Here is a 57671-nt window from a genome sequence, read left to right on the forward strand (position 1 = left end):
TTCAATCGTTTATTTTAAATTACTTTAAAATGTTTTTTATGACTCAAACTCATTGAGCTTGTTGCTTCGGACTTGGTTGGTAACTTGCGTTGCCGTCCGTGTCTGTAGGGTCGCATTATAGGGATTGAGATCACATTAGCAAGCGTTAATTACTAATTATTTCAATTTAATGACTGAGTGAATAATAACTAAACAATATGGTGTTTTGTTAGTCGTTATTTATCAAATTGGGTGGCAATAAGTTGTTTTGCTCTACTTGCAGGGAACAATTTATTCGCTAAGAAGCGAGTTACCATTAGTCCTAAGAAAGCAAATAAAGTAGAGATTAAGATTAATAGCCCTTCATTTACAACAAAATATGTTTTTATAATTAATGCACTACCAATAAAAAAAAGTAAAGGCACTAAGTAAATCAGTAAAGCACTTTGTACTAAGTCTCCATTGCTAATATTCAACTGGATGAAATGATCAACTTCCATGCCTTCTTTATAAGGAAGTTCCAAGTATTGACTTTTATCTGTGAATGCCTTTGAAACCACACCCACTCCACAACTACTTTTATTATGGCAAGATGAGCATGCTGATTTAGAAATACATTCAATACGTGCAATTTTTTCACCTTGCACCTCGTCTATTGCGATCACTTTCCCTGTTTCAGTTATCATCATTTTGATCCAATACTACAGACTTAACTAATCGTTGCGCAGTGACAACTGGGATTTCTCCTACAACATTTATTTCAGTATTGCCTCTCTGCTCTGTATATAAAAGTGTTGCACCATGACGAACTATTTTTTGCTTTTCATCTAATGGTAATTTTTTTGGTGATATATAGATAGAAACATTAACAAGCCCATCATCAAGCAATATATAGGAAACAGGATCATTCTCGTTCATAGCCAACTTATGTTGATCATTTTTTACTTCTGAGAAACCAGAAGGTAACCAATTAGTTTTCCAAGGTGAGGATTTATCTGTATTTTGCTGTCTTATGTGGACAGCTTGCGGGCGTTTAGTTTCAGTAAGCTTTACTAGCCAAGGGTTTATCGTATCTGAAACATTCACTGATACGACCATGAATTGCTCTAGCACTACATTTGAGTGATTAATCGTATCTAACCGTAGCGGTAAGAAAGAGTGCAAATCGCACCAAATAACATAACTATATCGGTACTCATCTTTACTTATCATACGTATTGCTATGGATGGTTTTCCTGCAATGCGTCCTTTGCCCAAAATGATATAATCGTAGTTATCAAGCCCAGCTTGATAATCAAAGTTGGCAATATTTGCGAATACATGACGATTATGTCTGGATTTTAGTGTGTAAGCAGGAGAGCCCTGTTCAAAGTAACTTATCTCACCTGCAAATTGTAAAGATTCTCTAATGGCTCCATTAAGGTATCGAAAATAACTCACCTCTTGCCCATCAACTACGCCATGAATAAGTTGCATCGGCTCAATCTGTTGCTGCAGACTACTTAAATAAAGTAATTCAAAATTTTTACTTCGGTAAGCTTGTTGCATCAATTGAAGATACTCAATCGCCGTTGGTTCAACTTGCTCATCGGTTAAGCTGAATTCACTTTCTTCGACTGTAGACTCAATGGCAGTTGCTAGCGGAATAAAAAGTAGCAAGCTGATTGCTACTAATACGTTAAAAAGTGAAGCTCTATTCATTAACAACCTATTATTACTTTATTGTTGCACTTGAAGTTGCAGTTGATGGTCTTTTAATAATGCCTCTAAACGCTCATGACGATCTTTTAATGCTTGTTTTGATTGCTGTTGGCTAGCTTGAAGACTAACAGGTGATACTCCTCCACCAAATGGCACCGTATTTAACACTTCAATACCATTATTTTCAACACTTGGTTGTGATGTAATAAAGCTGGTCATCACAACAACACCTGCAACCGAAGCTGCAATCGCATATTGACCAAATCGTTTTACAAAGGAGATAACATTGTTTTCAGGCTTTTGGATTAATTCAACTTTTGCAGTAATAGGAGTAACAGTCGCTAAAACCGGTTGATCTGCAATAGACTCCATGACTTGTTCTGCAATATCAATATCAATTGCCCGCTCATTACGTATCACATCACCGATTAATTGATAACGCGAAAAAACAGCCTGTTGCTTTTTATCATTAATAAGTGCATCTAATGAGTTACTTTCAACATTTTCATCATCAATTAAACTTGAAAGTTGTTCGTTAAATTGTTTCATATTTTCCAACTACTCTTCTAATAAAGGGGCTAACTGTTTATCAATTGCATCACGCGCTCTAAAGATTCTAGATCGCACTGTCCCGATTGGGCAATCTTCAATTTTCGCTATTTCGTCATAGCTCATACCTTCAAGCTCACGAAGCGTAATTGCAGCCTTTAGTTCCGCAGGTAACTGTTCAATCGTATCCATCACGACACGTTTTATCTCTTCAGAACGCATAATACTTTCTGGAGAGTCTGCTTCCCTTAGCGCTTCACTACCGTCATAGCTGTCTGCCTCTAATGCATCAATATCAGATGCAGGCGGCCGACGGCTCTGACTGGTGAGATAATTTTTTGCTGTATTGACAGTAATTCGATACAGCCAAGTATAAAATGCACTATCGCCTCTAAATGACGGCAATGATTTATGCACCTTTATGAAAACCTCTTGCGTTACATCTGCAATATCTCCAGAACTACGTACATAACGCGTTAATATATTCGCTACTCGATTCTGATACTTACGGACCAATAATGTAAAAGCCTGCTGCTCTCCATTCTGAATACGCTGAATTAATTGAAAATCTAAATCACGCTCATTCATTGAGCTTATCTACCTATTTATTATTGTTAGCCTTAATTGGCATCCACAGTTATGACTGAATATGTTGAAGAAAGTTCCAAACTATTTCAAAAGAAATCATTTTTAGCTAAACTGCACGAATACTTCATTAACTGCAGAGCATATAGTGCCATGACAGAAAGTAAATCAATAACTGACCAACATAGTTGCGATATTTTAATTATCGGGGCAGGTGCCGCTGGCCTTTCTCTTGCTCTTAAACTTGCCCCTCATGCCAAAGTAAACGTTTTAAGTAAGGGTAAACTTTCTGAAGGTTCGACACTTTATGCCCAAGGTGGAGTGGCAGCGGTTTTTTCTGACACCGACAGTATCGACTCTCATGTTGAAGATACGTTAATCGCAGGCGCGGGCATGTGTGATGAAGAAGCGGTACGTTTTACCGTGAGTAATGCCAAAGAAAGCATGCAATGGTTAATCGATACCGGCGTGCAGTTTGATACTGAACTAGATAAGGAAGGTAATACACAATATCACCTTACTCGTGAAGGTGGGCATTCACATCGACGTATCCTTCATGCCGCAGATGCAACAGGTAAAGAAATTGAAGATACATTACTCAGCGCTGTCAAAAAACATGAAAACATTACCTTAATGGAAGGTTATAATGCGATCGATTTAATCACCAGCCGCAAACTGAAGTTACCTGCTAATCGTGTATTAGGCGCCTACGTATGGAATCGGAATGCAGAACGTGTAGAAACAATTAAAGCACATTTTGTTACCTTGGCGACAGGTGGAGCGAGTAAAGTCTACCAATACACCAGTAATCCTGATGTCTCGAGTGGCGATGGTATTGCACTCGCTTGGCGAAGTGGTTGCCGTATTGCCAATATGGAGTTTAATCAATTCCATCCAACCTGCTTATTCCACGCAGATGCAAAAAACTTTTTGCTGACCGAAGCATTACGAGGTGAGGGTGCGCACTTATTACGCCCAGATGGTACTCGCTTTATGCCCGACTTTGATGAACGTGCAGAACTTGCCCCCCGCGATATCGTTGCACGTGCAATAGATTATGAGATGAAACGTCTTGGTGCGGATTGTATGTACCTTGATATCAGTCATAAACCGAAAGAATTCATCATCAAGCACTTTCCGACTATCTACCGCCGTTGCTTATTGCTCGGTATTGATATTGCTCATCAACCGATGCCGATTGTGCCTGCCGCACATTATACTTGTGGTGGTGTGATGATAGATCACCATGGGCAAACTGATATCGATGGTTTATATGCTATTGGTGAAGTAACGTATACCGGTTTGCATGGCGCAAATCGAATGGCCTCTAACTCATTGCTTGAATGTATTGTTTACGCACACGCCTGTGCAAAAGACATTATCAACCGCTTACCTTTCTATCAAAGTAGAAAGTTTGCATCTATTCCAGCATGGGACGATAGTCGTGTTGAAAACTCAGATGAAGAGGTAGTTATTCAGCATAACTGGCATGAATTGCGACTTTTCATGTGGGATTACGTGGGTATCGTGCGTACTGATAAACGATTAGAGCGTGCTCTGCGTCGCGTGCAAATGCTACAGCAGGAAATTAACGAGTACTACAGTAACTTTAAAGTGGGTAACAACTTACTAGAGTTGCGTAATTTAGTGCAAGTTGCGGAGCTAATAATTCGAAGTGCCATGTCACGAAAAGAGAGCCGAGGCTTACATTACAACTTAGATTATCCCGAGTTGCTTGATAACCCTAAACCCACAATTTTATGTCCACAAAGTGACTAATTACACCGGCTCTATTGACGTTGATAGTTTATGTTTTTCAGCAATTTGTTGTTTTAGTGACGATGACTTCGTGAATATTATGCAATTCATTTAGCATAACTGAGGTACATTCGGTTTGCCTTACTCAAAACGTCTTGTATTTAAAACTTAACTAATAAAGAGAAATACCCTCTAAGTTCGTCCGATATTGATCAATCGGGCGAGTAAACGATAATCTACTGTTCTTACTGCATCTTTATAAATAACCATTACTTGTTTAGTACTTTTATCCCCTAAAGATCGGCCTTTCACATCAATGATCAAAAAAATAAAAAAATGGCAGTAAAAGGAATGTGGACTGACGCCCCCCTGATAACCACTACCATTCAGGCTATATTCAATATGACCAGCTTCACTCAATCTAAACGAGCAAGAAAAAGATGTTGCTTGGTAAGCCGCATATAATGCAATTAAAGATAAAGTAAGGTAAAAAAAGAGAGAGTTTAAGGATAGCGGGACGAGCAATGAAGCCAAAAAAATAACAGCACAATAAAGCAGGAAAATAGAGACTCCTGCATAAAAAGAGCGGCCAACAGTTATTTTATACTTTAACGCGTTTAAGGATGACATCAACAATGTTTGCAAGTTCAACATCAGGGCATTTTTTATGGCCCATAAACCAAGCAAAAAGCTCCGGATCTTCACAGGTCAGTAAACGCTGAAAAGTAAATTGCTCCTGTGAAGAAAGATCATCAAACGCTTCTTTTACAAAGGGGATAAACAAGATATCAAGCTCTAACATTCCACGTCGACATGCCCATAAAAGGCGGGATTTATTAACCGTTTCGGTCATTCTTTTGTTTCCTATAGTAAGGTAAAAACACACCTACATCATAACAACAACATTTTATTAACAGCAACTACTGACAAAATAGGTTGTGAGCTATACCATTGTAAAAAAATATAATATGAGGCAATTATGCGCAAACTGAGTGAATTAGATAATATTAGCCAACTAGCCGATTTAGTATTGTGCCCACTTAATAGCTGGGATCTTATCTCTGTTAAGGGTGAAGACCGTATCACCTTCTTACAAGGGCAGTTAACTTGCGATCTTATCGGCCTACAACCAGGCCAGCAAACATTAGCATCACAGTGTAATCCGCAGGGCAAAGTGATCAGTATTTTCCGCGTTATTATTTTAGAAGATCGCGTTTTACTGACTCAACCAAGTTCAGTGACACCACGACAACTTCCTGAGTTACAAAAATACGCTGCGTTTTCAAAAGTAGAAATTGCAAAAGAAACAGAATATCGCGCATTTGGTTTAGCGGGTTGTAAATCAGCGCAATACATCGCTGAAAAAGTAGATACAGCTGCAACGCATGATCAAAGTCGCCTGCTAGAAAGTGGCACGGTGATCATTAAGCAACCTTACCCTTCTTTACGCTACTTAGTGGTAATGAAAAACCCCGTTGCAGAAGAACTTTTAGAAGATCTGCAACACCAAGCTGAAATTTTTGATGATAGTCTTTGGAATGCAATGAACATTGCATCAGGTATCGGCTTTGTCGAAGAGCAAACCTGTAGCTCTTTTATCCCTCAAATGCTAAACCTACAAGCATTAGATGGTATTAGCTTTAATAAAGGTTGTTATATCGGTCAAGAAACCGTTGCTCGTGCTAAATATCGAGGAGCCAATAAACGCGCACTGTTCATTTTAACCGGCCGAGCAACACAAGCACCTGAAGTCGGCAATAATATTCAAATGTTAGTCAATAACAATTGGAAACGTATTGGTACTGTCGTTTCTGGCTGTCAGTATGGTGATGGCCATATTGAAGTATTAGCCGTATTACCCAAAGACTGTAGTGCAGAAGATGTCTACCAAGTACAAGAGATTGAAGGATCAACTCTCTACTACGCACCACTCCCTTATACTTTAGAAGAAGCTTAATAACCCTCTTTTTTATCCCCGAATAAAATCGGGGATATTTCCCTGCGCCACAATATAATGTTATAATGCTCACACTTTTTGTACCATGTTTTTATCAACACTGTATGATCCTAACCCAAGAGCAGGTTTTTAATTGAGTTGTGAAATTATAAGATTACGTGAAAAAGCAGACAAATTTAACCGCTTACGTATTCAGTCCGCACAAGTATTAATGAACGAAGATGAATTGAATGTTTTTCAATCTCTTCCTCTTTTGTTACATTTTAATATGCCTTCACTGCCAGGTTATATCAATGCAGATGTACCAACAGGTATTAGCCAGTTTAATCTCACAGAAAATCACCACAACCTAATAAGCTATTACTTTAACACTGACCTCCCAGATACTCCGAGCCAATGCGATATTCTAGGTTTATATGCAATGGGAAGCACCTCTTCGATTGGCCAATGCTCTGAAAGCGATCTCGATATTTGGATCTGTTATCCGCATCAATTGGATAGCGTACGCGTTAAATTATTAGAAGATAAGTCTTGGTTGATCACTCATTGGGCAGAGAGTTTAGGTATCGAGCTTAACTTCTTTCTTATTCCAGATAATAAGTTTCGCTGTATTAACGATGCAGGTATGTCTATCGATGGCTGTGGCTCCTCTCAACATATGTTGTTATTAGATGAGTTTTATCGTACTGCATTGTTGGTTGCAGGCCGCCCCATTCTATGGCGTCTGATTCCGATCGAGCATGAGCCGAACTATGATCAATATGTACAATCTCTTTACGATAACAACAAGTTAAATAAAGATGATTGGCTAGATCTCGGTGGCTTTCACCGTATTCCAGCTGAAGAATACTTTGGCGCGACACTTTGGCAACTCTACAAGGGTATCGATAACCCTTATAAAGCGGTATTAAAAACCATTTTAATGGAAGCTTATTCTTGGGAGTATCCCAATACAGAGTTGATTGCGATCACCTATAAAAAACGTTTCCAAAGCCAAGAGTATTACGATGAACAACTTGATCCTTATTGCTTAATGCTCGAGAAAGTAACTGCTTACCTAACTGAAATTAAAGACTTTAAGCGTTTAGAAGTCGTGCGGGCGTGTTTCTATCTAAAAACCGAAGAGACACTTTCAAAAATTTGTTACAACGACAATACTGCATGGCGTCGCACCATACTAAATAAATTCGTCAACCAGTGGACTTGGACTGATGAACAGATATCAGACTTAGACAACCGTAAAAATTGGAAAGTGAATGATGTCACCAAAGCGAAAGATATTTTACTTGAAGCATTGATGACCAGCTATCGAAAATTACTGACCTTTGCCCGTGACAATAATATTGGCGAATCAATCAGTGCAGAAGATATTGGGATATTGTCTCGTAAACTTTATGCAGCTCATGAAACACTGCCAGGCAAAGTTGACCTCATAAACCCTAATATTTCACCAGATCTTTCTGAACCCAACCTTAGTTTTATCCAAGTACCTGAAGGCCGAAAAAACCCACCGGGTTGGTATCTCTATAACTGTTCATTAGATGCACATACATTAATCAACACGCCAAAACTAATGTATGCAAAGTATATATCGAAGCTTATTTCTTGGTGCCATATGAACGGCCTCTACGAAGAAGAAACAAAATTACACCTTTATAATCAAGGCTCTGATCTAGTGGATAAAAAGCTAAATCAATTTATCCAAGATTTGTATTCTGTTTTTCCAGTATATGTTCCTAAAGCCAATAACCAGGCTCTTAGTCAGCCCTGTGAAATTAAACACCTTACGATATTTTTAAATGTTGAAAAAGATCCTACACGCCACTGGCAAGATGCGCATGAAAACACCGATAGCGAAAATGATAATGTATTATCCTACGGACAAAATAATGAATGCTTAATCGGTAGTATTGATCTCATCTACAGAAACTCATGGAACGAAGTACGTACCCTACACTTCAACAATAGTTATGCCGTCGTTGATGCGTTAAATACTATTTTAGGGAAGATGCACCAAGATGCGCTTCCACCCGATCAAATTGATCTATTTTGTTATAGCCAGCATTTCAGAGAGCAGATAAGCCAGAGTTTTCGAAGCAAATTAGAAGAGTATATCCAGTTACGCTTAGATTCTGTTTCACAGCGTTCAGTACAGACATTATGGACAGGTGGCAGAAAGTTTGGCTTCTATTTTGAGCGAACAGGTGTTTCGCTACAGCATTTACAAAGTACTGTTGATATCTATAGCCATATTTCCAACAAAAAACTTTCGAATAGTGTCATCAATCTCAAAAATACTTTTTTTGATAAAACAGCGAAAGTCATTGAATCGCATATTAGTGAAGGGTTAATCCAATTCTTTTTTGAAAACTACCCAGATGGCTTTAACGTTTATATTGCTAATGCGGAAAATGAGGTAGAAAGCTTTCAAAGTTTTGCTGGCAGTAAAGATGATTTAGTACAAAATGTGAATCGCTTTTATGCCTCTAATAACAATCAAAAAGATACAACAGAAGGGCAAATCAACTTTAATTTACCGCAATTCTATGAGATAGAATTAGGTGATAATGATGAGTTAGAACTCACCTCATTTAAAAGTAAATGTAAAAATACAGAGCGAACGTTAATATAATTTAATACCATTTTTAAGCGCATAAATAACTGCCTTTAATCTGTTAAATTAAGTAACCATCTTAAAGGCAACATTCACATTATTCTGGTCGTAAACCTAACGAGTGACAAATTGCATAGCTCAGATCACTACGATTGAGGGTATAAAAATGAAAGTCTTTCACCCCCTCTTGACTCAGAACACGTACCATATCCATTGCAACCGTTGCCCCAATTAAATTACGCGTCATCGCATCATTATCCGTGCCTTGATACAGCTTATGCATCCAATCAGGTACGTGCACATTGGTCAGCCCAGCAAATTTGACGAGTGTTTTATAATTAGATACAGGTAAAATTCCCGGCACGATATCACCATCAATTCCCTGTTTGACGCACTTATCTCGAAAACGTAAGAACGTCTCTGCATCAAAGAAGAATTGAGAAATAGCTCGATTTGCTCCCGCATCAAATTTAGCTTTTAATACGTCTAAATCGAATTGGGCACTGCTTGCCTCTGGGTGTTTTTCTGGATAAGCAGCTACTGAGATATCAAAATCCCCCTCCTCTTTTAACAGCTTAACTAAATCTGTCGAATACATATGTGGCTTAGTTTCCCCTTCTGGAATATCACCACGTAGCGCAACAATACTACGAATATCATTCTGCCAATAATCACGTGCAATTTGGCGTAACTCCTCTTTACTTGCATCAATACAGGTTAAATGTGGCGCGGCAACCATCCCTGTTTTAGCTTTAATATCTTTAATAATGTCATGCGTTCTATCACGAGTGCCCGAATTCGCGCCATAAGTAACTGAAACAAACTTAGGCTTTAACGTTTTTAGGCGCTCTATAGATCCCCACAACGTCTCTTCCATGGCAGGAGTTGCAGGTGGAAAAAATTCAAATGAGACACCCACCTCTGTTTTAATGTCGGCAATATTTTGATTTAGTTTTGCCAAATATTGTGCAGAGAAATAGGATTGTTGCGTTGTTTCATTAGTCATGATTTTTCCTTTTAGCCATCTAAACGTCTATGTTGCGTATAATTTATCTATTTATTAATTTTTGTCAATAAAAATAAATAAACATGAAAATAACTAAACCAAATATTAATTTTGTTCACAATGATGATCAGACTTCTAGAAGTCTATTTGCGATTACCTTGAACAACCGTTAAAATGCCCTTTCTCATATTGCGGGTAAAATAGGAACATCATGTCTAAAAACTGGAATGGCGAATATATCAGCCCTTACGCTGAACACGGTAAAAAAAGTGAACAGGTAAAAAAAGTGACGGTTTCTATCCCAACTAAAGTGCTTAAAATACTCACCGATGAACGCACACGCCGCCAAGTTAACAATCTACGTCACGCGACCAATAGCGAGTTATTATGTGAAGCTTTTCTACATGCTTACACGGGACAACCCTTACCTGAAGACAGCGATTTAGATAAAAACCAAGCGCCCGTCGACATTCCACATAGCGTTCAAGCTCTTATCAAAAAGTGATATAAAACTACCCAAGCGGGTAGTTCCTTTCTTATATAAAGTCTTTACAATCAGCTGATATAAAAAGACTTTATTCAAGGATTGAGCAGATGACTACCTTTCAATTTTACAAAAAACAAAACGCACTGGTTCACGTCAATGTAGATAAACCAGCCTTTAACCACGAAAAGCAGCAATTAATTGCACAAGGTTTTGAGTCTGTAGGCGGAAGAGTAAAAGCGAAAACAAGCTATGACGCTTTTAATCGTTTTAAGGCGCATTATGTAGACAGTGTTAAGCACTTCACTCGCACCCATTACTTCATTAGTACACCTCAGGTCTAATCACTTACATTTCATTTCATTTCATTTCATTTCATTTCAAAATTTTGTAGGCACGACTTCTAATTACGCAATAACACAGATCAACATCCCACTATCGAGATAAATTAAATCCCAATAATGGGACAAGCTACTCTCTAAAATAAAAAAACAAAAAAATAAACATGCAATAACAACAACTTAAAGTTTGGCAACAAACTTGCTAAATAAGATGTAGGTATGAATTGATTCCAAACACAACACATAATTTTTTAATAATAATCACTTTTACTATTACAAGGATGAACATGATAAACACTAAAAGGGTCTTTATTGCCCTAATCACCTTATTGGCCTTAACCGGGTGTATGAACACCAGCCCTAACCCCGAAAACAGCCTTGCCTCTGTACATAGTGATACACTAGAAAATGGGCTTTCCTATAATATTTATGCCAAGCAAGATAGCTCTCAAAAAGTGCAGTTACGTTTATATGTGAACGCAGGATCTCTAAGTGAAACAGAAGAACAGCAAGGGTATGCTCACTTGCTAGAGCACATGGCCTTTAACGGTACTAAAAATTTTCCCAAAAACAAAATTATCGAGCTATTTGAAAAGTCTGGATTAACTTTTGGCCAAGATATTAATGCTTTTACAAGTTTTTCTGAAACAGTATACATCCTCAGCATTCCTGCAAATGATAAAAAACTACTCTCAGAAACACTCTTATATTTGCGTGATATTCTAAGCGACATTGAATTTGACCAAACAGAATTGATTAAAGAGCAAGGCGTTGTACAAAATGAATATCGTGTGCGCATGCCACAGGAGCCTCCCTACCATTTTGCTATTTTTGAAGATTACATCGCTGACAGTGTGTATCAGAAACACTTGCCAATAGGCACTATTGAAAGTGTTGGTAACAGTACAGAGAAAGCTGTTAAAGCTTTTTATAAACAATGGTATCGCCCCAACAACGCCAAACTATTAATCACCGGTGACGTTGATAGCCAACTAACTCAAAAGCTTATTGAAGAGACATTTTCCAGCATTGATAAATCAGATAATCAACAGCAACAAACAGTACCTGATGCACCTAGAATGAGCGAAGAAAGCATTGCCTTTTCTAGTAAACTAATCACCTTTTCACAGACGGATCTATTTTTTGAAATCCCCCAAAAAACACTATCTAATAGCGATCAATTAAGCGAAGCGCTGAAGTTAGAAATGCTAGATAAAATGCTTAACTACCGTTTAAATATACTTAATAGCGAAAGAGACGCCCCCTTTAGCGAAGTATCTTTTAGCTACCTGCCATTGCTAAACAACAAATCTTTTAAAAACCTTTCTGTTAATTATGAACAGGGCAACGACATTAATTCAATTGCCTTCATCGCTCAAGAGTTGGCTCGATTAGCACAACATGGTTTTAATCAAGCAGAATATGAACTACAGCTAGAAGCACTTCAAGCACAGCTGGCACAACTTAAAGCGAATTACCTTAATCAAACAGCCGCTGAAATAGCACAACAAGTTGTTGGTGCATGGCAAACCGGTGATCATATTTTTACTTTTGAGCAGGAACAGCAAGCTTATCAAACGGCCCTGGACTCTCTGACACTTGAAGAGATAAATCAACTAGCTCAACAACTCATTAATTTACCTAAAAAACTAACCCTGGCATATCCCTACGGTAGTGATCAGCCCGATTTATCGATGGTAGATAAAACCTTCAATGAGCATTTTAATGCTCAGGTTGCGAATACCACAATCAAAATTGAAAAAATGACATTGCCGGTAATTATCAAAAGCACTGCAATTAGCCCAATTAAAAAAGAGAAGTTTTATCCAGAAAAACAAATTACCCAATTATCATTGCATAATGGTGTAGATGTTTTATTACAACCTGACAGCAGCGTTCAAGATGCCATTACGCTAACATTTAGTGCTCCAGGTGGCTCGAATAGTTTACAAGGTAAGGAAATTGCGAGCAGTACATTATTAATCAATAGTTATGCTAACAGTGGTCTTGCAGGCTTGTCTGCTCAGGCATTAAACCAAAAATTTATCAGCGCAAAAACCGAAATAATGCCTTTTATTGACAGTAATCACCACGGGTTTAGCATGACCACAGTGAATAAAGATAAAAGCTTACAGCTCCTCTTTTCAATGCTCTACACCATCATGAATGATGCGACCATTAAACCAGCTGTTTTTACACAGGAAAAAAAGAAGCTAATTGAAAATCAAAAAAGCTTTTTAGCACAGCCAATGAACGGCTCAACTATCAAAGTTTTGAATACTCTTTTTCCTGCTAATCCACATCAACATATATTTACTCTCGAAGAGTTAGCGTCAGTACAACAGAGTGATGTCGAAGCGCTTTATACACAACTCTTTTCAAGTAGTAATGGTTATAAATTAACGGTAGTAGGAGACTTCGACCTCGATGCTATGAAAACGTTAGTATTACAATATGTTGCAACATTGGCGGGGGGAGAGTTACACACCTTTGACACAACGCCACAGTCGCTTATTCAACAAGCGTCCACTATCAATGAAACAACTAATCCACAAGATAATGCCTCGGTTAGCTTTATTAGCATCACTAATAACCCTAATAAGGATATTAAAGCTGTTTATCAAGCAGACTTAATGCGACGTATTATTACACAAACATTAAACAGAGTTATTAGGGAAGAGTTTTCACTAACCTACTCACCTTATGTTGCCGTTTACGATCAACAAACGGGTAATGCCTTTACGCAAGTGATTATTCAGGCAACGACTAAGACCGATGATGCGCAAAAAACACAACACCTCATTGAAGGCATTATTAATGACTTCATCACTGATGGCATCACTCCAGAGCAGTTAGCAGACCATCAACGAGGCCTAATACAGGGGATGTTATCTAACTTAAATAAATCCACTGATAGACAATGGCTCTTACATCGTGACCACCTACAAGGGTTTGAGCTAGATTCAACTACTAATGCGAAAGAAATTGTTCACAATATTTCTCTTACTGATATGAATCAATTCATTAAAGAGTACCTAGATCCTAGCAAGACAGTAAAAATTATTAACCAGCCTAAATAGTGAATCCAAGCCTTCTACCTTGGTGTAGAGGGCTTACACTTCCCCCATTTAAAGCAAATAGATTAAATATTTGATCTAAATTTTGCGTAGGAAAACAGCTAAATTTAAGGCGTAAATTGATGACACTATCGAGATCTTAACTTCGTTAATGTTTTAATGGTTGTTCGCTTTGCAAAACTTATAACGAAGAAGTGTATTTTTTTAACTAGCAAAATAGATCAGTTATTTAATGGATTTGGTATAAACAGTATTTCCAACCAATTTCGATACATAGCTAACTTTTTATGAGCCCGAGACATAAAAAAACCCTTGTTTGATCATCAAACAAGGGTTTTAAATTAGCGAGCCTATCTAAAAGCGCGTTTATTTGTCCATATGAACATCCATTTGCGGGAATGGAATTTCAATACCCGCTTCATCTAGACCATCTTTGATTGCTTGCATCAATTCAAAACGTACAGGCCAGTAATCATCACTATTTACCCATGGACGTACCACGAAGTTAACGCTTGAATCAGCCAGTTCAGCAACCGCTACTGTTACACCTGGATCTTTTAAGACTAGTGGGTTAGCGGTTAATACTGCTTCTAATACTGATTTCGTTTTAGCTAAATCCGCTTGGTAGCTAACACCAATCACCAAGTCGATACGACGGGTTGGTTTACGAGAATAGTTAATAATATTGCCACCCAAAATCGATGAGTTTGGTACCACTACAAACTTATTATCAGGTGTTACTAATGTCGTTGCAAAAATTTGCACCGATTCAACACTCCCTGCAATCCCTGCTGCTTCAATGTATTCGCCCGCTTTGAATGGACGTAAGATAACGATTAATACACCAGAAGCAAAGTTAGAAAGTGAGCCTTGAAGTGCTAGACCTACAGCTAAACCAGCTGCACCGATTAATGCAATAAACGAAGTGGTTTGCACACCAATACGGCTAAGGGCTGCAATTACAACAAAGGCAATAATTACGTATTTCACCATGTGCGAGACAAACTCAACAATAGTCGGGTCTAATTCACGTTTAGTTAACACTTTATGGAAACCATTAGCAATAACACGCGCAATGATCATACCAATAATCAGTGTTAATAGTGCTGAGACGATGTTTAAGCCGTACTCAATAATCAATCCTTGATTGTTATTTATCCATTCTAAGCTATTCGCCACTACATCAGCACTATTTTCTAAGCGCTCTCCAATGACCTCTTTAGCTGTTTCTGCTGCTACCGGTACTGCGTTTTCATCTGCCATGCTTATTTCCTTATTTAGCTTTGTTTAAGTTGATTTTCAAAAAATGCCCATTGAGCTTTAAAGTTTTGTGTTGGTTTTTGTTTAAATTGCGAGCGAACAAACTGATTCATACGCCCTTCTACGTAAGCCAGTAACAAATTAGCAATCACCGTTTCATCAGTGTTTAATTTGTCACCACCTAACATCGGTTTTTCACGTAAAATTTGCTTGATTTGTGACTCTATTTTAGAGAACACATGCTCTATACGTAACTGCAAACGCTCATTCTCTCCCAGTAACGCATCCCCCGTTAAAATGCGCGTAATACCCGGGTTTTGTTCTGCAAAACCCAGCAAGAAATGTAACAGATGCTCAATACGAGTAAAGGTTTGTTTTTGCTGTTCTTTAATTAAATTAATTTGTGTAAAAACGGTATTTTCAATAAATTCAATTAACCCTTCAAACATACGCGCTTTGCTTGGAAAGTGGCGATATAACGCAGCCTCAGACACTCCAACCTGGGCAGCTAATTTCGCCGTTGTGATACGTTGACCAGGCTTGCCTTCTAGCATCACCGCTAAAGCACGTAAAATATCATCCTTACGATTTATTTTCTTCTTTGTTGCTGTAACCATTACCGTAAACTTCCTTTAATTATCGTTTTCCTGAGTGGCCGAAACCACCCTCGCCTCGATCTGATGACTCAAAGCTATCTACCACTTCAAATTTTGCTTGAACGACAGGCAAAAAAACTAATTGCGCCAAGCGCTCTCCCGCTTCTAGCGTAAAAGCACGATCACTTCTATTCCAACAAGAAACCATTAAAGGCCCTTGATAATCAGAATCGATCAAGCCGACAAGATTACCCAACACAATGCCATGTTTATGCCCTAACCCTGAGCGAGGCAAAATAGTGGCCGCTAAATTAGGATCTTCAATATGAATCGCAATACCCGTTGGGATAAGCTGTGTTTCACCAGGTTGAATCACTATGGAATGATCAACACAAGCACGTAAATCCATACCAGCAGAGCCAATTGTTGCATACTCTGGCAGTGGAAACTCAGTGCCAATACGTGGGTCGAGAATTTTAAGCGAAATTTGTTTCATTTTTATTTACCCAGCAAAATATTGTTGTGCAATGATTGCTAACAATTGCTGTGCAACGATTTTCTTGTCGGCAAGAGTTATAGCAAACCTTTCTGTTTCAGAAAATACTGTTAACGCATTTTTTTCACTATTAAAACCTTGCCCTGATTTTGCAACATCATTTGCAGCAATTAGTTTTAATTTTTTGCGTTTTAACTTGTCTAATGCGTAACGTTCAACATCTTGTGTTTCAGCGGCAAAACCAACACAAAAAGTATTGTCGTTAGCACTGGCAACATCAGCAATAATGTCAGGGTTTTTAACTAGCTTAATAGTGAGATCATCAACCCCTTGCTGTTTTTTCATTTTCTGGTCAGCGACCTGCTCTGGGCGGTAATCGGCAACAGCAGCACAGGCAATAAAAATATCGCAATCATTTAAGCCCTGTAAACTCGCTTGGTGCATATCAACCGCACTAAGTACGTCTATACGGTTAACACCTGCGGGTGTTGCTAAATGAACAGGCCCACTAATTAACGTAACATTAGCGCCCATCTGTTGTGCAGCTTCGGCCAACGAAAAGCCCATTTTTCCTGAACTATGATTACTAATGTAACGCACTGGATCTAATGCTTCTTGCGTTGGCCCCGCAGTAATGGAGATATTAACACCCGCTAAAATAGGCTTCTCAGGATTAAAAAAATCGATCGCTCTCGTCACTAGATCATCAGGCTCTAACATGCGACCAGGACCAATATCACCACAGGCTTGTGGTCCCTTTCCTGGCCCCCAAATATGTAAACCACGTTGCGCTAACACATTGATGTTTTCCTGTGTTGCTGGTGCTAAATACATCTCCATATTCATTGCTGGCGAGACTGCAATAGGCGCAGGAGCAGCCACACAAAGTGTAGTTAATAATTCATCGGCAAACCCAGCTCGTAAACGCGCTATCAAATTTGCAGTTGCTGGCGCAAGTAAAATAAGATCAGCCCATTTAGCGAGCTCAATATGCCCCATTCCTGCTTCGGCACGCGGGTCAAGCAACGAGTCCGCGACTGCATGGCCCGATACAGCTTGCATGGTCAGGGGGGTAATAAACTCTTTGGCAGAATTGGTCATCACAACTCTTACATCAGCCCCTTGATCCTTTAAACGACGTGTTAATTCGGCACATTTGTAAGCAGCAATGCCACCCGAAATACCTAATAATATTTTTTTTCCAAGTAAAGCAGACATAAAAAAGACTCGTTCGAGGGTTCAAAAAAGAGTGCAAGGATAACATAAACATTTTCAGCAAGATGTGATTTTATCGACTAGATTTAATATCAATTAAACATAAACAAGAGTGTAATAAGAACAAAAAATGGTGACTCTTAAAGATTGGCCAAACCAAGAACGTCCGCGTGAAAAGTTATTACTAAGAGGCAGTAGCGCGCTTTCTGATGCGGAATTACTTGCGATTTTTTTACGCACGGGTTGTAAAGGCATTGATGTGGTTGAACTATCTCGATTACTGATTAGTGAGTTTGGTTCTCTACATGCCCTTTTTGGCGCTTCTGAAAGTGATTTTTGCGCTAAAAAAGGACTTGGGCAAGCAAAGTTTGTGCAACTACAAGCGGTATTAGAGATGTCACGACGATACCTACAAGAGCCTCTGCAAAAAGGGGAGTGTTTAACCAGTGTAGAACAAACTAAAGCGTTCTTAATTGCCAAGATGCATGCTTATCCACATGAAGTTTTCGGTGCAATATTGCTAGATACCCAACATCAAATCATCTGTTTTCATGAATTCTTTTTTGGATCAATTGATAGTGCAACCGTCCATCCGAGAATTATTGTTCAGAAAGTATTACATGAAAATGCAGCTGCAATTATCTTGGTACATAATCACCCAAGTGGCGATCCAACCGCCAGCATTTGCGACCGAAAAATAACCGAAAAAATCATCGATGCAATGAAATTAATTGACGTTCGAGTTTTGGATCATTTCATCGTTGGACACCAAAAAACTACCTCTTTTGCCGAAAAAGGGTGGATTTAATGCTTTAATTCACAGATTTGTTGATCTTTCATACTCAATCATGTATAAAATGCGCCCTCGACGCCTTTGGCGACGGCTAAAAAAGGTGTTCGACTATTTTGCTCGAGTAAAACTATTATTTTGGAGAAAGCGACATGTCTAGAGTATGTCAAGTTACAGGTAAGCGTCCAGCTACTGGTAACAATGTATCACACGCAAAGAACCGCACACGACGTCGTTTCTTACCTAACCTACAAACACACCGTTTTTGGGTTGAGAGTGAGAACCGTTTTGTTAAATTACGCCTAACTACTAAAGGTATGCGTATCATCGATAAAAAAGGTATTGATTCAGTTTTAGCTGATATCCGTGCCAATGGTGAGAAAGTTTAAGGAGCTTTAAAATGCGTGATAAAATTCGTTTAAATTCAAGTGCTGGTACTGGCCATTTTTATACTACTGATAAAAATAAAAAGACTATGCCTGAAAAGTTTGAGATCAAGAAATTTGATCCAGTTGTACGTAAGCACGTTATGTACAAAGAAGGCAAAATCAAGTAATTTTGATTTTATCTGATAAAAACCCAGTTTATACTGGGTTTTTTTATGTCTAAAGAAAAGTGAGAAAGGATGCGACTATCAAAAAGAGGCTGGAACAATGTGCTTATCTTTGGCGTATTGATCATTGTTTTTCTATTCAACTTTAGCCATAAACTACTACTCAAGCCTAAAGTGCATGAACGCACATTAATCAGTAACGATGTGTTGATCGTAGAGATAAAAACACCAGACTTTTCTATTAAACGTGTCGGGCGAGGCTGGATAAGTGAGCCAAATTTAGGGTTATCTGAACATCAACTGTCACTATTGGTACAAAATTGGCAAAACCTGCCCCTTTCCACACAAAGTGCCATCACTCCCCCAGAGAGCAGTTTCATTATGCAAGTTTATACTGCCAATGAAGTACAACCAATTATTGTGCACTTAATACAGCAGGGCGATAATTACCTATTACAAACCGATCAAACCATGTCACTGTTTTTAAGTAGTGAACAGCTACCTCTATTTCTTGGTCGATAACAGTTAATTAGTCATGATGCTTACGACTTAAATCACGCGCTAAAATAAGCGATAGACCAATCATCTGTAAAAAAATAGACCAATTGCGCAACGTAGAAACTTCGCTACGTAAATGCATTTGTAACTCCACCAGCTCCAAATTAAGAAAAAATTTACTGTCTATCTCGTTTCTTATCGCTTCTTGATAAAGGTCGATCTGGTTATCCACAACTTGAATATCATCAACGCGTACCTTTTGATGTAAGTGCTTTTCTAGTAAAAGCACAAACTGAGAAGCAACGGTCTTATTAATTTCTCCCTGATTTACAAGCAGATAAAATATTTCCCGTTTGCGTTCAATTCCCTCTATTTGCTCCCACAATAAACCGATCTCTTTGTCATTATTGCTCATCTGCATCGATAAACTGTTGAGTTGATTAGTTTTAGCATCAATGAAAAAGTGACTAATAAGGGCTGCCAATATGTTGAATAGCAAACCGATTAACACAACAAACCAAGTGGGCACGCGAGACATCATTTATCTTCCCAAACCAATAAACTTAAAGAGATACACTGCCATTTGCAGAAGCTGAAGGTAAAATTGAAGTATAGTGTGCGTTACAGAAATGTTATAACGGCTATATTCGAATCAAGGAGAACAACAATGCCTGAATTACCAGAAGTGGAAACCAGTCGCCGTGGAATTAGCCCGCATATTATTGGCTCAACGGTTTACGATGTGGTTGTTCGCCAACCCAAACTGCGTTGGCCGATTCCAGCAACACTTCTAGCGCATTTAAAGGCACGTAAACTACTCTCCATTGATAGGCGAGCTAAGTACTTGCTACTCAATTTTGAAACAGGCACCCTACTGATCCATTTAGGCATGTCTGGTAGTTTACGTATCTGCACAGAACAAAGCCCGATAGAAAAACATGATCATGCCGATATTATTTTTGATAATTGCTTATTACGTTATACCGACCCGCGACGTTTTGGCGCAATTTTATGGTTAGGCGATAATCCGCAAGACTCTTCACTATTAGCCCACCTTGGTCCCGAGCCACTCAGTGAGAGCTTTACTGCCGAGCACCTCTTTCAATTAGCAGGTAAACGAAAAATTCCGGTGAAACAATTTATTATGGATCAAAAGGTGGTGACGGGTGTGGGAAACATCTATGCAACAGAAGCGCTTTTTATCGCCGGTATTAGCCCAATACGCGCAGCTGGAAACATCTCCGTCAAGCGTTACCAATTACTTTGTCTCGCAATTAAAGACATTTTAGCCAAAGCGATACAACAAGGTGGAACAACATTAAGAGACTTTGTCGGGGGTGATGGTAAACCGGGCTATTTCCAACAGACACTCCATATCTATGGAAAAACAGGCAGTGACTGCCCTAAATGCCAAACCGCCTTAAAATCGCTTAAATTAGCGGCTAGAAACAGCGTATATTGTCCCAAATGCCAGAAGTAAGTTTTACTCAAGAGGTAAATGGTTAGATTAAAAGCCAGACAATCATACTTTTTGCGATACGGGTACAGTTAAGTTTACTTAGCTCAAGAAAAATCATCGTGTTAACACGATGATTTAACGAAGAGCCACGAGACAATAGTGCTATTCAGAACCTACATTATCTCGTCATTTTCTTCACAAAAACCACCACAAAGAGTGCGATGGTAAAACTACCGGTAAAGGCCTCAAGGGCGGCTACGACTCGCGAGAACCCGACGGGAATAAAGTCGCCGTAACCTAAAGTGGTAAAAGTTACTACGCTGTAATATAAACATTCAAAAAAGAAGATAACGTTCTGCTCTAACGTTTGCTGCATTGAGAAAACCTGAAACTCTCCACCAAAACGCAACCCAAAGATATAATAAAAAAAAGCACTGAACACGATCAGCGCCCATGAGAACAACACCACCCGTAAAGGGTCTTCGCCGTAACCACAAAACAGATCGACGATTTTAGAGGAGAGGCGAGTCATCGAATAGAGTGGTTCTTGAAAACGCCGCATGGTTAACTCTTTACGTAAAAATGGTCCCGCCAACATAACCAAACCTTGTTGCTCACTGGTCTTTCTTAAATTACGGTAAATCTCTTCTGCTTGCTCATAAAAATCTATCGCCTGTTCATGATCGCCCTGTGCTTCTAATTGCTTAGCACTATTTTCTTGAATAATCGTTTTGCCTACCTTGATATGCTCTATCTTAGTATCATGAAATTTAATGCCCAATAGGTTGCACTCTTGCAAATGAGCACAATGAATATTGGCATGTGCTAAATCCGCTTTCATCAAACTGGCTCGAATTAAAATAATATTAAAAAGATGCGCACCACGTAAATTCGCGCGATACAGGTCCGCTCCAGTTAAATCAAAGCCACGCTGCGCCCCCTTTTTAACCAGATTCAAATTCTCTAAATTAGCATTTTTCAAGCAAATACCATGTAACATTCCCCCGTCACGTGCATGCTTTTCTAATTTTTGAGCAGTATCGGGGTCTGATTTAACAATGTCAGGATCATGCCAGTAACAAAATTCCGATGAATGGGTGTGCGTATGGCAACGATCGCCAAGGTGGTTGATATAACTACACGTTTCTTTTTTAGACATGACTATTCCCTCGCTATTTTTTAATTATAGAAAGAGAAAAAGGTTTTGCTTGGAAGGGGTGTTTTTTTAAACCTGTTTTGTGATTAGCGCTTTCTGCACACAACAAGGGGCAAGCTGGCTAATATCACCATTATGCTTAAATACCTCTTTGACAACGGTCGAAGAGATAAACCCCGTTTCGCCATTAGCGGCCAGCAATATCGTTTCTAATTGTGGGTTTAATGCTTTGTTTACTTGTGAAAGTTGTATCTCATAATCGGCATCGGTTGTACCACGAATACCACGAATTAATGCCTGCGCTTCTTGTTGTTTTGCTAAATCAGCCAGTAACCCAGAAAAAGGCAATACGTGTACACCTTCAATCTGTTGTGTCGCTTCTGTCACCAGCGCACAACGTGTTTGCAAATCAAAAAGTGTATTCTTGGTTTCATTTTTAGCAACGCCAACAATAACGCGATCCGCCAATCGTGAAGCGCGTATAATGAGGTCAAGGTGACCATTGGTGATCGGGTCAAAAGAGCCTGGAAAAATAACCGTTTTCATTGATACCCTCTACTTTACAACTGCGTCATTAATCTCTTTGAGTTCATCACGGGCAGACTCTGCATTCCAATAAAAGCTATACCAAGGCTCAGGGTTCTCCTCAGATCGAAACGTCGCTTTAGGGAACTCAATGGATATATGGTTATCTTCAAAGGAGTAAACGGATGCTCCGACCTTAACATCGCTGGCTAACCAAAAGACAATAAAAAGTACTAATGGGTAGATAAAAAATAGTTTAAACATTGTGCTTCCTTTACGCTTGTCGAAACAGTTTATTTCCCTTAAGACAAGTTATTGTTTAATTAAATGATGGTATTTTTCTATCATTATTTATTACGATTATCTCAACAACCATTCACTATTTCCAATAAAAAATAAAAAGCTATTTAAAACAAATGATTATTTACAATCGTCAAAAATAAGCCAAAAGTTGCATCATTAATGCTTTTTTTCCCAGCAATCTGCTCTATCTTTAAAGGTATCATTTCAGTGCACAGGAGAAAATACTCATGACCTATAACAAAATTATTGTTAGTGAAGCGATGAAAAGTACGTTTCTAACCTTGGCATTATTTACCCTGTTTGATCTCTTTATTCAGGGCTATAGCAATTACCACAATTGGATTATCTGCTTATATATCGTTTTATTTAGCGTTTATTACCTACTTGCTAAGCGATTCCTATAGCTTAAGTAAAACTTACTGTTTCTTGAGATTGCTTAAAAATAGCTTGCGATAAAAACGTTAAAAATTCATCACCACTGCGATCATCAATCCATTGACCATCCACATAATCATAATGATGGCCATTTTCTAATGTCGCCAACCACACTTGATGCAAAGGTTGTTGGCGATTAATAATCAGCTTACTACGATTTTCGAACTCTAAGGTTAGCAACCCTCCATTTTGGTCATAATCTACGTCTGCACCAGATTCTTCAATACAATCTTCTATGGTTTGGTACAACTCATCTGCTAATTGTTGAAATTGACTGTCATTCACGATCTATCTCCTTTGCTTTTTAACACTGAAGTGCGATTATAGAGGGCTAAAATTATTTAACTAGGATAAGCGATGAAAAAGCTAAATTTATTATTAATACCCGTGCTTTTTTCAAGTTTATTAGTTGGTTGTGGCATGAAAGGACCACTTTATCGTGCTCCTGAAACACCAACAGTAGAAAAACAACCACCAGCACCAGAAAAAACGATAGCAGAGCAAAATAGTGAAACGCTTGAAGATGAGTAACCAATCACTCAAGATTGTGCTTATTTATTAGCTATTACATAATTCACTCTCTACTTTATAAATTCAAGAAAATAAAAAGGATTTAACATTGGATCACTTTAATTATCAAAATGATGGCCGTCTTTTTGTTGAAGGACTTCCTATCGAAGACGTTATCGCAAAATCAGGTACGCCTGCTTACATCTATTCTCGTGCGACGATTGAACGTCACTGGAAGGGTTTTGATGAAGCAGCGGGTAGCCATCCCCACCTAATCTGTTATGCGGTTAAAGCAAACTCTAATCTGGGTGTCTTAAACCTAATGGCGCGATTAGGATCCGGTTTTGATATTGTCTCTGTGGGTGAATTATTACGTGTTATTCAAGCCGGTGGCGATCCTAAAAAAGTTGTTTTTTCAGGTGTAGGTAAAACAGAAGTTGAAATAGCGACAGCTCTTCAAGCAGGCATCTACTGCTTCAATATTGAATCAATTTCTGAGCTGTACCGAATTAATGACGTCGCCGGCACATTAAATATGCAAGCGCCTATTTCTATTCGTATTAACCCCAATATTGATGCTGGTACACATCCTTATATCTCAACAGGCTTAAAAGAGAATAAGTTTGGTATCGATATCGAGCAAGCTTCAACTGTTTATCATTTAGCAAACGATCTTGAGTTTATTGAAGTAAAAGGTGTTGATTGTCATATCGGCTCACAAATTACTGAAGTAGCCCCTTTTATCGAAGCATTAGATAAACTACTTATTTTAATTGACCAACTTGAAGAGAAAGGGATCAGCATTAGCCACCTTGACCTTGGTGGCGGTTTAGGTGTCCCTTATGACGCAGAAAAACCACCAGAGCCAAAAGAGTACATGAATGCGGTTATCGAAAGAATGGGGGATCGTCAGCTTAAACTCCTATTTGAACCGGGTCGCGCGATCATGGCAAATGCAGGTATTCTAGTGACTAAAGTTGAGTTCTTAAAAATCAACGACCATAAGAGCTTTGCCATTGTAGATGCTGCCATGAATGACCTCATTCGCCCAGCTTTATACAGCGCTTGGCAAAATATTATTCCACTGAACAATACTTTTACAGAGTCAGAAACTCGCCCACTACGTAACTATGATATCGTTGGGCCTATCTGTGAAACAGGGGATTTCTTAGGTAAAGATCGTCAACTTGCATTAGCAGAGGGTGATTATCTAGCTGTTCGTAGTGCTGGTGCATACGGCGCGACCATGAGTTCAAACTATAATTCACGTTGTCGCCCTGCCGAAGTGATGGTGGACGGTGAAAAAGCCTTTATCGTACGTGAACGTGAAGAGCACCGCACATTATGGGCGGGCGAGCACATTTTACCATAGAGATAAAATCGCCATTTAAGCTAACCTCAGTGTCCGCTTAAATGGCTTAACAACCTGTATTTATTAAAAACAGTATTACGTTAGAAAATAGATGGAAATAGAATAGAGATGAACATCCAGTTTTCAAAAATGCACGGCTTAGGCAATGACTTCATGGTCATTGATAATGTCACTCAAAATGTTTTCCTCTCTAAGGATGCAATCCGTCGTTTAGCCGATCGTAATTTTGGTATCGGATTTGACCAATTATTAATGGTTGAAGCCCCCTATGATCCCGATTTAGATTTTCATTATCGTATTTATAATGCTGATGGCAGTGAGGTTGAGCAATGTGGCAATGGCGCTCGATGTTTTGCACGTTTTGTAAAACTCAAAGGGTTAACACAGAAACGCGTGATTAACGTGAGCACTGCAAAAGGAAAAATTCAGCTTAAAATCGAGCAAGATGGCAATATCACTGTAGATATGGGGAAGCCTATTTTAGAGCCAGCAAAAATCCCTTTTGAAGCGCAGAAAGAAGAAAAAACCTATATTTTACGCGTCGAAGACCATACCGTTTTATGTGGTGCTGTTTCAATGGGCAACCCACACTGTGTAGTGCTAGTCGATGATATTGACAACGCCCCAGTAGAGACTCTTGGTCCATTATTAGAAAAGCATGAGCGCTTCCCTAATAAAGTGAATGTTGGGTTTTTACAAGTGATCAGCCGCGACTTTGCCAAACTACGTGTTTGGGAGCGAGGGGTTGGTGAAACGCTAGCGTGTGGCACTGGTGCATGTGCGGCTGCAGTTATCGGCCAATTACAAGGCCACCTAGACACGCATTGTTCCATTGAACTTCCAGGCGGAAAACTAAAGTTTTTCTGGCAACCGGGACAAAACGTGCGCATGACAGGAGCAGCAGAGTTTGTATTTGATGGGCAAATTCAAGTTTAAAAAAGTAGACAGATTGGTTTTCATCTCTGTCTACTTAGCGACTTACTGTTTACCGTCTTAATAATGAAATCGTTACAGCAGCCCATTGAAGAGTACTTAAACCACCTTGCCAGTCAACGTGGTTTAAGTCCTGTGACCATTACAAACTATCGCCGTCATTTAATAGAGTTTACCAACCAGTTAATTGGCAAACAGGTAAATGAATGGATTGAACTAGATAGTAATCACGTACGCTTAATGGTGAAAGAGCTCAACCATAGTGGTATCAAAGCGCGTTCCATCGCAACAAAGTTGTCTTCATTACGATCATTTTTAGAGTTTCTCGTACAAAATGAAGTGCTTACTTTCAATCCCGCTAAAGGCGTTGCGGCTCCCAAATTAGATAAACCACTACCTAAAAACATCTCTGTTGATGAAGTCTTTCAGTTACTCGACATTGATGACCAAGACCCGCTAAGTGTACGAGATCAAGCGATGATGGAATTAATGTATTCCTCTGGTTTAAGGTTAAGTGAGTTAGTGGGCATTAACTTAAAAGATGTAAAATTACGTGAAAAAGAGATAATGGTACTGGGTAAAGGTAGTAAACAACGCTTACTGCCGATCACTCAGAAAGCGGTGCTGACGCTACACGCATGGTTAAAGTTACGCCCTGAATTTTGTGAAGCAGGAGAAACCGCTCTGTTTACCTCTAAACTTAAAAAGCGCATTTCCGTGCGTAGCGTACAGGCGCGTATGGAAAAGTGGGGATTACAGCAAAACTTAGCAAGCCACCTTAATCCGCATAAGTTACGCCACTCTTTTGCCACTCACATGCTCGAATCGAGTGGCAACTTACGTGCAGTACAAACACTTTTAGGTCATGCAGATTTAGCCACAACACAAGTGTATACACACCTTGACTTTCAACATCTTGCAGAGGTGTACGATAAAGCACACCCTCGCTCTAAACGGAAAAAATAATGAAATTTTATCGACCATTAAAACCTTTTAAAGCGATCAGCTTTGATCTTGATGACACGTTATATGACAACCACCCGATCATCAAAAAGGCGGAACAGGACTTTCTCATCTATTTAAACCAATCCTATCCAGAGCTGAGTGAATTAGATGCCCGTCAATGGCGGTTATATAAAAACCACGTGGTACGAGAAAAGCCACAATTAGCTGAAGATGTTTCATTATTACGTATTGAAATTTTAAAGCGTGTAATGACTATTTTTGGCATTGCTGAATATAAAGCGATTGAATACGCACCTATTGCCTTTGCTGAGTTCTTGCGTTTACGCAGTAACTTCACGGTGCCACCTGAAAGTTTATGCTTGCTTGATAAATTGGCTGAACATTACCCTTTAATCGCGATAACCAATGGCAATGTTGATGAGAAACAGATCGGTCTCGATAATAAATTTCAATTCATTCTCAAAGCAGGTGCTCCTTTTAAAGCCAAACCACATCACGATCTTTTTGTAGAAGCGGCTCACCGACTAAACATTGAAGTCAGTGATATTCTACATATTGGCGATCACCTCATCAGTGATGTCTTTGGCGCGCAACACAGCGGAGCACAAGCAGTTTGGTTGAATGAACACAAACAGTCGCTCACTGGTGCAAGGTTATTACCAACGGTTGAAATTACCCATATTAATACACTATACTCACTCATCACTGAATAAATAAACAGGCTTTTTTATGGACGTTTCCTACTTAATTGATGGTTTAAACGACTTTCAACGTGCTGCCGTTTCTGCTCCAGAACAAAACATGCTGGTATTAGCGGGCGCCGGAAGCGGTAAAACACGCGTTTTGACCCATCGTATCGCATGGTTAATGCGAGTAGAAAACATTCCAACCTATGGCATCTTAGCAGTTACCTTTACCAATAAGGCAGCTAAAGAGATGCGTGGACGAATTACCGATATCTGTCCTTTTCAAATTGGAGGCATGTGGATAGGTACTTTTCATGGTATTGCGCATCGCCTATTACGCTTACATTATCAAGAAGCTAACTTACCCGAACAGTTTCAGATTATCGACAGTGATGACCAACAAAAGATGATAAAACGAATCATCAAGACCCTTAACCTTGATGAGAAATACTACCCTCCAAAAGAGCTACAGTGGTATATCAACGATAAAAAAGATGAAGGCTTACGCGCGAAACATATTGATGCCGGTTATAGCTTGCAAGACAAACAACGCCTACAGGTTTATCAAGCCTACGAAGAAGCTTGTCAGCTCGCCGGATTAGTTGACTTTGCAGAATTACTGTTGCGAGCTCATGAATTACTACTTAATAACGCAGCTCTGCTTAAACATTACCAAGATCGTTTTAAACATGTATTGGTTGACGAATTTCAAGATACCAACAAGTTACAATATGCGTGGTTAAACCTACTCACAGACAGTGATAATTACTTAACTATTGTTGGTGATGACGATCAGTCTATCTATGGTTGGCGAGGCGCTGATATTGAAAATATTCAACGCTTCTTAAAAGAAAAAAATAATCCAGTGACTATCCGTTTAGAGCAAAACTACCGCTCTACAGGGCATATCCTGAATGCCTCTAACCAACTGATTCAAAATAACAGTGACCGCTTAGGTAAGGAGTTATGGACCAGTGGCGAAGCCGGTGATCCAATAGCGATTTATAGCGCCTTTAACGATTATGACGAAACCCGTTATGTCACTTCACAAATACAAGCTTGGGAGCGAGAAGGTAATAAGCTATGTGACTGCGCAATTTTATACCGTAGCAATGCGCAATCGCGTCTTTTTGAAGAGCAGTTTATGGCCAACCAGTTGCCCTACCATATTTATGGTGGACAGCGCTTCTTTGACCGTTTAGAGATAAAAGACAGTATCGCTTATCTACGTTTAATGAATAACCATCAAGATGATGCTGCATTTGAACGTATCGTTAACAAACCGAAACGAAAAATCGGTAACACCAGTCTCGATAAAATCCGCCTTTGCGCACGCGAGCAAGGGTTTACACTTTGGCAGGCAAGTGTTCACTTACTAGAAAATAAACAACTTAGCGCAGGTGCACGTAGCTCACTGAGTGGTTTTATTGAACTAATCAGCCGTTTTAAAAGCGAAACCTCTGAGTTACCGCTATTTCAAATGGTGGATCACATCATCAACCATTCAGGTCTGAAAGCGATGTTTGAAGCGGAAAAAGGTGAGAAATCACGCAGTCGCATTGAAAACTTACAGGAGCTTGTTTCTGCAACGAAGGGGTTTGTTATTCCTGAAGAGGAGCAGGAGATGGATGAGCTGACCGCCTTTCTTGCTTATGCGGCACTTGAATCGGGTGATAATCAAGCCGACGAATTTGAAGATGCCGTACAGTTGATGACTATGCACTCCGCAAAAGGGTTAGAGTTTGCGCAAGTATTTATGGTAGGTGTTGAAGAAGGTATGTTCCCTGGACAACGCTCTACTGAAGATGAAACGCGCCTCGCAGAAGAGCGTCGCCTTTGTTATGTCGGCATGACTCGAGCAATGCAAAAGCTAACCATTTGTCATGCTGAAAGCCGACGTTTGTATGGGCAGGAGAAATTCCACTCTGCGTCGCGCTTTATTGCTGAGTTGCCTGAAAAAGATATTCAATTTGTGCGTAAAAAAGCGCAGGTCAAACGGATGCAACCGGCGGCAAGCAAAGCCCCCGTATTTAACGGAGAAAGCCAAGATGTTTTAGGCTTCAAATTAGGCCAACAGGTTAGGCACGTAAAGTTTGGCGAAGGCACAGTGATCGCGCAAGAAGGCAGTGGTGACAACAGTCGTTTACAGGTGCACTTTATCGAAGCTGGCAGTAAGTGGTTAATGACTGCCTATGCAAGATTAGAGGCGATATAGCGCTAACTATCTGAAATTATTAACGCTTCTAAGACGCCTTAATTCGTTTTGCAAAAAAACTAAATGACAGGTCGAATTATTAGCGTTTTTAGCACATTTATTATTCATAAAACTGTAATTTGTAGCTACGCTTTAAGGGAATAAAATTATTTCTCAAGGAGCCTCTGATGCGTTTTAAGCCGATAAAAGAATTCTTAGCTCATATTGAAGAGTGCCATCAAGCACTTGCGGATCTTTATCTGCGATTAAGCCTCGAAGCAAAAGATGAAAAAGTAAAACTAATGCTCGATTTTATGCGTAATAAAGAGCAGTTATCCTATTTACACCTCCATGAATATGCACAGCAATCACCCGACAGTTTATTAGAGACTTGGTTAGATAACGTCTTTGATCAAAGCTTTCCAATGAAGTGCCAACAAATGAAAGTACAACCTGACTTAGCGGTCGAAGATGTCGTCGCACTCGCGATGAAACTAGATATGCAACTGATCGAACTCATGCAAACGGCTGCCTATAATTCTCCGACCATTGAAGCCGAACTTGCCTTAGAGAACCTCAGTAATCAAGAAGAAGAAAGCTTGCACCAAGTGGTCATTGCGAGCCATGAATTTGAGTTTATGTAATCCTAATAACATTCGAATTAAATAAGTTATTTTAACCGGTAAAATAGAGCCACTGTTTCCTTCATTTGCTATAACGCGAGTCTGAAACAAGTAACCTTAAACGCAGTCTTTACTGCGTTTTCTTTTTTAAACAGATAAACAACCAGAGAACTAGCTTGCGATGAATAACACGCTAGTTTTCCCTGCCGATAAATTGTAGAATTCCCCCTCTATTATTAGTCCGTATCAATTGGTGAATTATCTATGAAAGCTTTTATCCAGCAACAACTTGAACAAGCGATTGTTTCCCTTAAAAAACAGCAAATCGTTCCTGAAGATATTCAACCCCGCATTGCTATTGATCGCACTAAAGATAAGTCGCACGGCGACTTTGCCAACAATCTAGCATTGATGCTTGCTAAACCAGCAAAGCAAAACCCACGCGCACTAGCAGAACTTATTGTTAAAAACTTACCTACTTCTGATCTCATTATTAAAACAGAAATTGCAGGGCCAGGCTTTATTAACTTTTTTATCAATCCAAACTACCTAGAAAAACAAATCGATAGCGCCTATGCCGATAGCCGTTTAAATGTAGAGTTAATTGAAACACCACAAAATATTGTTATCGATTACTCATCACCAAACCTTGCTAAAGAGATGCACGTTGGTCATTTACGTTCAACTATTATTGGTGATGCAGTAACAAGAACTCTTGAATTTCAAGGTCAAAACGTTATTCGTCAAAATCACGTGGGTGACTGGGGAACGCAATTTGGTATGTTGCTCGCTTACATGGAAGAGCTTCGTGCACAAAACGCTGAAATTTCAAAAAACCTCGCTGATTTAGAAGTTTTTTATCGCGCAGCAAAGGGACGTTTTGATGAGTCAGAAGAGTTCGCCAACCGTGCACGCTTTTTAGTAGTAGAGCTACAAAGTGGTAATGAAGAATGCTTAACACTCTGGAAAGAGTTTAAAGATATTAGTATCTCGCACTGCCAAGAAGCTTATCAACGTTTAGGCGTGAGCTTAAGCCTTGAAGATATTCGCGGTGAAAGCGCTTATGATAAAGACCTTTCAGTTGTCGTCAGTGATTTAGATAAAAAAGGATTATTACAAGAGAGCCAAGGGGCGAAATGTGTTTTCTTAGAAAGCTTTAAAAATAAAGAAGGCGAGCCACTACCCGTTATCATTCAAAAGAAAGATGGTGGCTTCCTCTACGCAACTTCTGATTTAGCAGCCATTCGCTACCGCCAATCATCATTGAACGCCGATCGTGCGCTTTACTTTGTTGATGCGCGCCAAGGATTACATTTCCAGCAAGTGTTTGAAGTCGCGCGTTTAGCTGAATTTGTAAAACCTGAAACAACACTTGAACATATGCCATTTGGTACTGTAATGGGCGAAGATGGGAAACCATTTAAAACACGTGCAGGCTCAACACCTAAACTGGCAGACTTACTAACAGAAGCAGAAGAGCGTGCCTACGAATTAGTAAAAGAGAAAAACCAAGATATGGCTGAAGATGAACTTCGTCATATCGCTTCAGTAGTGGGTATTGCTTCGGTTAAATACGCGGATCTTTCTAAAAACCGTACCAGTGATTACACCTTCAGTTTTGACAGCATGTTAAGTTTTGAAGGCAATACCGCACCTTACCTGCTGTACGCTTACACGCGTGTTGCAAGTATCTTCAACAAGGCAGGTATTGAAATGGATAGCATCACCGCTGATGTTGTGCTCAACGAAGAAAAAGAGAAAGACCTTGCGAGCAAACTGATGCAGTTTAATGAAATTATCAATCAAGTGGGTAAACAGGGGATGCCTCACTTCCTATGTGCTTATCTATTTGAATTAGCAGGTTTATTTTCAAGCTTCTACGAAGCATGTCCGATCTTAGTTGCCGATAATGAAAGTCAAAAACAGAGCCGTTTAAAATTAGCCGCTTTAACAGCTAAAACATTACAACAAGGCTTATCACTATTAGGCATTAACACCCTAGAGCGCATGTAACATGGCACAGCCCAATAGACGAAAAAAAAGCGTTGCTGTCAAAAAAGAGAGACGAGCAGCCCCTAAACGACCGCAAAAAAACAAGCAGGGGTTTCCTTTTTTAGCGCTTGGCATTGCGATAATGTTATGCGCTTTTATCGGCTATTTTATTTTTGCTGTGGATAAACCAGAGCCTGTGAAAGCGGTTAATAAGCCTCCTGTTAAGCAGGAGGAAACATTGCCAGAAAAACCACAACCGAAATGGCAATATGAAGAAGTGCTGCCCAATAAAGAGGTGGTGGTTGATATCCCCGAAGAAAAGAAAAACACTCGTCCTTATCAGATGCAGTGTGGCTCTTTCCGTAAACAGGGCGATGCTGAGACATTAAAAGCGAGAATCGCTTTTCAGGGACTCAATAGCACAGTGAAAAAGACCGGTGACTGGTATCGTGTTATTTTAGGCCCCTACGAGAGAAAGCGCTTGGCAGAGAAAGATCGCCATAAACTGCAACGAGCCAAAATTAATGGCTGCCAAATTTGGTATTGGCGTTAATACCAAATCCACTAAATAACTGATCAATATTAGCGGAATTGGTATAACCATAAACAGCACGGATAAAAAGGATAAATGAAAATTTATCCTTTTCTATTTTTATCCCCCTTGAAATTACCCTATTCCCCCTTATATCTACTAAATACACTTCAATGAACAGGTAATTAAAATGACAACTATTGTTTCAGTACGCCGTGGTAACCAAGTGGTTGTAGGTGGCGACGGTCAAGTTTCTCTCGGAAATACAGTCATGAAAGGTAATGCACGAAAAGTGCACCGTTTATATAACAATCAAGTTATCGCAGGTTTTGCAGGCGGTACAGCAGATGCATTCACGTTATTAGAGCGTTTTGAAGCAAAGTTACAAGCACACCAAGGTAATTTAGAGCGCGCTGCCGTTGAACTCGCAAAAGACTGGCGTACCGATAAAATGTTACGCAAGTTAGAAGCGTTATTAGCCGTTGCAGACAAACACCACTCTTACATCATTACTGGTAATGGAGATGTAGTACGCCCTGAAAAAGACCTGATTGCAATCGGATCTGGCGGAAACTTTGCCCAGTCAGCAGCCCTTGCACTATTAGAAAATACAGAGTTAGATGCGAAAACCATTGTTGAAAAAGCACTTACTATCGCAGGCGATATTTGTGTTTTCACCAACAGTAATCAAACCATTGAAGTTATTGATTTTGATAGTAACGATAACAGTAGCGATAAATAGGATAAAACTATGTCAGATTTGACTCCAAAACAGATAACCCATGAATTAGATCGCCACATTATCGGTCAAAGTAAAGCTAAACGTGCCGTTGCCATTGCACTGCGTAACCGCTGGCGTCGCATGCAACTTAATGAAGATATTCGTCAAGAAGTGACGCCAAAAAACATTCTGATGATCGGCCCAACAGGTGTTGGTAAAACAGAGATTGCACGTCGCTTAGCAAAGCTAGCTAACGCACCATTTATCAAGGTTGAAGCGACTAAATTCACTGAAGTAGGTTATGTTGGTAAAGAAGTAGAAACCATTATTCGTGATCTCGTTGATGTATCAATTAAGATAACACGTGAACAAGAGATGAAAAAAGTCACAACCAAGGCAGAAGACTTAGCTGAAGATAAAATTCTTGATATCCTTCTTCCTCCAGCACAAACAACAAGTGACTGGGATACCAGTGGCGATACCGTTGAGGAAGGTGCTGCACGTCAATCATTCCGTAAAAAATTACGCGAAGGAAAATTAGACGATAAAGAGATTGAAGTCGATGTGCCTGCTCCGCAAATCGGCGTAGAAATCATGGCACCTCCCGGTATGGAAGAGATGACCAATCAATTGCAAGGTATGTTCCAAAACTTATCAGGCAAAGGTGAAGTTAAAAAACGCAAAATGAAAATTAAAGATGCGTTAAAAGCGATCATTGAAAATGAAGCGGCAGGACTGATTAACCAAGAAGAGCTTAAAGAACGCGCTATTTTTGCAGCCGAAAATAACGGCATTGTATTTATCGATGAGATAGACAAAATTTGTAAACGTGGCGATAGCAGTGGCCCAGATGTTTCCCGTGAAGGCGTTCAGCGCGATTTATTACCGTTAATTGAAGGCTCAACAGTAAGCACTAAGCACGGTATGGTAAAAACAGATCACATGTTATTTATCGGTTCAGGTGCATTCCAAATCGCTAAGCCTTCAGATTTAATTCCTGAGTTACAAGGGCGTATGCCAATTCGTGTTGAACTAGAAGCTTTAAAAGAGGAAGATTTAGCACGAATCCTGACAGAGCCAAAAGCATCTTTAAGTGAGCAATACCAAGCATTGTTAGCAACAGAAGGCGTAAGTGTTGAATTTACACAAGATGGTATCGATAAAATCGCAAAATCTGCATGGCATGTTAATGAAACAACTGAAAATATCGGCGCACGTCGTTTACATACGTTAATGGAGCGCATTATGGATGAACTCTCTTATGATGCAGACGATCGTAAAGGTGAATCGATTCGTATTGATGCCGACTATGTTGCTAGCGCGTTGGATGAAGTGATCGAAAACGAAGATTTAAGCCGCTATATCTTATAGTCTTTAAGTAATAGCAAGCATAAAAAAAAGCCCGAGCAAGTTTCCTTGTTTGGGCTTTTTAGTTACGGGGTAGGTTACGTCATCATAATCTTATATGTACTAGCTCAGACTTGCGATGCTCTCTTTTTCGAGTTCTTGGAAGTATTTTACCGTTTTAACTTTCAAGTCTTGTTGCGCACCTTGATCAGCAACAATCACCGCTTTTTTATGTAATTGCAGTGCAGTTACCGTCCAAAGGTGGTTCACAGCGCCTTCTACTGCTGCTTGTAATGCTAATGATTTATTATGGCCTAATGAAAGGATCATCACCTGCTCTGCATCTAACAAGGTAGCGACACCAATTGTGAGTGCATATTTAGGCACTTGGTTAACATCGCCATCAAAAAAACGAGAATTAGCAATACGAGTATCATCAGTTAAAGTCTTAATGCGCGTGCGAGAAGAAAGTGAAGAAGCCGGCTCATTAAAGGCAATATGCCCATCAACGCCCACTCCCCCCATGAACAAATTAATTTTTCCGTAGGATTTAATTTTATCTTCATAAGCTTGGCAATGCGCATCAATATCAGTGGCTTTACCATCTAATAAATTAATGTTTTCTTCTTTTATATTGACGTGATTAAAGAAGTTTTCGTACATAAATGTGCGGTAAGATTCTGGGTGGTTAGGCTCAATACCGACATATTCATCCATATTAAAAGTGACCACATTTTCAAAGCTCACTTTGCCTGCTTTATATAGTGCGATCAGCTCTTTATAGGTTGATAAAGGGGTGCTTCCTGTTGGTAAACCTAAAACAAAAGGTTTTTCTTCGCTGGGATTAAATGCATTAATCGTTTCAACAATATGACGAGCAGCCCATTGGCCAACTTGTTCTACAGTTTGTAAAGGAATAAGTCTCATAAATAACCTCTAATAATTAGTGTAAAAGTAATTAAAACGGACTGTCTTTATCTAGCGCTTCACAGAGTGAAATGATAGCCAACGCTAATGACGATTTAATAACCTGTTGCTGCCTATCAATTTGCATCTGATAAAAAGCCAGATCAATCTCGTCCTGTGCAACCGATACCGGTTCAAACACCAGCATATTTATCTTTTTCGCTACATGAAGCGCTTCAATTGAAGTTACAATGATAGGATCTGTAAAGTTATACTCAGCGCTATCATTATTCAGCACGCTTTTAAGTTTAATAATGCCTTCAAAATCATGATAAATATCATGAGGTACTACACCTAAGCCAAACAATAATTTTAACCTTACAGAAAGCTCCCCTAACGGGCCTGAATCGTGTAATAAAGGCCCAACAACGGATTGCACTGCAAAGTCATTTTTTAGAAAAATACGTTCAATAAGCGTTTGAATAACCTGCTCAAACACATCAACGGCTGAAATAAAAAAACCACGTGCAGTAGTGCTCGTATTTAGATATTCCAGAATTTCATTTTCTTGTAATTTTTTGGACATAAGCTCTGCTGTTTTAGTTAAGTGGGGTGCTCCCCACTATGAATTATTGCATTGCAGTAAATAATCTCTCAATCTCAAGCGCTTCCTTGCTAGTTGGTGCTAAGCCCGTGTATTTGGCTAATGTTGCGAGGAAACCAATACTTTCAAGTGAGGTTTGTAATTCGAGTGCCTGAGGATCATCACTGTTTGTATATTTAAATGCGGCTGCAATACCTTTTAATAACATTGTATTATCGGTGCCATATTCAATAGTACCTAATAACGGTTTTACTAAACGATCATTTTCACCAAGCTTGCGAATAGGTTGTCGACCTACTCGATCAATTTCATCATGTAGGTAAGGATTAGCAAAACGTCCGATAATTTTTTCGATATAAGCATTGTGAAGCTCACGATCAAAACCGTAACGTTTAATCAAAACTTCACCACTCTCTTGCATTGCCTGTCTAACCTGAGTGCGAATAACATCATCATCAATCGCCTCTTTCACTGTTTTATGGCCAGCAAGTGCGCCTAAATAAGCTGTCATGATATGGCCAGTATTTAGAGTAAATAATTTACGTTCGATAAATGCCATTAAATCATCGGTTTTTTGCATACCATCGATCGCTGGAATTTCTCCTTTAAATTGTTGTTCATCAACAATCCATTCACTGAAGCTTTCTACGGTAACCTCTAGCGGATCATTGGCAGCCTCAGAAGGAGGTACAATACGATCCACCGCTGAATCAACAAAGCCCACCAAACGATCCATTTTTTCATGATATTTTTCATCAAGGTGCTTATACACCTCTTTTTTGATGTAACTCGTACCGCGGATCATATTTTCACAGGCAATAATATTAAGCGGTTCATCATTATTAGCTTCAAAGCGTAATGCTAATCCCTGTGCGATTTTTTTAGCAATAATGGCCAACACATTCGGCCCAACTGCGGTTGTTATAAGATTGGTTTCTCCAATTAAGTCAATCAAATCATCACTGTTTGAGTTAATCGCATTGACCGAGGAAACCACCTCAGTTTGGCAGTCTGAACCAACGACTTTAACATTGTATGTATGTAGGGTATTGAGCTGATCGATAATTTGATCATCTACATCAGCAAAAGTGACCTCTACATGTGCGTCTGATAACAGTTTCCCGATAAAGCCACGGCCAATATTGCCGGCACCAAAATGTACTGATTTCATAATATATACCTTCTAATAATTAACATTGAAAACAGCGCTGATAAATCAGCGCTTGATATTAAGCTGCCTGTGGCTCACTTAGTATTTTCAGTACCTTTTGAACATCCTGACTATTGGTTAATGTTTCAATAGCTTCAGGGTCATCCAGTGCGTTAGTTATCGTGGTGATAACATTAATATGTTCATCATTTTTAGCGGCAATACCAATCACCAGTTTCGCAATATCGTCTTTATCATCTCCAAATAAAACACCTTCTGTGTATTGGCAAACAACAATACCTGTTTTAATCACACTCTCTTTTGCTTCAATTGTACCGTGTGGCACTGCAATTGATTCGCCAAGATAAGTCGTAACCAATTTCTCACGTTCAAACATCGCTTCTACATAGGCTGGCTGAGCATAACCTAGCTTAACCAATTGCTCACCAGCAAATTGAATCGCCTGTTGCTTATTGCTCGCTTTCAACCCTAAGTGGATATTATCTGCCGTTAACTCAAAAGCGGGCGGTTCTTTTGCTTCGTAAACATCATCATTAGCAGCCATCAATGGCATACTCATATTGATATCATCATTAGCGGCTGGCTTTGCGTTGGCAATAACAATCTCAGAAACAAGCGCATCATACAATGTGCTATCTAAAAAGTTAGTGAGTGATAAATGTTTAGCGTGAGCAGCATGAGTACGTGCACGTGCTGTTAAGTCTTTATGGGTAACAACAACATCAACATCACCAGGCAAATTATTAATAGCACAGTTAGTGACACTAATATTTAACCCTGCAGATTTCACTTTTTTAGCTAAAAGACTTGCACCCATCGCACTTGAGCCCATACCCGCATCACAAGCTACAATGATTTTAGTAACACCAGACATGTCGATATTGTTATCTGCTTTTGCTGTCATTGGTGCTTCTGTTGCTTTACCGCTGTTTTTAAGGCCATGCATTTTACTAGATGCTTCAGATAACTTATTGCCATCATCTTCATCAGTTTGTTTCTGTGTTTTCATCAATAATGCAGCGACTACAAACGAAACTGCAGCTGAAGCAATTACCGATAACACAACACCAATTAACGACGCTTTTGGTGTCATTAGTAATACCGCAAAGATTGAACCTGGAGAAGCAGGAGAAACAAGTCCAGCATTAAACACTGTTAGTGTAAATACACCCGTCATACCACCAGCAATAACAGCTAGAATTAAACGTGGATTCATTAGCACATATGGGAAGTAAATTTCATGAATACCGCCAAAGAAGTGAATAATACTTGCACCACCAGCAGTTTGCTTAGCTGTACCTTTACCAAACACCATGTAAGCTAATAATAAACCTAAACCAGGGCCTGGATTTGCTTCAATAAGGAAGAAAATTGATTGACCAAAGTCAGTCGACTGCTGAATACCAAGCGGCGAGAAAATACCGTGGTTAATCGCATTATTTAAAAATAGAATTTTAGCAGGCTCAACAAAAATAGAAGTAAGAGGTAATAAGCCCGCATCAACTAAACCATGTACACCAGCGGCTAACATTGATGATAGCGCTTTAACAAATGGCCCAATTAGGTAGAAGGAAAGGATACATAAGATCATGCCGATAATACCTGCTGAGAAGTTATTTACTAACATCTCAAAGCCACTTTTCACTTTACCCTCTACCGCCTTGTCGAATTTCTTAATGGCATAACCACCGAGAGGACCAACAATCATTGCGCCCATAAACATAGGGATGTCGGTACCGATAATCACACCGATGGTTGTGATTGCACCAACAACAGCACCACGATCTCCGCCGACTAATTTACCGCCAGTATAACCAATCATCAAAGGAAGAAGATAGGTAATCATTGGACCGACTAGTTTAGCGAGTTCCTCATTAGGGAACCAACCTGTTGGAATAAATAATGCCGTAATAAAACCCCATGCAATGAAGGCTCCAATATTTGGCATAACCATATTTGATAGAAATCTACCAAAATTTTGTATCTTGATCTTAGCTTCAGATGATATCATGTGCGTACCCCGCCCTATGTAGTATTCAATTATGTTAGTTAACGGTTCGTCAAAACCGTCATTTGCTTCAAACACAATTAACTTAGCATATAAAATTGAATATGAAATAGGGTGGGATTTTACGTGACGCAAAGCTCAAAAAACAAACAGAAAACAAGAAAAACAGTGACTCATATCACTAAATTACACTGTAATTTTACTACAAATCTTATTTCTCACTGCAAAGAAAAAGACTAGCGTGATATATATCACACAACCCAACCAGCAACAAAAACAAAATAAGTGACCTATATCACCAAATAAAAGAAATCCTTTTCAGAAAACGAAAAATTTAGTGACCTTAGTCACACCACAAATTTGTAACCTAGCAGTCACTGTTCTTTTATTACACAATTTATTAACGGTTTTATAACAGTTTTGAGATAAATCAACACTTGAATGTGTGGTTTTTAATCAATTTAAACCACATCAATGATCGGGTGGTTCATCTGCCATCCCCCCATTAGCAAATAAGCTTTCAATGGAAACTTCAGATAGTTATACGGATTGTTATGGAATTTAAACTTTATTATTCCTGTTGAGGCTTTTTAAGGTTATTACAGGCATAAAAAAACCACCTAATGTACAAACACTAGGTGGCTTCAGAAACAATAATTAGTGATAGTTATGAAAGTGCAGCAACCGCTTCTTTTACTAACTCAGCAATCTTACCCCACTCTTTATTATCAATTAGATCAGCTGGCACCATCCACGTACCACCACAAGCTAACACTGCATCAATATCCAAGTAGTCATTGATATTAGTTGGTGAAACACCACCTGTTGGCATAAAACTTACAGGATAAACAGCTGTTAGTGATTTAAGCATTGAAACACCGCCAGATGGGCCGGCAGGGAAGAATTTCAAAGTAGTAAGACCCATTTCCATTGCTTGCTCAACTAATGATGGGTTATTCACGCCAGGAATAATTGGCATGTTACGTTGTTGGCAATATTTAACTGTCGTTGGGTTAAAGCCAGGGCTAACAATAAAATCAACGCCTGCATCAATCGCTTCATCAACAGTCACACTGTTTAGTACTGTACCCGCACCAATAAGCATTTCAGGAAATGCTTCTCGCAGGTTTTTAATCGCTTGAGCAGCAGCAGGCGTACGGAAAGTGATTTCAGCACATGGCATACCGTTTTCTACTAATACTTTACCTAAAGGAACAGCATCATTTGCATCTTTAATTGCAATAACTGGAATCACTTTAAGCGACTGTAATCTTTCATTTAATGTTGTCATTTTTAATCCTAATAAGTTTTTATAATTAATCTACAAATGCGTCTGTGTACTTAGTATCAATTAATGCACCTTTATGCTGGATAACAGTTCCAGCAAGTTGATGGCCTTTTTTAGCAGATACTTCACTTGATTCGCCTAAAATACGTTTTGCTAAATAACCAGCTGCAAATGAATCGCCAGCAGCAGTAGTATCGACTACTTTTTCAACTTTAGTTGCTGGAACGCTGATTGTTTGCTCAGCAGTAACAATTTGACAGTTGCCACCACCACGCTTAATAACGATTTCTTCAACGCCTAACGCTTGCGTACGGGCGATACACTCTTCGATATCTACATCGCCGAATAGTGCTTGTTCATCATCAAACGTTAATAGACCGGTATGTGTTACTGCTAGAATACGTTTAAAGCTTTCAGCTGCTTCTTCTTTAGATTCCCATAACTTAGGACGGTAGTTATTATCAAAATAAACTTTGCCACCAGCAGCTTTACAGCGACCAAGTAAATCATAAAGTTTTTCGCGGCTTTCTGGTGATAAGATAGCAACGCTAATACCTGATAAGTAAATAGCATCTTGTGCGACTAGTTGCTCGATAAGCGCTTCACTTGCAGTTTCAAGCCAGAACTTAGCAGCGGCGTCACTACGCCAATAGATGAAGCTACGCTCACCCGAGTCATCAGTTTCAACCATGTATAGACCTGGCTGTTTTGTTTCTGAGCGTTGTACAAACTGTGTATTTACACCTTCAGCATTCCAGCTATCAATCATATCTTGACTGATTTTATCTTGGCCTAGTGCTGTAACGTAATTTACGTTAACACTTTTATTAGCCGATAAACGTGATAGATAAACGGCAGTATTTAATGTATCGCCACCAAAACCTTGACGAAAATTATCACCTTCGTGCAATAATTCAATCATACATTCGCCGATTAAAGCGATATTTAGATCAGCCATTTTTTACTCCTTTTCTATAGAAAATCAGCACGCTTTGGCGTGAATACGTCAATTAGTATACTGCCTTCTTCTAAAGCAACAGCGCCGTGCATGGTCATTTTAGGTGCGTTATAAGCATCACCTTTTACAAGTACTTTTTTCACGCCATCGATCTCTGCTTCGAAGCTACCTTCAGCAACATAACCGATTTGGTCATGGATTTCATGTGTATGAGGAGCACCAATAGCACCCTTTTCAAAATGTACTAAAACAAGCATTAAATCATCTGTGTAAGCGACTATTTTTCTTTTAAGACCGTCACCAAGATCATCCCAAGGGGTGTTTTCATCGATAAAAAATGGATTCATGTTTATTTCCTCAAAATTTATTTAATAATATAATTTGGACCAACAGTTTCAGTGGTCATAATTTTTAATTGGTTCACATCTGCGCCTTGTTGTGGCAGATAGAAAAAGCTATTTTTCTCTTTTACGCCTTGTGTCGCTAGGCTGTAATTATTTAACTGTTTTGCTTCGATTAATTGGCCAATATAGCGCTCATTCTGATAAGTCGCTTTCTGTAACGGGAACTGCTCACTTGCTCTCACTGCCACTTGTTGTTCATTAGTGGTCATCACAAAATTATCCGCAAAATGGATATCGACACCGCCGTAAATATTCTCTACCTGTTTGTTATCAAACAAGCTCACACGGTGACCTTGACTACCATGTACAATCCCCCAATCGGCATCATAAATAGTGTTGTTGGTAATGGTGATATTTTTCGGTGTCCACTGCTTATTTAGCTCTTTACCTTTAACCGATTGGTCTAGCTTTTCACCATTAGCCACATCAATAATACCGGTGTTTAAAACAATGCCACCGCGTACATCAGCATTACCTTTAATATCACCTTCACTACCACGAGTGCCGGCTATATAGTTATTACGAATCACATGATCTTCATCGTAGATACGCATACCACCTGTTAATTGTTTGTTGTTACCAAGAATAACGTTATTTTCAACGATGTTTGCTTTGCCGTGACGCAGTGAAATCATCGATGCACTATTAAAAATAGTATTACCACGAATGATATTTTCACCTGATTTCAAAGAGATCATTTCACGTTCTCCATCCATATCAACAAACAAATTTTCTTCGATTAATGTCTTTGATGGAAATTGGGATGCTTTACTGTCTCCAACACGAATAGCCTCCCAACTATTACCGTTGTAACGAATCGCTTCTTTGATAGCAAACTCGTTATATTGATTTGGTTTTTGGCTATAGAAAAGATTATGTTTAATAATATGATTGTCAGCCGTTTCATCTTTTTGTACACCAATTAATGTACCGCGCTTATATTTAGCTTCAAAACGGTTATTAATTAATTGTGCATTTTTTCCCCAGAGTGAAATCCAAAGATACTTTGGATACTCTTGGCGACGCTCGTCAGGTTGATAAGCATAATCATGATTGAAGTCTTTAAACGTAGTGTTCTTTAACACATTGTTATCACCTTCCAGACGCAATGCACCAAAGCGCTCAGCAGGTCCACCTTCAGTAAACACTAGGCCATCGATCACAACATTGTTACTTTTTACCACTAGTTGTACTAAGCCAGTTAACCATGCTTGTCCTGGCTTTTCAGCTTTAATGGTGATGTTGTCTGCATTAATTTCAACAATGCCTAAGTCTTGATAACGGCCTGGGCTAAGGATTAAAGTATCACCCGATTTTAATGTTTGAAGTTGCTCTTTTAAATTTTCAACTTGTTTTGATTGTGTTGCATTTACACTACTGGCAACGATTGGGGTTAAACGTTTATTGTCTAGCAAATCACTATGCGTAAGGGCCATCAATGGCTGACTAAGCATTGCTGCAATAGCAATAAAGCTTAACTTTTTCATATAAATAACTCCTAAGGAAAAGGGTGAGGAGCAACCTCCTCCCCTTAATAATGACTTATTCAGCTTGTGCTGGTTTACGCGCGGCTTGTAACAGTAAGATACCTGCTGTTAACACCATGCTTCCACATAAGATAAACAATCCGCGTCCTGATGGTTCATTTGGAATTAATGCCATTGCCAGAATACCGAAACCTGCAATTGAGATTAAATTACCTAAAATTGAACGCTGTTTTGTATCTAGGTTTTGTTGCTCTTCACCTGATGCGACAACCGGCGTATTCCAATCGCGGAATAGCTCATCAATCTCTTCTTGACGCGCTTCACTACGAGGCTTAAAGAAGAAATAAGTACATAAGAAGAAACCACCCGTAATAACAACATGCGCACCTAAGCTTAAACCAACTTTCAGGTCAGCCCATTCACGGCCGGTTAATGCTGTTTCTAAACCAAATAGGTTTTCAATGTGTCCTGCTGTTAACGCAATACCAAATACATATGAAACCACACCACCAACAACTAATGTTGCCCAACCAGACCAATCTGGTGTATTACGTACCCACATACCAAGTAGTACAGGAATTAACATAGGGAAGCCGATTAATGCGCCAATATTTAATACAATATCGAATAAGCTTAAATGTTTCAGTGAGTTGATAAATAGACCAATGGCAATGATGATGATACCCATCGCAACCGTTGCAAGACGACTTGCTAACATAAGCTCTTTTTCACTTGCCTCACCTTTACGTAAAATTGGCGAGTAGAAGTTACGAATAAAGATACCTGCATTACGGTTTAGACCCGAATCCATTGATGACATGGTTGCAGCAAACATCGCAGCCATTAACAAACCAACCATACCTGCTGGCATCACTTGCTGTACAAAGGCTAGGTAAGCTGCATCACCCGCTTTATTGCCCATAGACTCAAATGCTAAAGCAAAATCAGGCATAAAGGCATTTACATACCAAGGTGGTAAGAACCAAATAACCGGACCAACAATCATTAATACAGCCGCAAGACCAGCCGCCTTACGTGCATTTTCACTGTCTTTTGCACACAGGTAACGGTATGCGTTAATACTGTTATTCATTACACCGAACTGTTTCACGAAAATGAAAACAATCCAAAGAACAAAGATGCTCATGTAGTTAAGGTTACTACCGACCATGAAGTTACCGTTAAAGTTATCAACAATATTCATGATACCGCCACCATGGAAGTAAGCAGCAATTGCACACGTAATAGTTACAGCCATAATAACTAACATCTGTACAAAGTCAGAAGCTACAACCGCCCATGAACCACCAGTTACAGACATAATAAGTAATACTAAACCCGTTGCGATAATGGTGGTGCCCATATCGATACCAAACACAGCTGCAACAAAGATCGCCAGACCATTTAGCCACACACCTGCAGATATAATGCTGTCTGGCATGCTACCCCAAGTAAAAAACTGCTCTGAAGTTCGACCAAAACGTTTTTTGATCGCCTCAATAGCAGTAACAACACGGAGCTGTCTAAACTTAGGCGCGAAATAAGCCCAGTTCATAAAGTAACCAAATGCATTGGCTAAGAATAATATTACAATGGCAAAACCATCTGTAAATGCTTTACCCGCGGCACCGGTAAATGTCCATGCAGAGAATTGTGTCATGAAGGCAGTCGCACCAACCATCCACCAAAGCATTTTACCGCCGCCTCTAAAGTAATCACTAGTGGAAGTGCTAAATGAGCGGAACAACCAGCCTATTGCGACTAAAAATCCGAAATAAGCGAGTACAACAACTATGTCTATATTCATAATGATGCCTATACAAGTTAGTTAATAATGAATGAATGTAAAAAGTGTATATGACTCAAGCCTATTTGTAATACAAAAAGACAATACATGTGATCCAGATCATGATTTTTTATGATGTTTTTTTAAACTAGATATAAATCAGATAGATAGGTATTTTGTGGCAAAAATATTAACGTGTTTCACGGTTTTTAATTATAAACGAGTAATAAAACAGATAGTTACAATAAAAAACAGTTACTTACTAATTAATAGAAGGCAAAAAAAGTATATTTATAGCTAATATATGTCAATAAATAACGGAATATATCAATAACAATTTAAAATAAAGGTGATTTATTATTCTATTTGTATTATTTTATATGTAATGTTTTTTTACTTTATTGAGGTTGTTATGCAAGCTAATTTATCTACTGTTCTTATGGATCAAGAAGAGATCAATGAAATACAACAAGAATTAGGAAAAGCTTCTTTAATGGGCAAAAGCCTCGAACAACTCATTATTGATACTGATAACTATATGGCATTGCCTCTTGATGTTCCTGGTCATAGCCCAGCAGGAGGGTATGCGCATAATAAACATCAACAAAATGGTAAATATATTGATCAAGCAGGTAGACTATTTTTAATTACCGGCGATGAAAAATATGCTCAATTTACAGCAAACTTATTAATGCAATACGCTGATAAATATTTAAAGCTTGGTTTTCAAGAGCAGCGTAATACCAACCCGCCAGGCCGTTTATTCCACCAGCTTTTAAATGAACATGTTTGGCTACTTTATGCCAGCTTAGGTTACAGCTGTATTAGCCATTGGTTATCAGCCACCCAACGACAAGAGATTATTGCTCGCTTATTTATTCCTCTATTAGATATGTCGACTGTCCAATATGATTTCGATTTTGATCGTATTCATAATCATGGTATTTGGGCCGTTGCGTCAGTTGCTATTTGTGGTGCAGCAATAGGCCAAGATAAATACATCGACATGTCTATTCATGGCCTAAAAGGCGATGATGAAGAAGGTGGGTTCTTAGCACAAATCAGTAAACTGTTTGCACCCTCTGGCTATTATATGGAAGGTCCTTATTATCATCGTTATGCAATCCGCCCATTAGCTATGTTTGCTGAACTAGTACATCGCTTTCGCCCTGAATTAGATATTTTTAACTTTAAAGATCAAGTTATTGGTAAAACCATCCAAGCAATGTTATCAACTGCCTATCCTAATGGCGTATTTCCTGCTTTAAACGACGCTTCCAAAACAATGGATATTAAAGATGAAGGCGTAATCATCGCACTTAGCTTGTTTGCTAAACATTACCCAGAAAATGAAAATATTTTAGGTATGGCAAAAATTCAAGAGCGAGTTTGGGTTAATGGATGTGGGTTAGTGTTATCAAAGGCATATGAAGCTAAAAATAAGATTGAGATGCCCTGTTTACCAAGTGTTGAGCTCAATGAAGGTCGTGATGGTGACAAAGGAGCCCAGGGATTTATCCGCATGCAAAATAATACCGGTGATATAAGCCAACTGGTAATGAACTATGGTCAGCATGGTATGGATCATGGTCACTTTGATACTTTAGGATTAACCTACTTTAATAATAACCAAGAAGTATTACGTGAATATGGTTTTGGTCGTTGGGTAAATGTAGAGCCTAAATTTGGTGGTCGTTATCTTGATGAAAACAAATCTTACGCGCGTCAGACTATTGCTCATAACCTAGTCACTGTCGATGCTGGCTGTCAAAACAGTTTTGATATCAACACTGCAGAAGCAAAACATGGTGAACCACATTTCTTTATCGGTAATGGTAACCTACAAGGCATGAGTGCATATGCCCATGACTTTTACCCTGGCGTAACACAGCAACGTACATTATTGTTGGTAAATCATGAACAGCTTGCACACCCACTACTTATCGACCTTTTTCGTTTGAGTAGCGAAGAGACACATCAATATGATTACGCATTACAGTATGAAGGCCAGATAGTACGAACCAATGTTGAACTTGAACACCATAATACGCTCAATTCAATGGGCAATGACTTTGGTTATCAACATCTATGGAATGTCGCACAGGGCAAGGCTCAAGACACAACATTAGTAAGCTGGTTACAAGGGCAAAGTTATTATACTTGGCTAAGTGCATCATCATCCGATGATACGCTTTTCTGCACGCGCACAGGCGCGAATGATCCTTCATTTAACCTACGCAGCGAAACCAGCTTAGTTTTACGTCGACAAGCGAGAAATAGTTTATTTGCCAGTGTTATTGAAACTCATGGCTACTTTAATGAAGCAATTGAGGCTAGCCTTGATGCGCGCGGTAAAATACAACATATTAATATTATTGGCTTTAATGATCATGCATCGATCATTGAAGTATATGGAGAAGGTATTGATTTAACGATCATGGTCAATAATGCTCCCGACGCCACAGTAGATAGCCAAACCACTATCGAATTTAATCAACAAACATACAGCTGGCAAGGATTTCTAGCAGTAGAATCAAAGAGGTCTTAATCATGAGTTATCAACCACTACTAATTAGTTTTGAAGAAGCAGCTGCATTACGCAAACACCTAAATAAAGATTCTTTGATCGGCCACTCTATTGCCGAAGAGATTGAAGCTCTTGAATCATATATGCCGATAGGTATTGAAATTCCTGGGCATGGTGAAGCTGGCGGTTACGAACATAACCGTCACAAACAGAACTACATCCACTTAGATTTAGCAGGTCGTTTATATTTGATCACTGAAGATAAACGTTACCTCGATTACGCAACAAGCATGCTAATTGAGTACGCGAAAGTTTACAAAACACGTGAATTAAACATTAGCCGTGATTCAAATAAGCCTGGTCGTCTATTTCACCAAACATTAAATGAAAATATGTGGATGTTATATTCATCATGCGCATACTCTTGTATTCGCCATGAGTTAACTGACGATCAACAGCAACTTATCGAAAATGATCTTTTCAAAGTAATGCTAGAAATGTTCGTTGAAACCTATGCAGAAAACTTCGATATTATTCATAACCATGGCCTATGGTCTGTGGCAAGTGCTGGTATTTGTGCTTACGCAATTAATGACCAAGCTACGGTAGACAAAGCTGTATATGGGCTAAAAGGCGATAGTGTTTCAGGTGGCTTCATAGCGCAACTTACACAACTATTCTCACCAGATGGTTACTACATGGAAGGCCCTTACTATCACCGTTTTTCATTACGTCCTATCTTCCTATTTGCAGAAACCATTGAACGTCGCCAACCTGAAATAGGTATCTACAAATTAAAAGATGAAGTGATTAAAACGACTGCCTTTGCGGTCATGTCGACAGCATTCCCTAACGGTACATTGCCTGCACTTAATGATTCATCTCGTACCATGGATATTAAAGATCTGGGTATTTTATTAGCGACCAATATCTGTTTTAAACGCTATGAACAAAATGAAACGTTATTAGCGATGGCTAAACATCAAGGTAAAGTCTGGGTTCATCATACCGGTGAAGCACTATCAAATGCTTTAGATAAAAATGCTGATGTAGCAAACTTTAACTGGGGTAGCTTAAGCTTAACTGACGGGGCACAGGGTGAATGTGGCGGTATTACGATTCTCCGCCATCGAGATGTACAATCAGATGATAGTATGGCGCTACTTTGGTATGGCCAGCACGGTAGTGATGCGAAGCTACACTCTGCATTGGATCATGGTCACTTTGACGGTTTACATTTAAGTCTATTTAATAATAATCAAGAGTTCACGCATGACTACGGTTATGGTCGCTGGGTAAATATCGAGCCTAAATTTGGTGGTCGTTACATTCCTGAAAACAAAACCTACTGTAAACAAACTATTGCCCATAACACCGTGGTAGTTGATCAAATCAGCCAAAACCAAGGTGTCACTGCAATTGCTCAGCAACACTTTGGTGAAAAACACTTCACTTTATTAGGTGATGACAAACTACAGGCAATGAGTGCTTTCGCACGCGGTTATTACCCGGGTGTTGACCAGCAACGCACTGTCATCATGGCCGAACTTGAGGGGTTTGAAAAGCCACTTATTATCGATCTATTCCGTATGATCAGCGATGAGCAACATTGTTATGACTACCCTGTTCATTATACGGGTCAAATTGTGCATACTAACTTTGAATATCAACAGCATAGTAGTTTAAATACGCTTGGTGAAGCACATGGATATCAACATTTATGGAATATCGGTCAAGGTAAAGTTGAAAAATCATCGCTTACTACTTGGTTAATGGGTGATAGTTATTACTCACTAATAAGTAGTGCAAATGAAAATAGTGAATTTATATTTGCTCGCACAGGCGCAAATGATCCTGATTTCAATTTACGTAGCGAGCCGATGTTTGTATTACGTCAGAAAGGCGATAATCATCTATTTGCTAACGTTTATGAAACACATGGCTACTTTAATGAAGCAATAGAAGCGAGTTTAAATGCACGTGGTTTAGTTCACTCTGTTACCGTTTTGCATTCGAATGATGATGCTTCTGTGGTCGCGATTAATCTAGTTTCAGGAAAACAGATTAAAGTTTGTGTTGCTAATCGCGTGGATGTCGATGCTCAAACAAATAATAACGTTGAAATTAATGGTGAAGTAATTAACTGGCAAGGTGCGGTTGCACTCATTTAATCACTTTATCGAGTGGGTGGTTTTACCTAAAACCACCTTAAATAATACCAATTCCGCTAATATAGCGATCAAATATTACGCAGGAAAAAGGAGTTAGTTCAAAGCGAAAATTGATGCAAATAGTTGTTCCCTTTACGAAATTTTTAACGCTGAAATAGCTTCTTTTAACCAGTAAGATTGATCAGTTATTTAGTGGATTTGGTATAACATTAAGCCGAGTAGGGTAGACAACCTTTACTCGGCTTTTTTATGAAAAATGATAATACTAATTTGGATGAGTAAGTTGTCTAACATTACACAAAAAAATGAATATGGATAAAGCGTTTAATTATACAATAGCTGGCTATTGGGATTTAAAATAACGAAACGATCATTAATTTTAACCAACAAGATTGATCGGGTATTTATCTAGGTTGGTATAAAGTTTAACTAGGATCTATTTTCAGATCGCGAAAAGTCGCTTTATCATCTTGAAAACGTTTCTTTAACAGCGCTAAATAAAGCTCTGCCGTTGCTAATGCGTCAATTAAAGCACCATGTGCTGGATATTCAGGTAAACCATGTCGTTCACGTGTGGAGCTTAAACGGAAGTCTGCCGATTGTGCACTGCCTTTATGAATAATGAATGATTTTTCAATACTTAAAGTATCTACCCATAACAGCGGTAATGGCGGTAAATTAAATTGTTTAGCGACATAGTAATCTAAAAAACGTTTCTCAATGACACTGCCATGTGCAACTAATACTTTTCCGACGAGTGAGGCAAAGAATTTTTCTAATATCTCATTGAGGGGCGTCCCATTTTCTAACATTTCAGGCACAATATGATTAATGATTGCTGTTTCAGCTTTGATTTTTTTAGTCGATTTTACAAACTGTTCAACCGCTTCTGAGAGTAATATTTTTTGATTTTGAATGGGGAGATAACCAATACTTAATAGGTGATCTGTTTCAGGGTGGAAACCTGTGGTTTCAATATCTAAGGCGATATAGTCCAGTTTTAATAGATCCTCATCAATATCGGGTAAAGGCGCGCGAAGTAATGCCAGGATATGATCCGGTATCTTATGTTTGTTAATATAGCGCGCCCGCTTTCGTTGTAATTGATTGAGTGGATGAAAATAGTTAAACATCGATAACATCAACCTCTCCTTAAGATATATCCACAGAAAATGCTTCACGCGTAAAACGTAATTTAGCCGCGTCCTGTAGATCGGAGATGATCCTAAATGCATCTTTTAAATGTTTTCGTTCAAAACTACCAAAAATATTAGGATCAATATGATTATCAGGCTCTCTACCCGCTTTTAATTCTTTAAGCTGATGTGTGAGGCGAATTTGAGTAATAAACCGAAATGCCCCTAATACATTTTTTAACATCTCTTCACTTAACATATTCTTGTCATAAGCCTCGTTAAAACGTGTCACGGTTTCGCTAGAGGTTGCCCCTGCAGCTAAACCATAAATTCTCGCTAAATCAACAATTAGCGTCAGTGCAAACTTCTTAATATTGAGCATATTAGAGTGACTTCCTGTTTTTTCTAGCACCAATGAATTAAAAATACCTAGTGGGGGATTAATTGATATTGAATCACGCACCAAAGAGGGAAGAAAAATACTCGATTTAGCAATGCCATCAAAAAGGTGTGACTGCAACTCATTATTAAATTGCTGATCGCCGAATAACCAACGAGTTTCTAAAAAGACACTGATATTCAATAAACAGTCGTATTCAGGGTTAGCTATCCATTTATCATAATAAGCTTTCCACACACGTAAAGGCTGACACCATTTAGGGTTAGCGGCCATAAACTTACCAGTACACAGCGGAAAACCACAGGCGTCTAAGGCATTACAAATCCACATTGAAAAATGCTGAAAATATAATCGGTCGCTTGATGTAGCTTCATCAGACAATATGATGGCGTTATCTTGATCTGAGAGCATATGAATTTCATTACGAGCATGAGAGCCCGCCACTATCCATGCGTACTCACAAGGTGGCGTACCAAAATGTTTCTCAGCCATTTGAATTAAACGGCGATTATAAGCATCCATAATCATCGTCATTACATGGCCAATTACATCACCGTTTACTTGTCCCTCTACTAACGCTTCAAAAATAGCTTGGCGTTCAGATGTAAGTAATGCTAAATCCTGTGCTGTTTCTGCATACTTAATTTTTTCAATAAGAAATACAGCTTGCATACGATTATTTCGCACCAAATGAGTGGTAGTCAATAAACCAAATACACGGTTATTTTCAACAACAGGTAGGCTGCGAATATTATGTTGCATCATCAATGAGGATGCTTTTAACACGAGATCATGAGGGCCGATAGTAAGTGGATCTTCTGTCATTACTTGTGAAACTGGCGTTTGAATATCTACGCCCGCTAAAATAACACGTTTAGTCATATCACGATCAGTGATTAAACCAACGATAACCCCCTCTTTCATGACAACAGCTGTCGGTGAACACACGGCGATAATATCGCGTGCCACCTCCTGAATTGGTGTATCGTGTTGCACCACTGCAATTTTATCACTTGCAACTTCGGACACCTTTTTGACAAAGATGCCTTTTTCGCTATCCGACCAAACAACATCCAGTGCAGAATGCAGACGAACCTGTGCATTACTCGCAAAATGTTCAACAAATAACGGGTGTTCTTCAAGTAGTTTTAATAATTCAGCATGGGGAATTAAATACAATAACGTGCTTTCTATTGCTGTCGCAGTGTAGTCTTCTTTATCCTCTTTATGCTTTTCTAAGAAGGTAAAACCAAACAGGTCTTCTTCACTCAATTTTGCACGTAACATACCACTGTGTTTACGCTGCTCCATTGAGCCAGTTCGAATGACATAAAGATATCGTAACTCATGCTCTCCCCCAAAATGGATCTGCTCACCCTTCGCTAAATAAATGATTTTAATTGAAGAAGCAATTTGTCGCTGTAAATCACGAGGTAACTTATCAAAGGGATCAATACGCGCGATAAAATCATGAATATTAGGGATCAAAGTTTGAGGCATAATTAGTCCATTATAATATTTTTAAAGCTAACGAAAAAAGCCATTCTTTATTAAAGAATGGCTTTTAAATCAACGTCTGTCTAGCTTATTAGAGAGCAATTTCAACACTACTATCAATAGCCCAAATTACTTTTCTAATTTAGTGAAGTAATCGAAAATAACAGGTACATCATTTTGACCTAAACCAGCATCAACACCAGCTTGTAGGGCTTTAGAAGTACCTTCAGCAATTGGAGATTGAGTACCTAAATCAGAAACCATTTGTAAGAAGTAACCAAGATCTTTGTTTGCATTAGCAACAGAGAAACCTAATTTTTCTTCATTATCAACAGCGTAGAACTTAGTAAACTGCATGAATGGTGAATTAGAAGGGCCTGCAGACATAATGTCGAATAATTGTTGACCATCAACGCCAGCAGCTTTAGCTACAGCAAACGCTTGAGACATCGCAGTAACTGTCGTCATACCAATAAAGTTATTAATTAACTTAGTTGTGTGGCCCGCACCTAATTTACCTAAATGAAATACGTTCTCGCCTTGCTCTTCTAATACAGGCTTAACTTTATTAAACGTTTCTACATCACCAGCCGCCATGATGTTTAATAGACCATCTTTAGCATGTGCAGGAGTACGGCCAAGAGGAGCATCGATCATGCCACAACCTTTCTCTGCTAACGCAGCACCGATTTTTTGAGTTGAAGCAGGAATAGAAGTACCAAAATCAATTAATGTAGCACCTTCTTTCATTCCAGCTAGCACGCCGTCTTCGCCGTATACGATTTTTTCAACAACTGCAGAAGTTGTCAGGCAGAATTCAACGATATCAGAAGCAGCAGCTAATTCTTTAGCAGAAGTGAATTGCGTCGCGTTACCACGAGCAAGTACAGCATCAACAGCATCTTGGCTTAAATCCATCACGTTTACGTGGTAACCACGTGTTTGTAAGTTTTCAACCATGTTGCCGCCCATAAGGCCAAGACCGATGAAACCGATTACTGGTTTAGTCATAATAAACTCCTGAATATATTAATGTATGGATAGTTGAGAGTAGCGTCAGTATGCTGCCTCTTTATTAAATCTGTTGCTATAATATACATCTCTTATTTGTATTACAATACAACAAATAAAAATAATTACATTTAATTTATTTATTGAAGCTTTAATAACAACTATAAAACCGATGGAGAGGCTAAATCAGTTTTAAACAAACTTATAAAATACTAATTTTAAAGAATATATATCAAACCATAAGGAGGAGGTACATATAAAGTTAGCTTGAGGCAAATAGTAAGCAAAGAGGTTTAATTGACTTTTTAACGATATATAAAAGGAAGTACAGTTATAAGTTTAGGTCTTACAACTAAAATCAGAAAACTAAAGCAATGGAATTTAAAAAATGATCTCGTATTACGCAGAAAGAATTAAACTACCAAGGCGTGAGATAGTGAAGAGAGTGATTATCCCTTCAAAGCTCACAACACAGGTAGCGTAAATGTTAACAAGTAAGACTGAATACCTTTTTAACTCTTTTGGTATTAGTTGCTTGTTGGTAAACGATGATTACTGTTATTCAATAGATCAGTATTCGCTTGTCTTGCTTTATCAGGATCGCCCGCCATGATTGCAGTATAAATAGCACGATGCTCCTCAATACATGTTCCACCTTTTTCAGATGAATGGCCAATAAAGCTTTTAAACATAGTACACAGTACATTAGCAAAAGGGAGGAAAAAATTATTACCGGTAGAAGAAAAAACCAGTCGATGAAACTCCATGTCAGCTTCAGTCCATGCTTCAACATCAAAGTTTGCTGAGATTTCATCCATTTTTTGAAAGGTGTTAGATAATAAAATACGCTGCTCTGCACTTGCGTTACTAGCAGCCAATGCAGCGGCTTCAGGCTCAATAGCTTTTCTCAATGCTAAAAACTCTTTATAGATTAGTTCATTATCACCAATATCAATAATCCAATCTAATAACTGCGGATCTAAAAAGTTCCAATTATCTCGACTTTTAACACGTGTTCCGACTTTAGGCTTGGATTCAAGTAGCCCTTTCGATGTCAGTAGTTTAATGGCTTCTCGAAGAGCCGTGCGACTGACACTAAATTGTTCGCATAAAGCCATTTCGCTAGGAATGATATCGTTCTGTGCTAACTCTGCAGATAGAATTTTACGTGCTATTTCACGAGCAACTTGTACATGCAAGCTTCTCTTCGAACCCGCTATTTGAAAAAATGAATTACTCATGGAACCTCCTTATTGTTTCAATCTAGCTCTATTGTAATACAAATAAGCAGGGTAATATAGTAAACAACAGCTTTAAAATAAAAAATCATATTTTAAAGCTGTTGTTGGTACTTAAAAATTAGAAGCTGTAGCGAATACCTACACGGCTTCTTAATTCACGGGTACTAGACAATTCGTTAATGCTTACATCGCCAAACTCTAACCATGGAGTCCAATTACCCATTTTATAGTGAGCAGTTAAGTTATTTTCATAGTTTGTATCTTTACCATCATATAATAAGTAATCAGAGTCATGTGATTTGTAGTAGTTTAGCTCGATCCCTAAACTCAAGTTTTCAATCTTATAGCCAGCATTAAATGTATAACGGTTACGGAATTTTTTCTCATCTTCACCTGGTTTTACATCTAAACGGTAGCGTGCACTAAGTGAAAGGTCATCTACAGCATCAGGTGTATAAGTAACACGTAGTTGAGGTTTATAAGTATCACTTGAAGCGCCAAATTCGATTGGCATACCAGGTTGTAGAGCCCACTCACTATTAATAGCCCATTTATAGTTAATACCTATCTCTGAACCGTTATTTTGCAAGTCTTTCATAAACTCACCATCGGCACCTTTAAACTTAAGCTCTAAGTCAATAGATAGGTTGTTTTCAAAGGTATTTCCCATTTTTACTCGGCTAGAATGTTGATCTGTTTTACCTCTATATTCGTGACGAAAGTCAAGTGAAGCAGCTGTAACATTTGCTGATACAAAGCTAGCTGCAACAACAGCAATTGCGGACTTAGAAAGTTTCATAATAGATCCTTAGTAATAGTTAACGTGTTTATTTGTATTACAATACTACACTACTACATATAAGGTAAATGCCTTTTATAGAGGTATAAAGAGAAAGGTGATCTAGTTCAAATTTTGTTCGTTATTTATGATAAAAAAAATCAACTAAGTAAAGGTTATTCAACCATCGGGATCGCTCAAAAAATAAATAGTAACGGGAGAGGATATTAAAGGCATTCTACACTATGGCTACCTTTGCTATTTACATTACAGTTGTAATGTTTAAACGATAAAAGTTAACTACGGCATGAGCGTCTGCTTCCAAGCTACTATTACTATATCTAGGACCAGATATCAGGTTTTCTGTACGCATATTACATTGATTATGCGCATCAGCTTTTAAGTCCATTGCATCATCAAAATTCCCCCGCTCAAGAAGATGGCCAGCCAAGCATTTTCCTAAGTCATGCTTGAAAACACACGTTATTCTTTATCATAGCAATTCCAATAATTTACTTATCAGCTTACTCTAATCACGATAACACAATGAAATGAGGCGCTTTGGCTCATCACAAAAACGATTCCAAGCGACACAACATTTGTCCATTATATCGTTGTATCGTTGTAAGTTTTAAAGTAACGGTTCGCTATTTCATTTTGACACAACCAGCTCCACACATTTACAACTGGGTTAAGCTCTGGAGAACAAGGTGGAAGATGCATTATCAATAGGTTATCAAACTGATCCTCTAAATATGTTTGATGCCAACTCGCCTGATCCATAATGATAACGGCGTGTTTGCCACTTGGTGTTGTGTCTAAAATTAATTGGAGATCCTTTATACCAATTCCGCTAATATAGTGATCAAATATTACGCAGGGGAAAGGAGTTAGTTCAAGACGAAAATGATGCAAATGGTTGTTCCCTTTACGAAATTTTTAACGCTGAAATAGGTTCTTTTAACCAGTGTGATTGATCAGTTATTTAGTGGATTTGGTATTAGCTAGTTTGGCGATGGGTGAATATTGCTCATGCCCCATCGCTTCGCGATATTCACCCTACTACTATACGCATTATGTAGTTT

The 57671-nt window shown here is 38.8% G+C and carries 56 protein-coding genes; 25 read left to right on the forward strand and 31 right to left on the reverse strand.

What is annotated here, in order from left to right:
• Positions 1 to 215: 215 nt before the first annotated feature.
• The 4 genes from CW745_RS14350 to rpoE are packed head-to-tail and all read right to left on the reverse strand — an operon-like array spanning position 216 to position 2817.
• Positions 216 to 668, reverse strand: a complete 453-nt coding sequence (locus tag CW745_RS14350) for a SoxR reducing system RseC family protein (RefSeq protein ID WP_238596834.1) — start codon at positions 666 to 668, stop codon at positions 216 to 218.
• Complete coding sequence (locus CW745_RS14355) at positions 655 to 1680, reverse strand: MucB/RseB C-terminal domain-containing protein (protein WP_101109389.1); 1026 nt, start codon at positions 1678 to 1680, stop codon at positions 655 to 657. The genes CW745_RS14350 and CW745_RS14355 overlap by 14 nt, the downstream gene beginning before the upstream one ends.
• Positions 1681 to 1698: 18 nt before the next feature.
• Entirely contained in the window at positions 1699 to 2229 is a 531-nt protein-coding gene (locus CW745_RS14360; RefSeq protein WP_101109390.1) for an RseA family anti-sigma factor, read from the reverse strand.
• 9 nt (positions 2230 to 2238) lie between these two features.
• The gene (gene rpoE / locus CW745_RS14365; protein ID WP_101109391.1) at positions 2239 to 2817 is read right to left on the reverse strand and encodes an RNA polymerase sigma factor RpoE; all 579 of its coding nucleotides are present in this window, start codon (positions 2815 to 2817) and stop codon (positions 2239 to 2241) included.
• A gap of 150 nt (positions 2818 to 2967) precedes the next feature.
• On the opposite strand from rpoE, the gene nadB reads away from it, so the two are divergent.
• Positions 2968 to 4593 (forward strand): L-aspartate oxidase, encoded by a 1626-nt coding sequence (nadB, locus tag CW745_RS14370; RefSeq protein ID WP_101109438.1) that lies wholly within the window; start codon positions 2968 to 2970, stop codon positions 4591 to 4593.
• A 171-nt stretch (positions 4594 to 4764) separates the two neighbouring features.
• Here nadB and CW745_RS14375 read toward each other — a convergent pair whose 3' ends face one another.
• Together CW745_RS14375 and CW745_RS14380 are read right to left on the reverse strand one after the other, a co-directional pair.
• Entirely contained in the window at positions 4765 to 5202 is a 438-nt protein-coding gene (locus CW745_RS14375; protein WP_101109392.1) for a protein YgfX, read from the reverse strand.
• Positions 5174 to 5425, reverse strand: coding sequence for a succinate dehydrogenase assembly factor 2 (locus CW745_RS14380; RefSeq protein WP_101109393.1), 252 nt, complete (start codon positions 5423 to 5425; stop codon positions 5174 to 5176). The genes CW745_RS14375 and CW745_RS14380 overlap by 29 nt, the downstream gene beginning before the upstream one ends.
• A 126-nt stretch (positions 5426 to 5551) precedes the next feature.
• Between CW745_RS14380 and ygfZ the strand changes: the two genes are divergently transcribed.
• Together ygfZ and CW745_RS14390 are read left to right on the forward strand one after the other, a co-directional pair.
• A complete protein-coding gene (gene ygfZ, locus CW745_RS14385; RefSeq protein ID WP_101109394.1) occupies positions 5552 to 6529 on the forward strand; it encodes a tRNA-modifying protein YgfZ in 978 nt (325 codons plus the stop codon).
• A gap of 133 nt (positions 6530 to 6662) precedes the next feature.
• On the forward strand, positions 6663 to 9161 hold the full coding sequence (locus CW745_RS14390) for a class I adenylate cyclase (protein ID WP_101109395.1): 2499 nt from the start codon (positions 6663 to 6665) through the stop codon (positions 9159 to 9161).
• A 79-nt stretch (positions 9162 to 9240) separates the two neighbouring features.
• On the opposite strand, the gene metF is transcribed toward CW745_RS14390, so the two are convergent.
• Positions 9241 to 10149: a methylenetetrahydrofolate reductase gene (gene metF, locus CW745_RS14395; RefSeq protein ID WP_101109396.1), complete on the reverse strand. Its 909-nt coding sequence runs from the start codon at positions 10147 to 10149 to the stop codon at positions 9241 to 9243.
• 211 nt (positions 10150 to 10360) lie between these two features.
• On the opposite strand from metF, the gene metJ reads away from it, so the two are divergent.
• The 3 genes from metJ (at position 10361) to CW745_RS14410 (ending at position 14054) form a co-directional block, all read left to right on the forward strand.
• Entirely contained in the window at positions 10361 to 10654 is a 294-nt protein-coding gene (gene metJ, locus CW745_RS14400; RefSeq protein ID WP_101109397.1) for a met regulon transcriptional regulator MetJ, read from the forward strand.
• Positions 10655 to 10743: 89 nt separating this feature from the next.
• Entirely contained in the window at positions 10744 to 10977 is a 234-nt protein-coding gene (locus tag CW745_RS14405; RefSeq protein ID WP_101109398.1) for a hypothetical protein, read from the forward strand.
• A gap of 284 nt (positions 10978 to 11261) precedes the next feature.
• Positions 11262 to 14054 (forward strand): M16 family metallopeptidase, encoded by a 2793-nt coding sequence (locus CW745_RS14410; RefSeq protein ID WP_101109399.1) that lies wholly within the window; start codon positions 11262 to 11264, stop codon positions 14052 to 14054.
• Between the two features lie 363 nt (positions 14055 to 14417).
• On the opposite strand, the gene mscS is transcribed toward CW745_RS14410, so the two are convergent.
• From mscS to coaBC, 4 genes are all read right to left on the reverse strand, one after another.
• The gene (mscS, locus tag CW745_RS14415; RefSeq protein WP_238596836.1) at positions 14418 to 15230 is read right to left on the reverse strand and encodes a small-conductance mechanosensitive channel MscS; all 813 of its coding nucleotides are present in this window, start codon (positions 15228 to 15230) and stop codon (positions 14418 to 14420) included.
• 98 nt (positions 15231 to 15328) lie between these two features.
• The gene (gene slmA / locus CW745_RS14420) at positions 15329 to 15928 is read right to left on the reverse strand and encodes a nucleoid occlusion factor SlmA (RefSeq protein WP_101109401.1); all 600 of its coding nucleotides are present in this window, start codon (positions 15926 to 15928) and stop codon (positions 15329 to 15331) included.
• Positions 15929 to 15947: 19 nt separating this feature from the next.
• Positions 15948 to 16403: a dUTP diphosphatase gene (gene dut / locus CW745_RS14425; protein WP_101109402.1), complete on the reverse strand. Its 456-nt coding sequence runs from the start codon at positions 16401 to 16403 to the stop codon at positions 15948 to 15950.
• A gap of 6 nt (positions 16404 to 16409) precedes the next feature.
• Complete coding sequence (coaBC, locus tag CW745_RS14430) at positions 16410 to 17621, reverse strand: bifunctional phosphopantothenoylcysteine decarboxylase/phosphopantothenate--cysteine ligase CoaBC (protein ID WP_101109403.1); 1212 nt, start codon at positions 17619 to 17621, stop codon at positions 16410 to 16412.
• Between the two features lie 127 nt (positions 17622 to 17748).
• Between coaBC and radC the strand changes: the two genes are divergently transcribed.
• From radC to CW745_RS14450, 4 genes are all read left to right on the forward strand, one after another.
• A complete protein-coding gene (gene radC / locus CW745_RS14435; RefSeq protein WP_202973205.1) occupies positions 17749 to 18426 on the forward strand; it encodes a DNA repair protein RadC in 678 nt (225 codons plus the stop codon).
• 134 nt (positions 18427 to 18560) lie between these two features.
• On the forward strand, positions 18561 to 18797 hold the full coding sequence (gene rpmB, locus CW745_RS14440) for a 50S ribosomal protein L28 (protein WP_019616405.1): 237 nt from the start codon (positions 18561 to 18563) through the stop codon (positions 18795 to 18797).
• An 11-nt stretch (positions 18798 to 18808) separates the two neighbouring features.
• Entirely contained in the window at positions 18809 to 18964 is a 156-nt protein-coding gene (gene rpmG, locus CW745_RS14445) for a 50S ribosomal protein L33 (protein ID WP_011768487.1), read from the forward strand.
• A 69-nt stretch (positions 18965 to 19033) separates the two neighbouring features.
• The gene (locus tag CW745_RS14450; protein ID WP_101109404.1) at positions 19034 to 19483 is read left to right on the forward strand and encodes a hypothetical protein; all 450 of its coding nucleotides are present in this window, start codon (positions 19034 to 19036) and stop codon (positions 19481 to 19483) included.
• A gap of 7 nt (positions 19484 to 19490) precedes the next feature.
• Here the strand turns inward: CW745_RS14450 and CW745_RS14455 are convergent, their stop codons facing one another.
• Positions 19491 to 20000: a hypothetical protein gene (locus tag CW745_RS14455; protein ID WP_101109405.1), complete on the reverse strand. Its 510-nt coding sequence runs from the start codon at positions 19998 to 20000 to the stop codon at positions 19491 to 19493.
• 126 nt (positions 20001 to 20126) lie between these two features.
• Here CW745_RS14455 and mutM point away from each other — a divergent pair, with 126 nt between their 5' ends.
• Entirely contained in the window at positions 20127 to 20939 is an 813-nt protein-coding gene (gene mutM, locus CW745_RS14460; protein WP_101109406.1) for a bifunctional DNA-formamidopyrimidine glycosylase/DNA-(apurinic or apyrimidinic site) lyase, read from the forward strand.
• 157 nt (positions 20940 to 21096) lie between these two features.
• Here mutM and CW745_RS14465 read toward each other — a convergent pair whose 3' ends face one another.
• The 3 genes from CW745_RS14465 to CW745_RS14475 all read right to left on the reverse strand — a co-directional run bounded on the left by CW745_RS14465 (position 21097) and on the right by CW745_RS14475 (position 22863).
• The gene (locus CW745_RS14465; protein WP_101109407.1) at positions 21097 to 22077 is read right to left on the reverse strand and encodes an ion channel; all 981 of its coding nucleotides are present in this window, start codon (positions 22075 to 22077) and stop codon (positions 21097 to 21099) included.
• A 66-nt stretch (positions 22078 to 22143) separates the two neighbouring features.
• The gene (gene coaD, locus CW745_RS14470; RefSeq protein ID WP_101109408.1) at positions 22144 to 22620 is read right to left on the reverse strand and encodes a pantetheine-phosphate adenylyltransferase; all 477 of its coding nucleotides are present in this window, start codon (positions 22618 to 22620) and stop codon (positions 22144 to 22146) included.
• 9 nt (positions 22621 to 22629) lie between these two features.
• On the reverse strand, positions 22630 to 22863 hold the full coding sequence (locus tag CW745_RS14475) for a hypothetical protein (protein ID WP_101109409.1): 234 nt from the start codon (positions 22861 to 22863) through the stop codon (positions 22630 to 22632).
• A 266-nt stretch (positions 22864 to 23129) separates the two neighbouring features.
• On the opposite strand from CW745_RS14475, the gene CW745_RS16720 reads away from it, so the two are divergent.
• Complete coding sequence (locus CW745_RS16720) at positions 23130 to 23306, forward strand: hypothetical protein (RefSeq protein WP_193755622.1); 177 nt, start codon at positions 23130 to 23132, stop codon at positions 23304 to 23306.
• Between the two features lies 1 nt (position 23307).
• Here CW745_RS16720 and cyaY read toward each other — a convergent pair whose 3' ends face one another.
• Positions 23308 to 23622, reverse strand: coding sequence for an iron donor protein CyaY (gene cyaY / locus CW745_RS14480; protein ID WP_101109410.1), 315 nt, complete (start codon positions 23620 to 23622; stop codon positions 23308 to 23310).
• A 72-nt stretch (positions 23623 to 23694) separates the two neighbouring features.
• Here cyaY and CW745_RS16725 point away from each other — a divergent pair, with 72 nt between their 5' ends.
• The 11 genes from CW745_RS16725 to hslU all read left to right on the forward strand — a co-directional run bounded on the left by CW745_RS16725 (position 23695) and on the right by hslU (position 35237).
• Positions 23695 to 23868 carry a lipoprotein gene (locus tag CW745_RS16725; protein ID WP_193755623.1) on the forward strand — a complete coding sequence of 58 codons (174 nt, stop codon included), beginning with the start codon at positions 23695 to 23697 and terminating at the stop codon, positions 23866 to 23868.
• Between the two features lie 88 nt (positions 23869 to 23956).
• Entirely contained in the window at positions 23957 to 25219 is a 1263-nt protein-coding gene (gene lysA, locus CW745_RS14485) for a diaminopimelate decarboxylase (RefSeq protein WP_101109411.1), read from the forward strand.
• A 108-nt stretch (positions 25220 to 25327) separates the two neighbouring features.
• A complete protein-coding gene (gene dapF, locus CW745_RS14490; protein ID WP_101109412.1) occupies positions 25328 to 26155 on the forward strand; it encodes a diaminopimelate epimerase in 828 nt (275 codons plus the stop codon).
• A gap of 63 nt (positions 26156 to 26218) precedes the next feature.
• Positions 26219 to 27118: a tyrosine recombinase XerC gene (gene xerC, locus CW745_RS14495; RefSeq protein ID WP_101109413.1), complete on the forward strand. Its 900-nt coding sequence runs from the start codon at positions 26219 to 26221 to the stop codon at positions 27116 to 27118.
• Positions 27118 to 27831 (forward strand): HAD-IA family hydrolase, encoded by a 714-nt coding sequence (locus CW745_RS14500; RefSeq protein WP_101109414.1) that lies wholly within the window; start codon positions 27118 to 27120, stop codon positions 27829 to 27831. Before xerC ends, CW745_RS14500 begins: the two co-directional genes overlap by 1 nt.
• 16 nt (positions 27832 to 27847) lie before the next feature.
• The gene (uvrD, locus tag CW745_RS14505) at positions 27848 to 30019 is read left to right on the forward strand and encodes a DNA helicase II (RefSeq protein WP_101109415.1); all 2172 of its coding nucleotides are present in this window, start codon (positions 27848 to 27850) and stop codon (positions 30017 to 30019) included.
• Between the two features lie 167 nt (positions 30020 to 30186).
• The gene (locus tag CW745_RS14510) at positions 30187 to 30642 is read left to right on the forward strand and encodes a hypothetical protein (RefSeq protein ID WP_101109416.1); all 456 of its coding nucleotides are present in this window, start codon (positions 30187 to 30189) and stop codon (positions 30640 to 30642) included.
• A 243-nt stretch (positions 30643 to 30885) separates the two neighbouring features.
• Entirely contained in the window at positions 30886 to 32634 is a 1749-nt protein-coding gene (gene argS / locus CW745_RS14515; protein WP_101109417.1) for an arginine--tRNA ligase, read from the forward strand.
• Position 32635: 1 nt separating this feature from the next.
• A complete protein-coding gene (locus CW745_RS14520; protein ID WP_101109418.1) occupies positions 32636 to 33166 on the forward strand; it encodes an SPOR domain-containing protein in 531 nt (176 codons plus the stop codon).
• Between the two features lie 169 nt (positions 33167 to 33335).
• A complete protein-coding gene (gene hslV / locus CW745_RS14525) occupies positions 33336 to 33887 on the forward strand; it encodes an ATP-dependent protease subunit HslV (RefSeq protein ID WP_101109419.1) in 552 nt (183 codons plus the stop codon).
• 9 nt (positions 33888 to 33896) lie between these two features.
• On the forward strand, positions 33897 to 35237 hold the full coding sequence (hslU, locus tag CW745_RS14530) for an ATP-dependent protease ATPase subunit HslU (protein WP_101109420.1): 1341 nt from the start codon (positions 33897 to 33899) through the stop codon (positions 35235 to 35237).
• A gap of 99 nt (positions 35238 to 35336) precedes the next feature.
• On the opposite strand, the gene nagB is transcribed toward hslU, so the two are convergent.
• From nagB to CW745_RS14575, 9 genes are all read right to left on the reverse strand, one after another.
• Positions 35337 to 36140, reverse strand: coding sequence for a glucosamine-6-phosphate deaminase (gene nagB / locus CW745_RS14535; RefSeq protein ID WP_101109421.1), 804 nt, complete (start codon positions 36138 to 36140; stop codon positions 35337 to 35339).
• A gap of 31 nt (positions 36141 to 36171) precedes the next feature.
• Positions 36172 to 36705: an MltR family transcriptional regulator gene (locus CW745_RS14540; RefSeq protein ID WP_101109422.1), complete on the reverse strand. Its 534-nt coding sequence runs from the start codon at positions 36703 to 36705 to the stop codon at positions 36172 to 36174.
• 43 nt (positions 36706 to 36748) lie between these two features.
• A complete protein-coding gene (locus CW745_RS14545) occupies positions 36749 to 37894 on the reverse strand; it encodes a mannitol-1-phosphate 5-dehydrogenase (RefSeq protein WP_101109423.1) in 1146 nt (381 codons plus the stop codon).
• 58 nt (positions 37895 to 37952) lie between these two features.
• Positions 37953 to 39905 carry a PTS mannitol transporter subunit IICBA gene (locus CW745_RS14550; RefSeq protein ID WP_101109424.1) on the reverse strand — a complete coding sequence of 651 codons (1953 nt, stop codon included), beginning with the start codon at positions 39903 to 39905 and terminating at the stop codon, positions 37953 to 37955.
• Positions 39906 to 40569: 664 nt separating this feature from the next.
• Positions 40570 to 41193, reverse strand: a complete 624-nt coding sequence (locus CW745_RS14555) for a bifunctional 4-hydroxy-2-oxoglutarate aldolase/2-dehydro-3-deoxy-phosphogluconate aldolase (RefSeq protein ID WP_101109425.1) — start codon at positions 41191 to 41193, stop codon at positions 40570 to 40572.
• A 25-nt stretch (positions 41194 to 41218) separates the two neighbouring features.
• Positions 41219 to 42148 (reverse strand): sugar kinase, encoded by a 930-nt coding sequence (locus CW745_RS14560; RefSeq protein WP_101109426.1) that lies wholly within the window; start codon positions 42146 to 42148, stop codon positions 41219 to 41221.
• 14 nt (positions 42149 to 42162) lie between these two features.
• Positions 42163 to 42495, reverse strand: coding sequence for a cupin domain-containing protein (locus CW745_RS14565; protein WP_101109427.1), 333 nt, complete (start codon positions 42493 to 42495; stop codon positions 42163 to 42165).
• A 17-nt stretch (positions 42496 to 42512) separates the two neighbouring features.
• Complete coding sequence (locus CW745_RS14570; protein ID WP_101109428.1) at positions 42513 to 44039, reverse strand: polysaccharide lyase 6 family protein; 1527 nt, start codon at positions 44037 to 44039, stop codon at positions 42513 to 42515.
• Positions 44040 to 44094: 55 nt separating this feature from the next.
• Entirely contained in the window at positions 44095 to 45846 is a 1752-nt protein-coding gene (locus tag CW745_RS14575; protein WP_101109429.1) for a transporter, read from the reverse strand.
• Between the two features lie 391 nt (positions 45847 to 46237).
• Between CW745_RS14575 and CW745_RS14580 the strand changes: the two genes are divergently transcribed.
• Positions 46238 to 48373, forward strand: a complete 2136-nt coding sequence (locus tag CW745_RS14580; protein WP_101109440.1) for a heparinase II/III family protein — start codon at positions 46238 to 46240, stop codon at positions 48371 to 48373.
• A gap of 2 nt (positions 48374 to 48375) precedes the next feature.
• Positions 48376 to 50523: a heparinase II/III family protein gene (locus CW745_RS14585; protein WP_101109430.1), complete on the forward strand. Its 2148-nt coding sequence runs from the start codon at positions 48376 to 48378 to the stop codon at positions 50521 to 50523.
• 425 nt (positions 50524 to 50948) lie between these two features.
• Here CW745_RS14585 and CW745_RS14590 read toward each other — a convergent pair whose 3' ends face one another.
• From CW745_RS14590 to CW745_RS14615, 6 genes are all read right to left on the reverse strand, one after another.
• Complete coding sequence (locus CW745_RS14590; protein ID WP_193755624.1) at positions 50949 to 51665, reverse strand: 3'-5' exonuclease; 717 nt, start codon at positions 51663 to 51665, stop codon at positions 50949 to 50951.
• A 10-nt stretch (positions 51666 to 51675) separates the two neighbouring features.
• Positions 51676 to 53559, reverse strand: coding sequence for a DUF294 nucleotidyltransferase-like domain-containing protein (locus tag CW745_RS14595; RefSeq protein WP_101109432.1), 1884 nt, complete (start codon positions 53557 to 53559; stop codon positions 51676 to 51678).
• A 126-nt stretch (positions 53560 to 53685) separates the two neighbouring features.
• On the reverse strand, positions 53686 to 54567 hold the full coding sequence (locus tag CW745_RS14600; RefSeq protein ID WP_101109433.1) for an NAD(P)-dependent oxidoreductase: 882 nt from the start codon (positions 54565 to 54567) through the stop codon (positions 53686 to 53688).
• A 527-nt stretch (positions 54568 to 55094) separates the two neighbouring features.
• Entirely contained in the window at positions 55095 to 55808 is a 714-nt protein-coding gene (locus CW745_RS14605) for a FadR/GntR family transcriptional regulator (protein WP_101109434.1), read from the reverse strand.
• 118 nt (positions 55809 to 55926) lie between these two features.
• On the reverse strand, positions 55927 to 56607 hold the full coding sequence (locus CW745_RS14610) for an oligogalacturonate-specific porin KdgM family protein (RefSeq protein WP_101109435.1): 681 nt from the start codon (positions 56605 to 56607) through the stop codon (positions 55927 to 55929).
• Positions 56608 to 56848: 241 nt separating this feature from the next.
• The gene (locus CW745_RS14615; protein WP_101109436.1) at positions 56849 to 57037 is read right to left on the reverse strand and encodes a hypothetical protein; all 189 of its coding nucleotides are present in this window, start codon (positions 57035 to 57037) and stop codon (positions 56849 to 56851) included.
• Positions 57038 to 57671: the final 634 nt, after the last annotated feature.

The sequence above is a fragment of the Psychromonas sp. psych-6C06 genome, assembly GCF_002835465.1.
Classification (GTDB): Bacteria; Pseudomonadota; Gammaproteobacteria; order Enterobacterales; family Psychromonadaceae; genus Psychromonas.

Coding starts and splice junctions, on each gene's coding strand:
- CW745_RS14510 (WP_101109416.1), top strand. CDS start 30,187: ATGCGTTTTAAGCCGATAAAAGAATTCTTAGCTCATATTGAAGAGTGC.
- slmA (WP_101109401.1), bottom strand. CDS start 15,928: ATGGTTACAGCAACAAAGAAGAAAATAAATCGTAAGGATGATATTTTA.
- CW745_RS14455 (WP_101109405.1), bottom strand. CDS start 20,000: ATGATGTCTCGCGTGCCCACTTGGTTTGTTGTGTTAATCGGTTTGCTA.
- CW745_RS14355 (WP_101109389.1), bottom strand. CDS start 1,680: ATGAATAGAGCTTCACTTTTTAACGTATTAGTAGCAATCAGCTTGCTA.
- CW745_RS14410 (WP_101109399.1), top strand. CDS start 11,262: ATGATAAACACTAAAAGGGTCTTTATTGCCCTAATCACCTTATTGGCC.
- dapF (WP_101109412.1), top strand. CDS start 25,328: ATGAACATCCAGTTTTCAAAAATGCACGGCTTAGGCAATGACTTCATG.
- CW745_RS14560 (WP_101109426.1), bottom strand. CDS start 42,148: ATGGCTGATCTAAATATCGCTTTAATCGGCGAATGTATGATTGAATTA.
- coaD (WP_101109408.1), bottom strand. CDS start 22,620: ATGAAAACGGTTATTTTTCCAGGCTCTTTTGACCCGATCACCAATGGT.
- CW745_RS14580 (WP_101109440.1), top strand. CDS start 46,238: ATGCAAGCTAATTTATCTACTGTTCTTATGGATCAAGAAGAGATCAAT.
- CW745_RS14595 (WP_101109432.1), bottom strand. CDS start 53,559: ATGCCTCAAACTTTGATCCCTAATATTCATGATTTTATCGCGCGTATT.
- CW745_RS14360 (WP_101109390.1), bottom strand. CDS start 2,229: ATGAAACAATTTAACGAACAACTTTCAAGTTTAATTGATGATGAAAAT.
- CW745_RS14405 (WP_101109398.1), top strand. CDS start 10,744: ATGACTACCTTTCAATTTTACAAAAAACAAAACGCACTGGTTCACGTC.
- CW745_RS14450 (WP_101109404.1), top strand. CDS start 19,034: ATGCGACTATCAAAAAGAGGCTGGAACAATGTGCTTATCTTTGGCGTA.
- metF (WP_101109396.1), bottom strand. CDS start 10,149: ATGACTAATGAAACAACGCAACAATCCTATTTCTCTGCACAATATTTG.
- CW745_RS14600 (WP_101109433.1), bottom strand. CDS start 54,567: ATGACTAAACCAGTAATCGGTTTCATCGGTCTTGGCCTTATGGGCGGC.
- CW745_RS14605 (WP_101109434.1), bottom strand. CDS start 55,808: ATGAGTAATTCATTTTTTCAAATAGCGGGTTCGAAGAGAAGCTTGCAT.
- CW745_RS14465 (WP_101109407.1), bottom strand. CDS start 22,077: ATGTCTAAAAAAGAAACGTGTAGTTATATCAACCACCTTGGCGATCGT.
- nadB (WP_101109438.1), top strand. CDS start 2,968: ATGACAGAAAGTAAATCAATAACTGACCAACATAGTTGCGATATTTTA.
- CW745_RS14550 (WP_101109424.1), bottom strand. CDS start 39,905: ATGATATCATCTGAAGCTAAGATCAAGATACAAAATTTTGGTAGATTT.
- CW745_RS14380 (WP_101109393.1), bottom strand. CDS start 5,425: ATGACCGAAACGGTTAATAAATCCCGCCTTTTATGGGCATGTCGACGT.
- hslU (WP_101109420.1), top strand. CDS start 33,897: ATGTCAGATTTGACTCCAAAACAGATAACCCATGAATTAGATCGCCAC.
- argS (WP_101109417.1), top strand. CDS start 30,886: ATGAAAGCTTTTATCCAGCAACAACTTGAACAAGCGATTGTTTCCCTT.
- ygfZ (WP_101109394.1), top strand. CDS start 5,552: ATGCGCAAACTGAGTGAATTAGATAATATTAGCCAACTAGCCGATTTA.
- coaBC (WP_101109403.1), bottom strand. CDS start 17,621: ATGTCTGCTTTACTTGGAAAAAAAATATTATTAGGTATTTCGGGTGGC.
- CW745_RS14570 (WP_101109428.1), bottom strand. CDS start 44,039: ATGAAAAAGTTAAGCTTTATTGCTATTGCAGCAATGCTTAGTCAGCCA.
- CW745_RS14540 (WP_101109422.1), bottom strand. CDS start 36,705: ATGTCCAAAAAATTACAAGAAAATGAAATTCTGGAATATCTAAATACG.
- CW745_RS14565 (WP_101109427.1), bottom strand. CDS start 42,495: ATGAATCCATTTTTTATCGATGAAAACACCCCTTGGGATGATCTTGGT.
- mutM (WP_101109406.1), top strand. CDS start 20,127: ATGCCTGAATTACCAGAAGTGGAAACCAGTCGCCGTGGAATTAGCCCG.
- CW745_RS14375 (WP_101109392.1), bottom strand. CDS start 5,202: ATGTCATCCTTAAACGCGTTAAAGTATAAAATAACTGTTGGCCGCTCT.
- xerC (WP_101109413.1), top strand. CDS start 26,219: ATGAAATCGTTACAGCAGCCCATTGAAGAGTACTTAAACCACCTTGCC.
- uvrD (WP_101109415.1), top strand. CDS start 27,848: ATGGACGTTTCCTACTTAATTGATGGTTTAAACGACTTTCAACGTGCT.
- CW745_RS14545 (WP_101109423.1), bottom strand. CDS start 37,894: ATGAAATCAGTACATTTTGGTGCCGGCAATATTGGCCGTGGCTTTATC.
- CW745_RS14555 (WP_101109425.1), bottom strand. CDS start 41,193: ATGACAACATTAAATGAAAGATTACAGTCGCTTAAAGTGATTCCAGTT.
- radC (WP_202973205.1), top strand. CDS start 17,749: ATGGTGACTCTTAAAGATTGGCCAAACCAAGAACGTCCGCGTGAAAAG.
- CW745_RS14585 (WP_101109430.1), top strand. CDS start 48,376: ATGAGTTATCAACCACTACTAATTAGTTTTGAAGAAGCAGCTGCATTA.
- CW745_RS16720 (WP_193755622.1), top strand. CDS start 23,130: ATGACCTATAACAAAATTATTGTTAGTGAAGCGATGAAAAGTACGTTT.
- hslV (WP_101109419.1), top strand. CDS start 33,336: ATGACAACTATTGTTTCAGTACGCCGTGGTAACCAAGTGGTTGTAGGT.
- CW745_RS14575 (WP_101109429.1), bottom strand. CDS start 45,846: ATGAATATAGACATAGTTGTTGTACTCGCTTATTTCGGATTTTTAGTC.
- CW745_RS16725 (WP_193755623.1), top strand. CDS start 23,695: ATGAAAAAGCTAAATTTATTATTAATACCCGTGCTTTTTTCAAGTTTA.
- CW745_RS14590 (WP_193755624.1), bottom strand. CDS start 51,665: ATGTTATCGATGTTTAACTATTTTCATCCACTCAATCAATTACAACGA.
- CW745_RS14475 (WP_101109409.1), bottom strand. CDS start 22,863: ATGTTTAAACTATTTTTTATCTACCCATTAGTACTTTTTATTGTCTTT.
- CW745_RS14520 (WP_101109418.1), top strand. CDS start 32,636: ATGGCACAGCCCAATAGACGAAAAAAAAGCGTTGCTGTCAAAAAAGAG.
- metJ (WP_101109397.1), top strand. CDS start 10,361: ATGTCTAAAAACTGGAATGGCGAATATATCAGCCCTTACGCTGAACAC.
- rpmG (WP_011768487.1), top strand. CDS start 18,809: ATGCGTGATAAAATTCGTTTAAATTCAAGTGCTGGTACTGGCCATTTT.
- CW745_RS14610 (WP_101109435.1), bottom strand. CDS start 56,607: ATGAAACTTTCTAAGTCCGCAATTGCTGTTGTTGCAGCTAGCTTTGTA.
- rpoE (WP_101109391.1), bottom strand. CDS start 2,817: ATGAATGAGCGTGATTTAGATTTTCAATTAATTCAGCGTATTCAGAAT.
- rpmB (WP_019616405.1), top strand. CDS start 18,561: ATGTCTAGAGTATGTCAAGTTACAGGTAAGCGTCCAGCTACTGGTAAC.
- dut (WP_101109402.1), bottom strand. CDS start 16,403: ATGAAACAAATTTCGCTTAAAATTCTCGACCCACGTATTGGCACTGAG.
- nagB (WP_101109421.1), bottom strand. CDS start 36,140: ATGAGACTTATTCCTTTACAAACTGTAGAACAAGTTGGCCAATGGGCT.
- CW745_RS14350 (WP_238596834.1), bottom strand. CDS start 668: ATGATGATAACTGAAACAGGGAAAGTGATCGCAATAGACGAGGTGCAA.
- CW745_RS14500 (WP_101109414.1), top strand. CDS start 27,118: ATGAAATTTTATCGACCATTAAAACCTTTTAAAGCGATCAGCTTTGAT.